This window comes from Thalassoglobus sp., from assembly GCF_048270125.1.
Classification (GTDB): domain Bacteria; phylum Planctomycetota; class Planctomycetia; order Planctomycetales; family Planctomycetaceae; genus Thalassoglobus.
Window position 1 is genome coordinate 172,053 of record NZ_JBLWTN010000008.1, and the last position, 57,671, is coordinate 229,723.

40 protein-coding genes (2 of these 40 cut by a window edge) are annotated in these 57,671 nt (G+C 50.8%); 14 read left to right on the plus strand and 26 right to left on the minus strand.

Annotated elements, in window-relative coordinates; genetic code table 11:
* On the plus strand, positions 1–117 hold the 3' portion of the coding sequence (locus ACN0YR_RS12115) for a hypothetical protein (protein ID WP_417849488.1). It extends 771 nt beyond the left edge of the window; only the last 117 of its 888 coding nucleotides appear in the window; its start codon lies off the left edge, out of view; it ends in the stop codon at positions 115–117.
* Positions 118–205: 88 nt separating this feature from the next.
* Here ACN0YR_RS12115 and ACN0YR_RS12120 read toward each other — a convergent pair whose 3' ends face one another.
* The 4 genes from ACN0YR_RS12120 to ACN0YR_RS12135 all read right to left on the minus strand — a co-directional run bounded on the left by ACN0YR_RS12120 (position 206) and on the right by ACN0YR_RS12135 (position 6,731).
* A complete protein-coding gene (locus ACN0YR_RS12120) occupies positions 206–1,558 on the minus strand; it encodes a pyridoxal phosphate-dependent decarboxylase family protein (RefSeq protein ID WP_417849489.1) in 1,353 nt (450 codons plus the stop codon).
* A 126-nt stretch (positions 1,559–1,684) separates the two neighbouring features.
* Positions 1,685–2,011: an STAS domain-containing protein gene (locus ACN0YR_RS12125; RefSeq protein ID WP_417849490.1), complete on the minus strand. Its 327-nt coding sequence runs from the start codon at positions 2,009–2,011 to the stop codon at positions 1,685–1,687.
* A 285-nt stretch (positions 2,012–2,296) separates the two neighbouring features.
* Entirely contained in the window at positions 2,297–4,915 is a 2,619-nt protein-coding gene (gene alaS / locus ACN0YR_RS12130; RefSeq protein WP_417849491.1) for an alanine--tRNA ligase, read from the minus strand.
* 202 nt (positions 4,916–5,117) lie between these two features.
* Positions 5,118–6,731: a sulfatase gene (locus ACN0YR_RS12135; RefSeq protein WP_417849492.1), complete on the minus strand. Its 1,614-nt coding sequence runs from the start codon at positions 6,729–6,731 to the stop codon at positions 5,118–5,120.
* Between the two features lie 511 nt (positions 6,732–7,242).
* Here ACN0YR_RS12135 and ACN0YR_RS12140 point away from each other — a divergent pair.
* From ACN0YR_RS12140 to ACN0YR_RS12155, 4 genes are all read left to right on the plus strand, one after another.
* Positions 7,243–8,127, plus strand: coding sequence for a B12-binding domain-containing protein (locus ACN0YR_RS12140; protein ID WP_417849493.1), 885 nt, complete (start codon positions 7,243–7,245; stop codon positions 8,125–8,127).
* A gap of 52 nt (positions 8,128–8,179) precedes the next feature.
* The gene (gene nadC / locus ACN0YR_RS12145; RefSeq protein ID WP_417849494.1) at positions 8,180–9,058 is read left to right on the plus strand and encodes a carboxylating nicotinate-nucleotide diphosphorylase; all 879 of its coding nucleotides are present in this window, start codon (positions 8,180–8,182) and stop codon (positions 9,056–9,058) included.
* Between the two features lie 333 nt (positions 9,059–9,391).
* Entirely contained in the window at positions 9,392–10,471 is a 1,080-nt protein-coding gene (locus ACN0YR_RS12150) for a CNNM domain-containing protein (protein WP_417849495.1), read from the plus strand.
* Between the two features lie 50 nt (positions 10,472–10,521).
* Positions 10,522–12,051, plus strand: a complete 1,530-nt coding sequence (locus tag ACN0YR_RS12155; RefSeq protein ID WP_417849496.1) for a N,N-dimethylformamidase beta subunit family domain-containing protein — start codon at positions 10,522–10,524, stop codon at positions 12,049–12,051.
* A 217-nt stretch (positions 12,052–12,268) separates the two neighbouring features.
* On the opposite strand, the gene ACN0YR_RS12160 is transcribed toward ACN0YR_RS12155, so the two are convergent.
* Positions 12,269–13,033: a PIG-L deacetylase family protein gene (locus ACN0YR_RS12160; protein WP_417849497.1), complete on the minus strand. Its 765-nt coding sequence runs from the start codon at positions 13,031–13,033 to the stop codon at positions 12,269–12,271.
* A gap of 334 nt (positions 13,034–13,367) precedes the next feature.
* Here ACN0YR_RS12160 and ACN0YR_RS12165 point away from each other — a divergent pair, with 334 nt between their 5' ends.
* On the plus strand, positions 13,368–14,099 hold the full coding sequence (locus ACN0YR_RS12165; protein WP_417849498.1) for an alpha/beta hydrolase: 732 nt from the start codon (positions 13,368–13,370) through the stop codon (positions 14,097–14,099).
* A 34-nt stretch (positions 14,100–14,133) separates the two neighbouring features.
* Here ACN0YR_RS12165 and ACN0YR_RS12170 read toward each other — a convergent pair whose 3' ends face one another.
* Positions 14,134–15,099, minus strand: coding sequence for a glycosyltransferase family 4 protein (locus ACN0YR_RS12170; protein WP_417849499.1), 966 nt, complete (start codon positions 15,097–15,099; stop codon positions 14,134–14,136).
* A 56-nt stretch (positions 15,100–15,155) separates the two neighbouring features.
* Positions 15,156–15,857: a glycosyltransferase family 2 protein gene (locus tag ACN0YR_RS12175; RefSeq protein WP_417849500.1), complete on the minus strand. Its 702-nt coding sequence runs from the start codon at positions 15,855–15,857 to the stop codon at positions 15,156–15,158.
* 433 nt (positions 15,858–16,290) lie between these two features.
* Here ACN0YR_RS12175 and ACN0YR_RS12180 point away from each other — a divergent pair, with 433 nt between their 5' ends.
* Complete coding sequence (locus ACN0YR_RS12180; RefSeq protein WP_417849501.1) at positions 16,291–17,064, plus strand: VIT1/CCC1 transporter family protein; 774 nt, start codon at positions 16,291–16,293, stop codon at positions 17,062–17,064.
* A 98-nt stretch (positions 17,065–17,162) separates the two neighbouring features.
* On the opposite strand, the gene ACN0YR_RS12185 is transcribed toward ACN0YR_RS12180, so the two are convergent.
* The 3 genes from ACN0YR_RS12185 to ACN0YR_RS12195 all read right to left on the minus strand — a co-directional run bounded on the left by ACN0YR_RS12185 (position 17,163) and on the right by ACN0YR_RS12195 (position 20,782).
* Positions 17,163–18,116: a PQQ-binding-like beta-propeller repeat protein gene (locus ACN0YR_RS12185; protein ID WP_417849502.1), complete on the minus strand. Its 954-nt coding sequence runs from the start codon at positions 18,114–18,116 to the stop codon at positions 17,163–17,165.
* 134 nt (positions 18,117–18,250) lie between these two features.
* Positions 18,251–19,783, minus strand: a complete 1,533-nt coding sequence (locus ACN0YR_RS12190; protein WP_417849503.1) for a prenyltransferase/squalene oxidase repeat-containing protein — start codon at positions 19,781–19,783, stop codon at positions 18,251–18,253.
* Positions 19,784–20,197: 414 nt separating this feature from the next.
* Positions 20,198–20,782, minus strand: coding sequence for a hypothetical protein (locus ACN0YR_RS12195; protein WP_417849504.1), 585 nt, complete (start codon positions 20,780–20,782; stop codon positions 20,198–20,200).
* A gap of 275 nt (positions 20,783–21,057) precedes the next feature.
* Between ACN0YR_RS12195 and ACN0YR_RS12200 the strand changes: the two genes are divergently transcribed.
* A complete protein-coding gene (locus ACN0YR_RS12200) occupies positions 21,058–22,179 on the plus strand; it encodes a prenyltransferase/squalene oxidase repeat-containing protein (RefSeq protein ID WP_417849505.1) in 1,122 nt (373 codons plus the stop codon).
* Positions 22,180–22,304: 125 nt separating this feature from the next.
* On the opposite strand, the gene ACN0YR_RS12205 is transcribed toward ACN0YR_RS12200, so the two are convergent.
* On the minus strand, positions 22,305–23,435 hold the full coding sequence (locus ACN0YR_RS12205) for a hypothetical protein (protein WP_417849506.1): 1,131 nt from the start codon (positions 23,433–23,435) through the stop codon (positions 22,305–22,307).
* Positions 23,436–23,916: 481 nt separating this feature from the next.
* Between ACN0YR_RS12205 and glgB the strand changes: the two genes are divergently transcribed.
* Both glgB and ACN0YR_RS12215 read left to right on the plus strand, forming a co-directional pair.
* Positions 23,917–25,875, plus strand: coding sequence for a 1,4-alpha-glucan branching protein GlgB (gene glgB, locus ACN0YR_RS12210; RefSeq protein ID WP_417849560.1), 1,959 nt, complete (start codon positions 23,917–23,919; stop codon positions 25,873–25,875).
* Positions 25,876–25,965: 90 nt separating this feature from the next.
* Entirely contained in the window at positions 25,966–27,372 is a 1,407-nt protein-coding gene (locus ACN0YR_RS12215; protein WP_417849507.1) for a GntP family permease, read from the plus strand.
* Positions 27,373–27,534: 162 nt separating this feature from the next.
* Here ACN0YR_RS12215 and ACN0YR_RS12220 read toward each other — a convergent pair whose 3' ends face one another.
* From ACN0YR_RS12220 to ACN0YR_RS12255, 8 genes are all read right to left on the minus strand, one after another.
* The gene (locus tag ACN0YR_RS12220; RefSeq protein WP_417849508.1) at positions 27,535–29,445 is read right to left on the minus strand and encodes an exo-alpha-sialidase; all 1,911 of its coding nucleotides are present in this window, start codon (positions 29,443–29,445) and stop codon (positions 27,535–27,537) included.
* A gap of 225 nt (positions 29,446–29,670) precedes the next feature.
* On the minus strand, positions 29,671–30,465 hold the full coding sequence (locus tag ACN0YR_RS12225; RefSeq protein WP_417849509.1) for an SDR family oxidoreductase: 795 nt from the start codon (positions 30,463–30,465) through the stop codon (positions 29,671–29,673).
* Positions 30,462–31,448 (minus strand): Gfo/Idh/MocA family protein, encoded by a 987-nt coding sequence (locus ACN0YR_RS12230; protein WP_417849510.1) that lies wholly within the window; start codon positions 31,446–31,448, stop codon positions 30,462–30,464. The genes ACN0YR_RS12225 and ACN0YR_RS12230 overlap by 4 nt, the downstream gene beginning before the upstream one ends.
* A 69-nt stretch (positions 31,449–31,517) precedes the next feature.
* On the minus strand, positions 31,518–33,719 hold the full coding sequence (gene recQ, locus ACN0YR_RS12235) for a DNA helicase RecQ (protein WP_417849511.1): 2,202 nt from the start codon (positions 33,717–33,719) through the stop codon (positions 31,518–31,520).
* Between the two features lie 84 nt (positions 33,720–33,803).
* Positions 33,804–34,823, minus strand: coding sequence for an SIS domain-containing protein (locus ACN0YR_RS12240; RefSeq protein WP_417849512.1), 1,020 nt, complete (start codon positions 34,821–34,823; stop codon positions 33,804–33,806).
* Between the two features lie 233 nt (positions 34,824–35,056).
* Complete coding sequence (locus ACN0YR_RS12245) at positions 35,057–36,250, minus strand: diphosphate--fructose-6-phosphate 1-phosphotransferase (protein WP_417849513.1); 1,194 nt, start codon at positions 36,248–36,250, stop codon at positions 35,057–35,059.
* 234 nt (positions 36,251–36,484) lie between these two features.
* On the minus strand, positions 36,485–37,234 hold the full coding sequence (locus tag ACN0YR_RS12250) for a glutamine amidotransferase (protein WP_417849514.1): 750 nt from the start codon (positions 37,232–37,234) through the stop codon (positions 36,485–36,487).
* 149 nt (positions 37,235–37,383) lie between these two features.
* Positions 37,384–38,754, minus strand: a complete 1,371-nt coding sequence (locus tag ACN0YR_RS12255) for a Gfo/Idh/MocA family protein (protein WP_417849515.1) — start codon at positions 38,752–38,754, stop codon at positions 37,384–37,386.
* 179 nt (positions 38,755–38,933) lie between these two features.
* Here ACN0YR_RS12255 and ACN0YR_RS12260 point away from each other — a divergent pair, with 179 nt between their 5' ends.
* Positions 38,934–42,779, plus strand: a complete 3,846-nt coding sequence (locus ACN0YR_RS12260) for a hydantoinase B/oxoprolinase family protein (protein ID WP_417849516.1) — start codon at positions 38,934–38,936, stop codon at positions 42,777–42,779.
* Positions 42,780–42,822: 43 nt separating this feature from the next.
* On the opposite strand, the gene ispD is transcribed toward ACN0YR_RS12260, so the two are convergent.
* From ispD to cysC, 4 genes are all read right to left on the minus strand, one after another.
* Positions 42,823–43,566, minus strand: a complete 744-nt coding sequence (gene ispD / locus ACN0YR_RS12265) for a 2-C-methyl-D-erythritol 4-phosphate cytidylyltransferase (protein WP_417849517.1) — start codon at positions 43,564–43,566, stop codon at positions 42,823–42,825.
* A 53-nt stretch (positions 43,567–43,619) separates the two neighbouring features.
* A complete protein-coding gene (gene dnaA, locus ACN0YR_RS12270; RefSeq protein ID WP_417849518.1) occupies positions 43,620–45,023 on the minus strand; it encodes a chromosomal replication initiator protein DnaA in 1,404 nt (467 codons plus the stop codon).
* Between the two features lie 893 nt (positions 45,024–45,916).
* Entirely contained in the window at positions 45,917–46,243 is a 327-nt protein-coding gene (locus ACN0YR_RS12275) for an HU family DNA-binding protein (RefSeq protein WP_417849519.1), read from the minus strand.
* Positions 46,244–46,446: 203 nt separating this feature from the next.
* On the minus strand, positions 46,447–47,058 hold the full coding sequence (gene cysC, locus ACN0YR_RS12280; RefSeq protein ID WP_417849520.1) for an adenylyl-sulfate kinase: 612 nt from the start codon (positions 47,056–47,058) through the stop codon (positions 46,447–46,449).
* A gap of 390 nt (positions 47,059–47,448) precedes the next feature.
* Here cysC and hisI point away from each other — a divergent pair, with 390 nt between their 5' ends.
* The 3 genes from hisI to uvrA all read left to right on the plus strand — a co-directional run bounded on the left by hisI (position 47,449) and on the right by uvrA (position 52,757).
* Complete coding sequence (gene hisI, locus ACN0YR_RS12285) at positions 47,449–47,832, plus strand: phosphoribosyl-AMP cyclohydrolase (RefSeq protein WP_417849521.1); 384 nt, start codon at positions 47,449–47,451, stop codon at positions 47,830–47,832.
* Between the two features lie 159 nt (positions 47,833–47,991).
* A complete protein-coding gene (gene hisG / locus ACN0YR_RS12290; RefSeq protein ID WP_417849522.1) occupies positions 47,992–48,870 on the plus strand; it encodes an ATP phosphoribosyltransferase in 879 nt (292 codons plus the stop codon).
* A gap of 143 nt (positions 48,871–49,013) precedes the next feature.
* Positions 49,014–52,757 carry an excinuclease ABC subunit UvrA gene (uvrA, locus tag ACN0YR_RS12295; protein WP_417849523.1) on the plus strand — a complete coding sequence of 1,248 codons (3,744 nt, stop codon included), beginning with the start codon at positions 49,014–49,016 and terminating at the stop codon, positions 52,755–52,757.
* Between the two features lie 599 nt (positions 52,758–53,356).
* Here the strand turns inward: uvrA and ACN0YR_RS12300 are convergent.
* The 3 genes from ACN0YR_RS12300 to ACN0YR_RS12310 form a co-directional block, all read right to left on the minus strand.
* Positions 53,357–54,253 (minus strand): phytanoyl-CoA dioxygenase family protein, encoded by an 897-nt coding sequence (locus ACN0YR_RS12300; protein ID WP_417849524.1) that lies wholly within the window; start codon positions 54,251–54,253, stop codon positions 53,357–53,359.
* Positions 54,254–54,473: 220 nt separating this feature from the next.
* Entirely contained in the window at positions 54,474–55,934 is a 1,461-nt protein-coding gene (locus ACN0YR_RS12305; protein WP_417849525.1) for a DUF1501 domain-containing protein, read from the minus strand.
* A 60-nt stretch (positions 55,935–55,994) separates the two neighbouring features.
* Positions 55,995–57,671, minus strand: partial view of a DUF1553 domain-containing protein gene (locus ACN0YR_RS12310; protein ID WP_417849526.1) — the 3' portion only. It continues 1,206 nt past the right edge of the window; only the last 1,677 of its 2,883 coding nucleotides appear in the window; its start codon lies off the right edge, out of view — the gene reads right to left on this strand; it ends in the stop codon at positions 55,995–55,997.

Sequence of the window (57,671 nt, forward strand, 5' to 3'; positions counted from 1 at the left end):
ACCAAACCCGTTGAAGAAGCCCCTGCTGCTGAGAGCGCTCCTCCCAAGGCTGCGCCTGCCAAGCCAACTCCAGCTGAGACTGCCCCCGCTAAAACTACTCCGGCCGAAAGTGAATAGTTTCGGATGCGAGAGCATCTTGAGTGTCGGTCTTCCCGTTCGGTTTTGTGGTGAGCAGGCTATAGGATTGTGAAAGCGATCTTCGTGGTCATCCAAGAACGGTGCGGGAAATCTTGCCGAACAGCTCTAATATTCGCGGCATCCAGTCTTGGTGTTCCGGTTTCATGACACAAGCACGCAAGCAAGTCAGTTCGGATTGATCCCAGTTCTGGATGTCACTTTTTTCTTCAACGAGCTTTCTCGGCAGTGTGACAAGAGCAAAATGCAAATCGGCTTCTGCCGCGGCATCGAAAATTTCTCTCGCTTTCGCAGATGACTCGGAGGCACTTTCTGTACGAACGCTCCAGACAACGATATCGAGTTCTGGTGCGACAACGGGTGAGTAGAACTGAGACTGGCTGAGCCATTCGTAGAGCTCAATCGCTGCACTTCGACCAGACTCCAGGCCTGTTGGAAATTCACCATGTGGTTCTAACGGAAAACGTTGCAGCGTGGCCCAAAGTGCAACAGCAGCAGCACCTGCACGAGAACATTCGAGCGAAATCTCCCCAAGGTGAAGCTGGTCGCTCGTAAAGTATGTGTATGGAGAATCGTGCTTGTACACTCGCGCGACAGAGGGATCTTTAAAGAGGACGCACCCACACCCGTATGGCTGAAGTCCATGTTTGTGTGGATCAATGACGATGGAGTCAGCTCGGTGCATGAGCTCGTACTGACGCGTTGCGTACTCAGAAAGATTTCCCGCCAGTTTGAAGTACCCGCCGTAAGCGGAGTCGATATGAATTCGAAACTGGTACTGTTCCTGTAATGCAAGAATTTCTTCGAGCGGGTCAATGGCTCCGAGGCCGGTTGTCCCCAAGGTGACGACAACTGTTCCAACGGAATGTTTGTCGAGCACTTCTTGAAGGGCTGCAGTTCTCATGCGCCCCCGGGTGTCACTTTCAATAACCTGACAGTCGATTCCCAGAAGTGATGCACAACGTGAGTGTGTATAGTGAGCTTGGTCGGAGACCGCGATGAGCCGGCTTTCAGTCAGCTCTCGTGAAACCCACAACGCTTCCAGGTTTGCGACAGTCCCACCGCCGCATAGATGACCGAGTCCGTTTTTCCATCCGATCATCTCTGCGATTTGCTGAACGGCATCCTTTTCCATTTCCGAACTGGCACGTCCCCCATCGAGTGCATGGTTATTCGGATTGGTGCTCATCGCCAGTGTGTAGGCCAAGTGAGCAATCGGATGAGGAGGCTTCATCATTTGCCCCAGATACATGGGGTGCTGATACGGATAATTGTTGTGGAGTTTCGATGCGACTCGCTGCAGAATTGGATCAAGATCCTTGTGGTTTGATGAACTCTCCACTTCCGGAAGTGAGTCAAAACCAGACTTCCAGGTCGCAACTGCATGTTCGAGAATTTTGAGAGTCTCGTTGTCCAGATTCATGTTTGACTGGTCTTCACGTTACGTTTTCGGCATGTTTCGAATTGGTGTTCGGGTTTTGCCTCGTGGCGAGCAGTCTATGAAGTCATGGAAGTGAACTTCACGAGCAGGACAAGCGTTGAGGAGACTCTACTCCGAACCACGTACGTGAAGATAAGTAGAGAGTTGAGTGACGTCGAGGACATGCTGGATTTCTTTTGATGGATGATACAACTCAATATCAGTCCCGCTCTGTTTGATCGCGGTGAGCACTCCCAGAATCCAGCTGGAAATGAGCCCCACATCCATCAAATCGACAACCAGAACTTCACAATCATGATGGCGGATCATTCCGAGAAGCTGGTCTCGAACGGAGTCCGCATATAGCGGATTTTCGAGATGCTTTCCTTCAAACCCAATGACTGTGAGTCGGCCGGTTTTGTAAATGTGGAATAAATTCGAGGATGAAATGTCCATAGTATTGCCCGCAATTCAGGTTTGATTTGATGAACATTCATCACACAGGCGAGGCAGCAGGGCGAAGAACGATCATCAATGTCACTGATCAGTATGCCCACTGAATGACCAAAAACGCAAGAACTTCTTGTTGAGGTTCTTGCGTTTTTGAGTGACACGCTGAGTTTTGTCGAAGCAACTTCTTGGTTCGTTCAGTCTGATTTAACAGGTCGTCGACTCCAGAAGAATCGCCAACCAAGTGTGTCGACTGGCTGTTGAAATGTCTCGATACAGATTCGGTGGAACCTATTTGGCGAGAAGATTTTTGTAAATTTCAGCACCTTTCACCAAGGCTGAGTCAATCTTTGAAGCATCTTTTCCGCCTGCTTCTGCCAGGTCTGGGCGTCCTCCTCCTCCGCCACCGACGATCTTGGCAGCTTCTCGGACACAGTCGCCAGCTTTGACGCCTTGTTTCACAAGGTCCTTACTCACGGCAGCGAGTAAAGCAACTTTCCCGTCAATTTCGGCTCCCAGAAGGACTGCGATACTTTTTCCTTTTTGTCGCAACTGATCGGCATACTCACGGAGTGTTTCTCGATCAACATCTTTCAGGTGATGGCAAACAATTTTGGCGTCACCGACTTGTTCTGCACTTTCGAGAAGGTGGCTTACCGCATCTTTCACTGATGCTTTTGTGAATTGCGAAAGTTGTTGCTTCAAGGTTTTTAATTCATCCTGGAGCAGTGAGATTTTTCGTGGCAGGTCTTCAAACTGCGGAGCCTTTAGTTGTTGAGCGACTTCTTTGAGAAGCTCTTCCTGGTCGCGAATCCGTTCGAGTGCTTTCTTGCCGGTCGAAGCAACGATACGTCTCACCCCAGCAGCGACGTTTTCTTCTGACTCAATGCGAAAGACGCCGACCTGCCCGGTGTTCGTCAGGTGTGTTCCCCCGCACAATTCTTTGCTGTACTCGCCGATCGAGACCATGCGGACCCGGTCTGGGTATTTCTCACCAAACAGAGCCATCGCACCTTGAGCGCGTGCTTCTTTGATGTCCATGAATGTTGTCGAAACAGTCGAACCTTCAGAGATTCGGGAGTTAACAATGTCTTCGACCTGACGCAGCTCATCCGATGTCACGGCACCACCGTGAGAGAAGTCGAACCTCAAGTGGTCGTTCTCAACCTTGGAGCCACGTTGCATTGCGTGCTCGCCCAAGACGGTATGTAGTGCATGGTGCAGCAGGTGCGTTGCTGAGTGTGCCCGCTGAATTCCGTGGCGACGGTGAGATTCGACTTCTGCATGGACCGAGGAGTTCAAATGAACTTCTCCAGAACTCAACCGACCGCGATGAACAATAAGTCCGGCATGTTTCTGGGTGTCGAGAATTTCGATCTCCCCTTTACTGCTCTTTAGAACTCCCTGATCTCCAACCTGACCACCGGATTCACCATAGAACGGAGTCTGGTTCAGAAGCACATCGACGAGCGTGCCCGGTTGAGAAATGCTCTCGGCAGGTTTACCGTCCACGATCATCCCGACAACAATGGCGTCGGAACTGATTCCTTCGTAGGCCAGGAACTTGGTTTCTCCATGTTCCTGTTGAATTCCATCGAGTGGACCGGCAGCCATGACGCCCCAGGAAACATCTCCACCGCTTCGGCGACGATGGTTTTCTTCGGCAATCTTGAAGCCGTCCATGTCAATCGTCAATCCTTGATCGGCAGCCAGCGCCGAGGTGAGATCGAGAATGAACCCGTCTGTCTGATGAAGGTCGAAGACCTCTTTTCCGGGAAGCTCTTTCGCTCCGGAATTGTTGGCTTTATTAACGAGTTTTTCGTACTTGTGCAGTCCCCGATCGATGGTCCCGAGGAAGTGTTCCTCTTCTTCACGAATCGTATCCTGAACGTTTTCGACGGTCTGTTTGAGTTCCGGGTATGGAACAGACATTAAGTCGACGACAGTCGGAACGATTTCGTGCAGGAACGGTTCTTTATGACCAAGGAGATACCCTTCCAGAAACGCACGCCGAAGCAACAGGCGAATGATGTAGGCTTCCGCTTTGCTTCCCGGAGTTGCTCCTTCATGAATGGCAAATGTGCAAGCGCGAACGTGGTCGGAGATCCTTCGAATCGCCCGACCTTCTTTGGCAGTGAAATCGTACTTCGTGCCGATGACTTCACCCGCTGCGAGGCAGAGCGGTTTGAGAATGTCGATTTCGTAGTTGCTTTCGACACCCTGCAAGACTGCAGCAGTCCGCTCAAGTCCCATTCCGGTATCAATGTTCTGTTTCGGAAGTGGTCGCAAGTTGTCTGGAGGATCGCCAACGCGGTTGAACTGGGTGAAAACAAGGTTCCAGATTTCGACCTCTTTGCCGCCACTGGGGGGGTGATAGTAGATCTCGCTGCACGGTCCGCAGACACCGTCTGGACCTTTCGATGGAGCTTCTGCCGGCCAGAAGTTCTCATCTTCATCGAGCCGTTGAATTCGATCCTTCGGCAGACCGATCTCTTTTTCCCAGATGTTGAAGGCTTCGTCGTCGTCGAGGTAGACCGTCACACTCAACCGAGTCGGATCGAGCGCGAGCCAGTTGCTGTCGGTCAGAAATTCCCAGGCCCAATGAATCGCTTCCCGTTTGAAATAGTCTCCGAATGAGAAATTCCCGAGCATCTCGAAGAACGTATGGTGATAGGCGGTCACTCCGACATTACTGATGTCGCCGGTTCGCAGGCACTTCTGGCTGGTCGTGGCGCGGGTGAATTCCAGCGGACCGATTCCAAGAAATTGGTTCTTGAACTGGTTCATTCCTGCAGGTGTGAAAAGAACCGTTGGATCATCCTTGGGGACAAGAACATCGCTCGGTCGCCGAACACAGTCCTTGGATTCAAAGAAAGACAGATATGCTTCGCGAAGTTCGTTCGTATTCATTGTGAGTCTGTATTCAGGCGGCTAATTTTTTATTTAAGGTCGAGATGCTCGCATATCTTAGCGTCCTTCAATTCGATCCCAAGACCAAAGGGGCGAAAGAAACAGACGTTTGGAATTATCCCGGGGGCGTCCATCGAACTGCTGGGTGACGACCTGAACGAGTTCGATCTGCCCAAAGAGCTTTGAATGATGGACGGCTATTCTATCGCTTTCGACGTTTGAACGCATCGGTAAATGGAGGGGTGTCGTAGGTTGTTCCGTCTCCGGTCACACGGGGATCACCTGTCTGTCTCAGAACGCTGAAGAGCCGGGTTGACAGTTGCTCGCGAACTTTCGAGTAATCGGCATTTTCCGCAAGATTGTTCAGTTGATGTGGATCTTTCTTGATCTCATAAAGCTCTTCTTTTGGCCGTAATCCGAAGGCAATGTCCAGGTATTCCTGCATCTCAGGCTTGCCGAGTCCAAGGGTGATATAAGCTTTTGTGGGACTGGCGTCCAAGTCTCCGTAGGCTGCGAATGTGTTGTTGGCGAGTTCCTCGTACGTCGGCAGCGGTTCGACCGGCTTGCCGTAGCCGTTGCCATCCCCCATCGGATATCGCTCAGGCTTGAAATTGTGAATGTAGAGGAAGTCTTTTGTTCGAATCGCTCGCTGAGGGTATGGGAGGTTGCCTTCCCGAACGCTGGCAACATGCCGCTCTCGTCCGATGATGACCGCATCACGCGAAGCATCAACGAGACCCGATGAACCGGTTTTTAAAACTTTCAATAAGCTACGACCCGTCATCACTGCGGGAGGTTCGACTCCTGCTGCTTCAAGAATGGTCGGAGCAAGATCCGGGAGGCATACAAAATCTTCGACGACACGTCCGGCTGGGACATTCTTCCCCCAGCGAATCGCCAGTGGGACATGAGTCCCCAAGTCGTACAAATTGCACTTCCCGCGAGGAATTCCCGGGACACCATGATCTCCTGAGACGATCACGATTGTGTTTTCCAGCTCCCCCAGACGTTCAAGTTCGTCGATTAAGACCCCCAGACCATTGTCAAACGCCTGAACCTCACCCAGGTAGTCAGCGAAGTCCTCGCGGACAATGTGAACGTCCGGCAAGTACGGAGGAAGTTTTCCTTCGAGTTTGTCTGGATCAATCCCCCAGAGGGTTTTCCCGGAGCCCTTGGTCCACTTACGGTGACAGTTCGTCGGACCAAACCAGTAGCAAAACGGCTCATTCTTGTCGCGATCCTTCAGGAATGATGTGAAGTTTCCGCGCACTTCATCGTAGAGCGTTTGCTTGGCAGCTTCAGGGTTATCTGCCTCAGAGACAAACTGAGAGAATCGATTGAATTTGTTTCCGCTCTTGTTGTAGGCCGTTCGACGTGCTCCGTATGGAGCATTCGCGACCGTTCCCGGACTCCAGACTTTGTAGCTGTGTCCGATGTGATACCCTTCTTTCTCTAACAGCAACGGATAGGTCGGGATTGTTTCATCCCAAATGGCACCTTGCAGAATTGCCCCCCGTCCGGTTCTCCAGAAGTACTGACCTGAAAGCAAAGAGCTGCGACACGGGGTACACGAAGGAGCGTTCACAAATGCGTTTTTGAACAGGACTCCCTCTTTAGCGATTCGGTCAAAGTTTGGAGTTGCCACCAGATCGCTCGGTCCACCAGGTTCGAGTTTGGCATAGGCGCTGGCATAACGTCCCCAGTCGTCTGCAAATGCAAACACAATATTTGGTCGACTCGCAGCTTCCAGAGGACCAGCAAAAAGGACCCCAAAGAAGAGGGTGAGTAATAGCAATCGTTGAATGAGTGACTTCATAAGTGGAGACATCTTGCTTGAAATTGCTGGTTGAAAGTGCTTGCCAACTCTTAAGACCGACCTTCCTGCATCCGTACAATTGAAAGGAGTTCAGCTTGGATATATTGCGACTGAGAGTATAGATGATATCGTGCATGGCACAAATTTTCAGCGTTTTTTTCATGCGATCGTCGTTGAGGGGCTCTCTTTGGATCGAGAAGAAAAGCGATTTTCTCAGTATTTTAGAAGCCAGAATTATCGGTGGAGGTCGATTCGTCGCGAAACTGCTTTTAAGTTGACCGAGAAGTGTATGTGACAATTTCGAACTAAGGACTAGAATCGAAGGACTCAAGTGTTTCGACCAATTTTGGTTGATTCTCAAGAGTGACCAGAAGCAGTTCGACGAAGCTGTGAACAACTCTGTGGAGAATATTGCATTACCGAAATGAGCGTAATGAGCATTGTGCAACTCCGAACAACTCCGCTTCCGCGTAACCAACCGAACAATCAGACTCGAGAGTAATAAAAAACCGTGAAGGAACTCGTCTCACCCAGACAGGTCGCTCAGGCAATTGGCGCGAGTGAATCCTCTTTGAAACGCTGGTGCGATCAAGGAAAGATTCCGACGGTCTACACAGCAGGTGGACATCGTCGCATCCCGGTGAGTGGGGTTCTTACGTTCTTGAGAAAAGCTGGGATGGAGATTCGTAGTCCTGAGATCCTCGGACTGCCAGCTGCGACAACCGGCGGGGGAGAGCGGAAGCTTCACGAAGAACAGGCCCGCCTTCTGCAGGCTCTTGTTCGTGGAGAAGAAAGCGTTTGTGTTGAGGTGACTCTCAATCTGTACCTTGCGAATTATCCGATGAGTCTCATTTGTGACGAAGTGCTGGCGAAGGCTTTCGAGCAGATCGGCGAGAAGTGGGGGTGCGGAGATGTCGCGGTCTATCAAGAACGGCGTTCTTGTGAATTATGCCACCGTGTGATGCATGAACTCCGTCGATCTCTCCCTGAACTGCCAGTGGACGCCCCTATTGCTGTTGGCGGAACAATCGATGGTGATCCTTATACACTTGCTTCGGCGATGGCAGAACTCGTTCTCAGAGACTTGGGCTTTCGAGCTGCATCGCTCGGGAACATGCTCCCTTTCTCCTCGCTGGCTCATGCCTTGTGCGACACTCAGCCGAAACTCTTCTGGGTGAGTGTTTCAGCAATTCGTGATCTCGATCAGTTTCTCGAAGAGTTCGATCGCCTCTCGACACTCGCATTCGAAAATCAGGTGACTCTGGTCGTCGGAGGAAAGGCGTTGACTGATGACGTTCGAAAGCAAATGAAATACAGTGCATTTTGCGATAACTTCCAGCATCTGGCAGCCATCGCAAAACAAGTCGTCACCAACACATCACACGCAGGCGAATAAGCACTGCGAAGAAATTGATTTTCTAACAGCGTGAAAGTCGCTATTGCGAGCAATGCCTGAACTCTCCCCGACCGAACTGGACTCTGCCCGGAAATTGATCCAAGTTGCCTTCGCTGAAGATCTGGCGGATTCGGAAGATATCACAACGAACTCACTCGTTCCCGTGACCGCAACCGGGAGTATCAACGTTGTTTCAAGAGAGTCGGGAGTGTTGAGTGGCTGCGTGGTTGCCAAAGAAGTTTTTGAAATCTTTGATTCACAAATTCAATTTGAATCACTCCTTCATGACGGGGCGAAGTTGGAACCGGGGAGCGTGATCGCAAAAATTTCAGGGTCGATGCGTTCCATTCTCACAGCTGAGCGAACCGCATTGAATTTCCTCACTATGCTCAGCGGGACAGCGTCATTGACCCGGAAGTTCGTCGATGCCGTGGCGGGCACAGAAGCAAAAATCTTGGATACCCGGAAAACACTTCCGGGGATCAGAGAACTACAGAAATTCGCTGTGCGCTGCGGAGGCGGAACAAACCACCGCATGGGGCTGTTCGATGCTGTCCTCATTAAAGATAATCATCTCGCATGGTGGTCCGGTGATGGTGACAACACTCTTGCAAACGCTGTGGCATCCTCTCGAAAAATGGTTGCGTCAGAAGTGATTGTCGAGATTGAAGTCGACTCGCTCGATCAGTTCAGAGACGCAGTGCAGGGCGATCCCGATATCGTTTTGCTGGACAACATGACTCTCGAACAACTTCGGGAAGCCGTTCGCTTCCGCAATCAAAACAAGCCAGCAATCCAACTTGAAGCTTCCGGAGGTGTAACTCTGAACACAGTCGCCGACATCGCAGCGACCGGAGTTGACCGAATCAGCGTGGGGGCTCTCACGCATTCCGCAGTTGCCCTCGATATCGGCTTCGACTGGAGAATCTAGAACACGTTTCACCAGTATCATTGCTGTACGCCACGAGGCAGAACGCGAACACCAATTCGAAAATGGCTATAGCAGCGCCGTAATTCTTTATTTGCCGCGACGGCGACTTTGCTTATTCGCGAGATCTGATAGATCCAATTCGAAGAAACCGCTGAGGCGAATGCTTGAGTGGATTTCTTTGATTCGTTCTGAAGATGGGGCCATAACGGGTGACATTTTCGAGCTTAAAACAACAACGATTGAGTGAAGTCAATTTGACCGGTTGCGAAATGGATCAGGAGTTGCCATTCTCACAATTGTGAACGATTTAGGTTTCATTGATAACATCCGTCATTGGTTGAATTTTCCTATATGTACACTTTGTTGATACTGTATGCGCTCGTCGCTGTTGGATTCTCCTTTTTCTGTTCGATAGCTGAAGCAGTCCTGTTGAGTGTGACTCCTTCTTTTATCGCAACGCTGAAAGAGAAGGGGAAACCGTCCGCGACGTTGCTCGAAAAACTCAAGGGTAATGTGGATCGTCCGCTTGCTGCGATTCTCAGCTTGAATACCGTCGCACATACAGTGGGGGCCGCCGGTGTTGGTGCTGAAGCTGCGAAAATCTGGCAAACCGAACATGCCGGTGGACATGCAGTCGGCTGGGCCTCTGCGGTCATGACGCTCGTTATTCTGGTTCTCTCCGAAATCATTCCAAAAACAATTGGAGCCGTCTACTGGCGACCTCTAGCCGGTCCGATTGCCTACATGGTGAGCTGGTTGATCTTGATTTTATACCCGCTGGTTCTGCTCTCCGAGAAGTTAACTCAACTGATTGGTGGGAAAGATCGTGAAGGAATTATCACACGCGAAGAAGTTGCAGCGATGGCCCACATCAGTGCCCAGACGGGGCAAATCGAAGCCAGCGAATCCAGGATTCTGGCGAACTTGTTCAAGCTGCAAGTTTTGGTCGCGGAAGATGTGATGACGCCGCGAACGGTGATCCGTGCGTTTCCACAAGCATTGACCGTGAACGAAGTCGTGCAACAGTTCCCGATGCTTGCTGTCTCGCGAATTCCGATTTATGAAGCGGACATCGATAGCGTGACTGGCTTCGTTTTAAAGTCAGACATTTTGCTTGCACAAGCAAATGATAAAAAACAAACCACCCTCAAAGAGCTTGGTCGCGAGATCAAAAAAGTTGCCGCGTCGACCCCGCTCTCAGAACTTTTCGATCTTCTCCTGAACGAGCGAGCGCACATTGCGCTGGTTTTGGATCAGTACGGCGGAACCGATGGACTGGTCACGCTGGAGGATGTGATTGAAACGTTGCTCGGAATGGAGATTGTCGACGAAGCTGACAAAGCTGACGACATGCAAAAGCTGGCTCGCAAGCAATGGGAGAAACGCGCCGCAGCGATGGGACTCGAACCATAAAGAGGGGCAAGTCTAACCTCGCGGCAGAAATCGCTTACAAAAGCAAAGAGATGTTACCACGATCACAACAAAAAAACGGAACTGAAAAAATGCACCTGCGAATTTCTCTGTTCGTGATTTTCCTGTTACCATTTTGTTCGATTTGCGATGCTCAGAAAGTTCCATCGAAAATCGTCGCTGAGAATGCCAAGGCTGGCAGCCTTGACTGGCAATTAACGCGAGTTCGTCCTGATTCCGGGGGGTATCGTTCACCTGCAATTGAAGGATACTGCTCAAAACAAAGCGTTGCAGCTGGGGAATCCATCGATGTCATGATCTCGACCGATCCGCCATCGCCCTACAAGATCGAATTCTTTCGCATGGGGTACTATGACGGGCGTGGCGCTCGATTGATGAAGACCATTGATCGTCTCGACGGAATAACACAGCCGATCCCTGAGCCGGGAGAAAAGGCACTTCATGAATGCCAATGGGAAACCTCGACCACGCTGACGATCCCGGAAGACTGGTTGAGCGGAGTCTACCTGGGGCGGATGACAACACTCCCTGACAGTGAGCTGAAACCGTATTGGCAAAGCTACGTGGTCTTCGTTGTTAAAGATGACCGACCAGCGGATGTGTTATTTCAGGTTTCTGACAACACCTGGCAAGCTTACAACCGCTGGCCCAACAATTTCTCAGTCTACACCCATCCGAAAGGGGTACAAGGTCCGTGGGCAGATGTCAGCTTTGATCGACCATACGGAAAAGAAGCTCAATTTACGGGAGTCGTCGCTGACCCGTTGACGTTCGGATCGGGCGAGTTTTTGCCATTCGAGTTTCCATTGTCGTACTGGTTAGAAAAGCACGGTTACGACGTTTCATACTGCTCTAACAGCGACATGTTGACACCAGATCGAGGTCAGAAATGCAAAGTCTTTATCAGTATTGGACACGATGAGTATTGGGATATCCGGCAGTTCGAAAGCGTCACGAAAATGCGTGACTCCGGTGTGAATTTGCTGTTTTTGTCTGGAAACAGTGTTTGCTGGGTTTCGCCGTTTCGTGACTCCTCATCAGGCAATCCCAATCGTATTTTCTTTCGAGCAGGTCCTTACGGAGCACAGAACGACTATGCACTCGAGCGAATAGAACTGAATGGTCCGTTTCCGGAGCATGGTCCCGATGAAGGTCTTCTGATGGGTGTGCGAAATGTCAGACCAGTCAACGGCGGAGGGGACTGGATCATTACGAAACCTGATCACTGGATGTTTGAAGGAACAGGGGTGAAAAAAGGTGACAGAATTCCTGGTCTGATTGGCTGGGAATATCACGGGCAGCCTGCCGACATCCCGGGATTGGAAGTCGTCGCGGCGGGGACCGCCTTTCAGGGCGGCGTTAATCCGCAGCAATGGGCGGCGACAATTTACCCGGGACCAAAAGAGAACTTCGTCTTTAATGCCTCAACAATCTTTTGGGCGCAAGGCCTCTCGTCCCCACCAGGTCACGTTCTTCCCTGGTCACACTGGAGTCGGCCACATGGTCCCGATGAGCGGGTTCAAAAGATGACGCACAATTTGCTCAAGCGAGCAATCGAATAGACGCTTCGCGTGATCTCCCGGTTCATAGCTAACCAAGATCATATCTAAGAACCGGGTGATCAAAACGCGATCAAATTTCAGAGTGCGAGTGGCTGACGTCACGCGCTGAGTGGTCTCACGCAAATTCAAGAATGAACTTCAGATCCTGCCTTGAGGAGTGAGCGATTCTTCTTGTGGAAATTGTTATTCACGGAGACCCAACTCGGAGCATTCGAGATTATCGACTCAACGTTTCCAGCAGCAAATTGTCGTGTGGATAAGGATGCCCTTTGTGCTGGCGGAAGCCTTCGCCATATTCCGCGTTGACTTGCTCGCCACGCTTTTTCGCCCAGCGTTTGCAGCTATCGAGGTACTCATCCATCCCGTGTTGCTGCCGCAACCAGGCACGCTGGCTTTCGTGGCAGGCGAGCATGTCGATCTTCAGTTTAAAGGTCTCGGTCACATCAACGATGAAATCGTATGGTGTCGGCTCGCCGAACCAGTCAACACCCTCAATCGGATCGACGTAATACAGGTGCGGGATCTTTTTTGTAATCGGAGCCGGGTCCCATTGTTCGGTTGGATAGTTCGGAACCGAGGCTGCGAAACAGGCATCGCGTACCAGTTTACTCGTCATTTCGTGGTCGTTCATGTAGTCGACCGGGGGAGCCGTCAAGACAATATCTGGTCGAGCACGACGAACTGCTTCTGTGACACGTTTGCGACTGTCGTCATTGAATTCAATGCACAGGTCTTTGAATTCCAGGCACATGCATTCCGCCCCGAGCATCTCAGCTGCTTTTCGGGCTTCTGCACGGCGAACACGAGCGATTTCCTCCTGCCCCATCTCTGCGGAACCTTTATCGCCAGCGGTCATTGTGGCGATGACAATTTCACAGCCTTTGTCTTTAAGGATCGCGAGAGTTCCAGCGCACAAAATTTCAATATCATCCGGATGTGCATGAATCGCAAGAATTCGAGGGGGAGTCAGTTCGTTAGGCATCAATGAATTCCTTCAGCGGGCAGACGCTAGGTCGCTCTCATAATTATGGCTGTCGATCGCGAATTAAGGCAGATTGGCCAGATTCAACACGGCGATCAGTGGGTCGTATTTCGCTCAGTATCTCGCGAGCATGGAGACATGTAAAGCAACTCTTTGCGAATTCAAAATCACAAAGATTGATCAAAGAATTCAATTGTTTCGCAGACCACGCCCCCTAAGTTTTTCGTGATTACTGAAAACTTAGGGATCGTAGTCTGGAAACATCTCAGAAATTGCTAGACTCCACTTTGTGATTTTCTCGCGATTTTTTGTCCAAACAAAAAACAGGTCTGTGATGGCGGCGTTGGAGCGACGGACGATTGGTGAACTGAATTGCCACGTGATTACAGCAGAGCATCCTGAGTGTCTGGTTGTCCTGTGTCATGGATTTGGAGCGGCCGGGAATGACTTGGTCCAGATCGGTGCTTATCTGCTGGAGTCGAATCCGGAGTTTGTTGATCGCGTGACAATTGCCTTTCCGGAAGCTCCGTTGTCCCTTGCTGAGTTGGGAATGCCAGACGGACGAGCATGGTGGCCGCTGGATATGATGCGGTTAAATCGAGTCGTTGAGTCGGGAAATTTTCGCGATTTGAGAGCCGAGTCGCCTGAGTTACTTCCGAGTTCGCGAGACAAGGTGGGCCAGGTCATCACCGAACTTCAATCAGAGTTGAAGCTCGATATGTCTCAGACGATCGTCGGTGGGTTCTCACAAGGTTCGATGCTGGTCACAGATCTCACCCTGCATGCGGATCCGAAACCTGCAGGGCTGGTCGTCTGGTCGGGAACGTTACTCAATGAAGCTGTCTGGCGCCCCTTGGCTGCCAGCCTGAGTGGACTCCCGATCGTTCAAAGTCACGGAACGACCGATGAAATTTTGCCGTTCGAGGCAGCGGAGTCGTTAAAAGAAATGTTCAAAGAAGCGGGAGCCCAGACCCGCTTCTTGAAGTTTTCCGGAGGGCACACTATCCCCCCAGAAGCAATTCAAGCGACCTCCGAACTGATTCAGCCACTCCTCAAACAGGTTTAAGAGTTACGGAACGCGCACCAATTCGAAAAATATTCTAAAGGTGAGGGCGGTCATCGAGCTTGAGTAGCAATCTGCGGAAATTCCCGTAGAACGTTTCCAAGGAAAATTTCTCAGCAGCAGACTCTTTGGCATTTTGAGAAATTTGCAGCCGAGTCCCCGGATCTTGGATCGTCTGCAGCGAGGACGCGAAATTGTTGAGATCTTTACACAGAAAACCTGAGTGCGCCTGATCGATCTGTTCAAGGAATCCTCCTTTCTCGTCAACAATCGGAACGCACGCTGCCCGCATTGCTTCTGCGGCCGTTCGACCGAATGATTCCGTCAATGTCGGATGATGATAAAGCATTGCGTGCCACTTCCAGAAAAGTTCTCTTGCGTTGCTGGAAGCTGCATGAAAGGTCGCTCGTCCGCAACAGGCTTGTCTGAGGGCACTTTGGATTTGATGCGGCGCGCCGACGAATTCCCATCTCACCGTAGGAAATTGATGCGAGAGAACTTGGTAAAACTCGATGAGCTCTGCAGGCCACTTTCGCAAGGTAGGTGTGCAAATTCGACCAACAGTCAACTCGTCGTCCAGAGATCGTGCCGGTATGAAACCGGTCTGAGGAGGAATTGGGATCGGTTGGTAAAGAACGCGTGGAGTTCTCGGGATCTGTTGAGACAACCAGCCGGAACAGGCGACATGAAAAGTGCTTGGTGCCCGAGTTCCACTGGAGTGCTGGTACTGTAATGACGGAATTTGAGATCGAATTGAGACGCGATTCGGTGCGGTGTTATGCAGGATGACAAAGTCGGGAGAGTGCCTTTTAAGAATCGCTTCTGTCAGTTTCGGTTCGACGCCGAGTTCGCAATGTGCAAAGGCAGCGACCGTTTCCTCGGTCGGTTCTGAAAGAAATAAGACGACATGCTCATGCCCGGCCAATGCATGTGTGATCGTCCAGGCACATGCTGCTGTTCCTCCGCAAATATTTCCGACATTACAAACTTGCAAGAATTTCACTTTGGACAATCCTGTTGTTCGGCACAGTTTTCGACCACGAAAAACGTCGATGAGTTTTAATCAGCTTTGGGAAACCATTGTTGAAGATAGGTTTTTCGATCTCGTCGCCATTGCCCGCTTCTCGCCGGTTGGCTTCTCGTCGTCCGATGCCCCAGATGCTCAACGGGTAGATCCGGGACTTCCTGAACCCCTCGCTGTACCTGTTGTGATGTTCGCTCGCGATTATCGAAGGATTGAAGAATTCTGAGCTGAAGATCTGTGTCAGAAAAATAGAGCCGATAACGTTCATCGAATTGTCCGAGTCGATAAAAGTTCGACTTCGAAAGTGCCAGGCACCATCCTTCGAGAAGTTCCTTCCTCGGAGAAGTTGAGACAAGATGGTGTGGAAATCTTGATTCCACACGTAACTTCGGCCCAGCGATCAGACATTCAGATTTGCGGATCGGAGCTGTCAAACGCTCACACCAGTCTCCGTTTGTCTCGACGTCGTTGTTCAAAAAGATCAGGAACTTCCCATTTGCGAGTTCGGCTCCACGGTTCCAGGAGTAGGTGATTCCGCGATTTACCGAATTCCGGACAATTTCAGTATTTGGAAACTGGCGTTGTTGAATCAAACGTAAAGCGGACTTCGAACTCCCGTCATCGACGACAATAACCTGCATTGGAGCTGGATGATGCTTGAGCAGCGACTCGACGCAGCGAATGGTCAAATCGGCCTTTTCAAATTGAGGGACAATGATCGAAATTTCTGGCGTCACTCGTCTGCCTCCCCATCTATAGCATTCTTCGAGTTAGAGCATTTCCAATGCTTCTCCTGTCCGCGAAGTACGATTTTACAAGTCCATACGCTGATGCCACGAGACAGTATTGTTAAGACGAGTTTTAGATTTGCTCTTGTATTTGCCTCGTGGCGAACACCAAATTGAAGACTGTTTTCACTCAGGTTCACGGGTGTATCTCTCTGAAGATGGCACAGAAGGTTGCGCAATTAGTTGGCCGGACAGGCACAGCGAGAGCCTGATGAAAGCGCAGCATGACAAGAACAGCAGTGAGAAATCTTTACTCAGCTTCACTGCCGCAGATGTTTCGACCGGTCGTTGAACATCGTACTATCTGAGTATCAAGCTGATGGGAGAGTGCTCCCATCAGCTTCTCGATCATATTGAACCTTCATTGATTCAAAGAGTAGCAATGACTGATTCGGAATCTTCTCAGACGAATGTTGCAAGAACTTTGGAGCATTCGCATTCCCCTCACAGTATTGCGAAACGGCTCTCGCAGCAGCATCAACCCTCGTACTTAAAAGATTTCGTTTACGGTGCCATTGACGGAGCAGTAACAACTTTTGCTGTTGTTTCTGGAGTCGCAGGGGCGGGGCTTTCGCCGAATGTGGTCTTGATTCTGGGAGTTGCGAATCTGGTGGGCGATGGCTTCAGCATGGCAGCTGGAAATTTTATGGGTACCCGTGCTGAGCAGGAACAACTGGCGATGTTACGGTTGATGGAGGAGCAACACATCGAGGTGAATCCTGAAGGAGAGCGAGAAGAAATTCGACAGATTTTCCAGTCCAAAGGCTTTGATGGAGAGTTGCTTGAGCAAGTCGTCGACGTCATCACCGCCGATGAACATCAATGGGTTGAAATCATGCTTCAGGAAGAGCACGGGATGTCCTTGGTGCGCATCTCGCCCTTCAAAGCAGCTGCGACGACATTCTTTGCGTTTTTCGGTGTCGGACTGATCCCGCTGTTGCCGTTTCTCGGAGTGCTGATCGGCGTTGACTTCAGTTCGCATCCATATCTGATCAGTACACTCCTCACAGCTGTCGCCTTCTTTATGGTCGGAGCAGCGAAGTCACAATTTGTGGGTCGTCACTGGTTGTATTCCGGGATGGAAACTCTTCTGGTGGGAGGGCTTGCAGCTGGCTTAGCATTTCTCTGTGGAAACCTGTTGAGTGGATTCGCATAGAGCATCTTTCGAATTGGTTTGCAGGTTCTGCCTCGTGGCGAACAGCAATATTACTTGAGAAATGCTTTCTTCACGGGCACACGGTCGAGCAAGCTGCTTTAGCGAAGTACTTCACCCTGGACTCCGACGGTGGCGGAGGCTGCTGTGGAATTACCGAGGTTTTTGAAATCTTTAAATGTCCAGACGACTTCTTTGTCTTTGGTGATTTCAATGAGCTGAGGATTATCGGGGCCGGCGTGGCAGTTGCCGATGATGAGATTTCCGTTCGGAAGAACTTCGAGCGAGGTGACCCACGCGAGAGTGATTCCTTCCAGATCGTTTTGATGAACTGACCAGACGACCTCTTTGTTCGGTGTCACTTCGATGACGCTGTGACCATTTCCGGTCGCGATCAATGTGTTTCCGTTTTTCAGGCGAAGAGAGTTGAAGGTTTGATTCCCGTACGCTTCGGGGCCGTGTCCGGTGGCGCGTTCTTTACCGAAGAGTGGAACCTCGTATTCCCACACGATTTTTCCATCGCGGTTGTATTCGGTGACTCGTCCTTCTGCCTCGTGGCAAACAAGATAGTTCCCAGATTCCAATTTGTGAGCCATGCGGACATCGCTGTGAGCGTTTGGTTTGGTGACTTGAAAGGGAAATTCGTGGATGATTTTTCCTTTGGGGCTCACTTCGATGATTCTCCCGACGCCATTCTCGACGATCATAGTGTTGCCGTTTTCGAGCCTCTGAAACGCGTGGACTTCCAGCTTTTTGCCCTCGTTTCCGTGGCTGTTCGCGGAATCGTATTGCCAGACAATTTTGCCTTGGGGATTGATTTCAACCAGCTTTCCCCAGCCCTGTTGGGTTAAGAGATTTCCGTTTTCGAGTTGCTGGATTTTGTGCACAGATCGCACTTTGTCAGTGGTCCATTCCACTTCCCCGTTCTCATCGAAACGGACAATTTTCCCTTTGTCGGCAGCGATCACTTTGTGTCGAGGTGATGAAACCTCGGCTGCGGAGAGAGTCAGTTGAGTTCCAGCAAAGAACAGTAGAACAAGGGAGCATTGCCGCATCATCGTCTCCGAAATCGCATTTGGTCAGCGTGGATAAATCGTGATCGATACTTTAGTCGTTGCGAGAGTTGGAATCCATTCGCAGTGATCAATTTGGCCAGTGAGATGCATCGACCGCGAAGGAATCGACTCGGTTATTCGTAGAGCGGAGCGTGTCGATACGGGGTCTCCAGAATGAGGACACACATCACAGTCAGATACAAACGCCCTGCTTCGCGGCTTCGTTCGTGCGGAGCGCCGAGCGGTCGCAGGGGATGCCAGCTCCCTTTGTCTTTACCGCCAGAAGTTTGCCCCTTCACGATGAGAGGAAGGACATGTTGAAACCACTGATCCCAATTTTTATCGCCCAGGTTGTGCAGCGTTTGTGCGGTGTAATACCAGGCGTATACGTTCCTGCGATTTGGTTTCCACTCGGGGGTGTTTTGCTGATTGTTCAGGAACTGGGCTCCGACCTGCATGGGCAGATGGTCCTTTGGCCAGCCGAGCCACTGGCGGCAGAGGAGTCCTTCTGCGGTCATCGAAAGACGTTGCGGGCCGTTGACAGGAAAGTCTGGCCGATATTTATAAAAGGCCGGAGTCGATGGGCGTTCTTGAACCGAATCAAGAAAGCGTTCTGCCAGCGCGAATGTGTTCAGGTCGACGTTGATGTTCGCCATCCTTGCAGAATGAAGTGCCATCAAAGCCCAACCGGTCACCGAAAGGTCTCCGATTCCGTCGTCATTGAGGGGGCGATACTTCCAGCCGCCAAGCAACTGATTTTGAGAGTCAATCAAAAACTGAACCCCTTTCTCAGCCGGTCCTCGCAGCGACTCATCCTCCGTGAGAGCCAGCGCCTCGCAATACGCAATCGTTGCTTGAGCGTGTGAGTAAAAATGAGCTTCTCGCCCCTGTTCTTCGATGTCAAAAAAATCTCCATTCGCTCTTTGGGTCTGCCTGAGCCATTCCAACCCTTTGCGAACTTCGACCTGATAGTCTCCGTCAATGTGTGTCTGTCCATCTCCGAGCAGGGCAAGCAATGCGAGTGCCGTCGCGCCGGTGTCGGTCTCGATTGTTCCGGCATCGGCATAGTCTCCATTCAAACGCCAGCGACCATCACTTTCCTGCTGTTTCACAATCCAGCGCAGTCCATCCTGAATCGCTTCGCGGCCTGTTCCTTTCTTCGCTCCTTGCCCGGTCCCGTCAGCTTCACCCCGCTTTTGCTTCCGTAGCCGCAAAGAATTCGAAACATCAACCAGATTGAGAGAAGGCTTGCCCTGCTGATTCTTCGGAGTTGTCGGAGCTTCAGCCGGTGTTTGCACAGTAGCCTGCGACGCTTCCCTGTTTTTGTTCATGGAGATCGAAGGAATGACAATCGGCTGCACGATCTCAGGGGTTTCAGCAGGCTCTTGGGCATCTGATTCCACGATCGTCGACCAGCCTAATTCAAGCGGCGCAATCGTTTGCTCGGAAGTTTGGAAGACGATCCACGTCAGAATAAACAGGACAACAACGTGGAACGCTAAGCTGACTCCCAGACCGGGTACGCTTTGCTTCAATCCTCCCAGAGCACGTTGCCAGTCCGCTTTTTCGAACGAACGAATTTGCGCAAGCGCTTTCGAACGGCGTCGTTTGCGACGACGCTTTCTGGATTTTGGCTGAGGTTGTTCGGATGGAGAGGGTTGAGACATGGCAGGAATCAAAATTGATCGAGGCAATACCTCTGACTCAATAGAGCAGAACCATTTGAAAAGAAACTGTGAATGGACTCTGCACAACGGGCATATCCATCCGATTATCTTGGCAGATTCGTCCAGCACTGACGAGGAAGAGGCTCCGAGTATTTGCTAAGAGGTCCAGAAAGGCGAAAGCGCACAGTGAATTTCTGTTTACAATTCGCTCTAGAGCAGTTTGCTCTACCGTGTGCCCGTGAAGAACGCATTTTTCTAGTTAAAATGCTGTTCGCCACGAGGCAGAACCTGCAAACCAATTCGAAAGATGCTCTAAGATTGGTCGTCGCGCTTTGCCTCGTGGGGAGCAGTGTATGAAGTTGGGAGTGTGAATTTCGCGAGCACGTAAAGCAATGAAAATGCTTGGACCGGAGCTTATTGAGAATAGACCGAGTGAAGTTTTGCGATGATTGCTTGTTCGAGGAGTGGATCGCGGCCAGCCGGGATCCATCTTGAAGGCGACGATTGTCCCACGACAGGATTGAGATCTCGATTGAGGGGTTTGCTCTCTTCAAAGGTCGCTGCTCCTGGGGAATTGGCGGCAATTCCGGGAAGGTCTTCTTTCTCTTTATACGCCGCGACTGTCACGAGATACCCACCACCTTGCTCGTTCTGCTGCATGCTGATTTGGACCGTTCGGCGGACGGACTGAAGCGTTCCTTCCAGTCGACTCGAATAGCCGACAGCATCCTTGTGCCACGGTTCGAAAAGACTTGCTCCGACTTTGGGAGATGTCTGCACGACCTTTGCTAATCGGTTTTCACGTTCAATCTCAAAGTTGAAATCATGTAACACGTCGATCGCCCGCTCCCAGACCAACTCTTCGTTGTTTGTCGCAACAAAGAGTGGATTGCCTGTGATTGGTGCAGCTCCCGGCGCAGATGCAAAACCTCCTCCTGGCGGAAGCGCACAACCGCTCAGGACGATGAGCATCAGCAATGAAAGGGATTTCAGAATCACTAGACTTCAGGATGAAGAGGTCTGGACAGGAAGGGTGAGTGGATCGGGAGTTTCCAGCATTTTCCGTTTTGCTGCAAGACCTTTCTACTGAAGCACTTCTGTCGAACTTTTTGAGTCTGGCGAGTCGACATAAGTTCTTTCGAGGCTGTAAGTTCGCACATCTGGCTGGGCTTGAAAATGGAAATTTTGACATCAGGAAGTTAAGATGAGATCCCTGCGGGGGAAGTGTTCCCTCGCAGGATTTGAAAAATTATCTAGATCTGAGGTTGTGAGAGATGCCGCTTCAACACAAAAAGACGTTTTCTGTCGTGCTGGCGACTGGTCTCTTGTTGAGCTTCGTGGGAAGCCTTCAAGCAGTCGGTCCAGATGAGGCGAAACTGAAAAACTCCCGTCAGCAGGGCATCAAATTCCTTTCGGTGACTCAGTCAGATGACGGCAGCTGGACTTCGCCCCATGCTCCGGGGATCACTGCGCTCGTTGCACATTCCTTATTGCAAAGTGGCGTGAGCCAGGATGACGAAGTTGTTCAAGCAGCTTTTACTCATTTGAAAAGTCACCTCAAAGCAGATGGCGGAATCTATGACGTCGATTCCAGTCATCGAAATTACGAAACATCGATCGCGCTGATGGCCTTTCAGGCTGCCAATGCCGATGGTCGTCACAACGAGCTGATTCAGAACGCTGTCAAATTTCTCAAGAAAGTTCAGTGGGACGAAGAAGAAACTGGGAGCAAAGCGGACCCCGCGTTCGGTGGTTCAGGCTACGGAAAGCATCAGCGTCCCGACCTTTCCAATACAACATTCTTTGTTGAAGCCTTAAAAACTGCAGGCGTCTCTTCAAATGACCCTGCGATGCAGAATGCTCTGATATTTATTTCTCGCTGTCAGAACTTGGAGAGTGAGCACAACACCACTGAGTTTGCATCGAAGGTCAATGACGGGGGCTTTTATTACACAATCGCAGCTGGTGGCTCTTCACAAGCTGGCACAACTCCGAATGGTGGACTTCGTTCGTATGCGAGCATGACATACGCAGGACTCAAGAGCATGATTTATGCTGGAGTTAAAGAAGACGATCAGCGAGTGAAGGCGGCTCGAAACTGGATCAAGCAGTTTTATACACTTGATGAAAACCCGGGTATGGGCCAGCAAGGACTGTTTTACTACTACCACACATTCGCCAAAACGCTGGCTGTCTTAAAGGTTGATGAGTTTGAAGAGGCGGACGGCACGAAGCACGATTGGCGTCAAGAACTTGCGAACCATTTATTTCAGGTTCAGAAAAAGAATGGAAGCTGGGTGAATCCCACAGATCGCTGGTTCGAAGGCGACCCGAATTTAGTGACAGCGTATGCTCTTCTGGCTCTCAGCTACTGCGACCCGCCGGCTTCGAATTGAATTCGAATGAGATTCGGCCAGCCCGGTTCAATCTCAAATTGATTGCGTCTCGATGAGGCGTTCCATGAAAAAAGGCATCAGTAAGAATTTACTGATGCCTTTTGAACATTCATGAACTTCGGAATTTACTTTTGTGCAACTAGCTCAGGAGCAACAGGTGCGATTTGTGTAGGATCTGCACTCCGTGTGGTTGCTTTCCAGGTTGCCACTCGGACAGCTGATGGAGTGGCTGTCGGTTGTGTTGCGACAGGTTTTTGAGTCGGTTGTTCAACTTCCTGATAAGCAGGTGCTGGCTCAAACTGATCTCGATAGACAGGTGACTGAAGTGGAATCGTTTGCTTTTCTCCGAAGGATTGAAGCTTGGTATTTCCCTTTGTTCCACCTGCTGATTGAGTGTTGTCGTCTCCTCCTGCAGTCGTCGCAGGTGTTGGCTCTGCGGCAGTTGCAGTGCCGTTGAAGTTGGAATCGTAAACGACTTTTGTGCGGTTACCCATGAAGACGGTTTGCTTCTTCATGCGTGTTTCGTAAGCCGTCACTTGCTCATCAACATAGACAGTTCGTTGGACTGGAACCTTCTGGACTGTTGTCACAGGAACCTGTCGAGAAACGTTGTAGCTGACTTGTCGAGTGGTCGGAATCTGCACAGTCCGTTGGACTGGAACATTGTAAGCGACAACATTCGGGACGAACTGTCGTCGAGCGACAACATTCGGAGTGATCGAGTTACGGAAGGCATATCCGAGGCGATTAAATTCACCCACTAATCCAGGTCGTCCATCGTAAGCACATGGTGACATTTTCGGAACAGGCTGGTAGGCCGTTTGCCAGTAGCTGTCGTTACGAGTCACCTGTCGGCATTCGTTGACTGTCTGAGTGATGTAGGATGGAACATTGACCGTCTTCACTTCATTGACGGTTTGATAAGTCGTCACTTCACGGTCTTGCATTTCCGTGATCACCTTGGCGACCTTAACTGTTTTCTGAACCGGGACCATCTCTGGGACTTCGACAGTCTGGTAAACGGGCTCCTGTACTGTTTTCAGACAGGGGCATGGATTTACGGAAGCTGTCTGATACGCCGGGGCGTAGGCAACAGGTCCGCAATTGAATGTTGGAGCAATGCTCGCCACAGGAGCGGTTCCACAAGGACCACAAGGAGCAGAGCCAAAAAACTGTGCATTCACTGGTGAGGAAAGGCCACACGCTGTTGCCAGCAAGGCAAATCCGGTGATGGCACGGTTACGAATTCCGGGCATCTGAATGTTCCTGATCTTGAAAAGGTTGAGGGAGGATTTTCCGAAAGGAGCTTGAATCGGAACCGAGAAGAGATGTTGTTTCAGTTCCGCCTCGTGGGGGAGCAGCGTTTTATGGGAATATAAAAAATGGGTCAAGATGAACGGACATTTCTGCCGAAAGGAATTGACTGATTGCAATTGTTACACACTCATCTCCTGAAAGACGATTTGTCTCAAGTCTTGTACTGGAAGCATCCGGTTCGGAAACATCCTTGCTCAGAAGAGCGTAACTTCAGAAGCAGCAGGAAATTGCAACGTTTTCACTGGGATGGTACACTACGCTAACTCGCAGAATTTGTGTGACAACAGTGCCGTAACTCGGTGGGGCTGTGGTTAGAACCAGTCCGAAGACCTCTGGAATAGCCGCTTGTCTCAACGTTTGAGTGAGCAATATCAGGTTTCAGGACCAGTTCTAAAAACTCTCGAAGTCTGGACTCACTTCATGACAAAAACCTCGATCACTCCGAGTTCATCTCCAACTCTTCATAAACGAAACATCATTGCAGAAAGGCACGGAATGTATTGCACCGCCTATGAGTGGTTTGGAGCACATGTGGTTGTTGATGGTGAGACCGTCGGGACACGCTTCGCAGTTTGGGCCCCCAACGCTCAGGAAGTTTGCGTCATTTGCGACCGCAATGGCTGGAAACATGGCGGGTTCTACCTCAACTCAAGCGACGAAGGAGTCTGGACCGGCATCATCCCAGCGATGGGAGCGGGTGAAGCATATAAATATAGCATCCGGCAAAAGGATGGTCAGATCGTTGAGAAAGCAGATCCATACGCTTTCTATTCCGAAGTCTCACCGAAAACAGCGTCGGTGGTTTATGATCTGGATGGCTATCAATGGTCCGATCAGAAATGGATCGAGAACAAAAGCGAAATTAACTGGTTCGAAAAGCCAGTCAATATCTATGAAGTTCAACTTGGTTCCTGGATGCGACCGAAGGATGGACGAAAATACTACAGCTACGCGGAGCTCTCCGAGAAGCTCATTAAATACGTCGTTGAGATGGGTTTTACACATCTCCAATTGATGCCAATCACGGAATACCCCTTTGATGGCTCTTGGGGATATCAGACGACCGGCTACTTCGCACCGACCAGTCGGTACGGAACCCCACTCGATTTTATGGCCTTCGTCAATCGTTGTCACCAGGCGGGAATCGGAGTCTTGCTCGACTGGGTGCCAGGGCACTTCCCGACCGATGGTCATAGCCTTGGAAAGTTTGACGGGACAGCCCTCTACGAACACGCTGACCCGCGAAGTGGATTCCATCCTGACTGGAACACTTACATCTTTAACTACGGTCGAACGGAAGTACGCAACTTCTTGCTTTCGAGTGCCCACTTCTGGTGCGACAAATACCACATCGACGGAATTCGCGTTGATGCCGTCGCATCGATGCTCTACCTCGACTATTCACGTGAAGAAGGAGAGTGGATTCCGAATGAATTCGGTGGGCGCGAAAATCTGGAAGCGATGAACTTCCTGAAAGATCTCAATACATCGCTGCACGGATCATTTCCGGGAATCCTGACTGTCGCTGAAGAATCAACTTCCTGGCCGGGTGTCAGCAAGCCCGTCTATGATGGAGGGCTCGGATTCTCGATGAAGTGGGATATGGGCTGGATGAACGACACCCTCAGCTACATGCAAAACGATCCCATCCATCGCCAGCATCATCAAAACCAACTCTCATTCCGATCACTTTACGCCTTCAGCGAGAATTTCGTCTTACCTCTTTCTCACGATGAAGTTGTCCACGGAAAACGTTCACTCCTCTCGCAAATGCCCGGTGATCAATGGCAGCAGTTTGCGAATCTCCGCTTATTGCTGGGGTATCAGGCGACGCTCCCCGGAAAACATTTGCTGTTCATGGGTGGCGAAATTGGACAATGGACCGAATGGGACCATGATGGAGAACTTGACTGGTCGATCCTCGAGTTCGAAACGCATGCAGGCATCAAGCGATTCGTCTCCGACATCAACAAACTTCTCATTCGACACCCCGCTCTGCATCAACTTGATTGCTCCAGCGAAGGCTTCTCCTGGATTCAGGCGGACGATGCCGCAAACAGCGTTTACGCTTACTGCCGCTTCTCGAAGAATGCCGAGGAAATTCTGGTCGTGGTCTTGAACATGACGCCCATCCCACGCGAAGGTTACAGGGTCGGCGTTCCTAAGCACGGATTCTACAAAGAGATTCTCAACAGCGATGCTTCTCTCTACGGTGGAACCGATGTTGGCAATGCTGGCGGAATCGCTTCCGTTGCAAAACCAATGCATGGAATGAAGCAAAGCGTCAACCTCACACTTCCGCCGCTCGGAATACTCGTGATGCGTTTCGAAGAACTCGATTCGACGAAGACGCCAACTTCTGAGAAGACCAAAAATTGATCGGTCTCAATTTTCCACCAACATATGCTGAGTGGGAGATCGCATGTTGATCGGACTGCATGAAATCAGGAACGGCTGAGGTTGTTGGAAATGGTCAGTATTGTCGGAATTGTTCTCTCGCTATTGCTATTGATGTATCTGGCGTATCGGGATGTCAGTGTCCTTGTGCTGGCTCCGCTGTGTGCTTTGATGGCAGTCCTTTTCGATGGAAACCTGCCGCTGCTGGCAACCTACACGCAAATTTTCATGGTGAGTGTCGGGCAGTTCATTAGTGCCTTCTTCCCACTCTTTCTGCTCGGAGCGATCTTTGGCAAATTGATGGAAGACTCCGGGGCTGCCGCCAAGATCGCCGATGTGATCATTCAGCGCCTTGGCAAACAACGCACAATGATGGCTGTCGTTCTCAGTTGTGCAATTTTGACTTATGGAGGAGTCTCTCTTTTTGTTGTCGTCTTCGCAGTCTTCCCACTGGCGAGTTCGTTGTTTCAGCAGGCGAATATTCCGCGTCGCTTGATTCCCGCTGCCATCGCCTTGGGATCATTCACATTTACGATGACGGCAATGCCGGGGACACCTCAGATTCAAAATCAAATTCCCATGCAGTTCTTTCGAACAAATTCGTTCGCTGCTCCAGGGCTGGGACTGATCGGCAGTCTCATTATGTTCAGCTTAGGGATGCTGTGGTTGAACTCGCGCGTTGCCGCTGCAAAACGCAACGAAGAAGGTTTCGGGTTGAGCCCAAAATCAGAAGTAGAAGCCGAAGATGGAAATTCAAAAAAGGTCGACGAAAATTTGCCGTCGACAGCGAGTGCGTTTGCTCCGCTGATTTGTGTCATCGGGCTGAATTTCATTCTCTCTCAATATGTCATCCCGACGTGGAACGCAGACTACCTGGCTTCAGAGCAATTTGGAAAGACTGAGCTGGCTCGTGTTCTTGGAACATGGTCGACGATCCTTTCTCTCGTTTCTGCCTTGGTACTGACAATTGCGTTACATTTCCGCAGCGTCCAGAAACTCAAAGACTCACTTGCTCTGGGGGCGCAATCTTCATTGTTGCCGGTCTTCAATACGGCTTGTGAGTACGGTTATGGAAATACGATCAAATCGCTGGCGGGCTTTGCTGTCGTTCAGAAGTTCGTAACAGGAATCGCTCCGGGAAATCCTCTGATCTCTGAAGCCATCGCGGTCAATTCACTCGCTGCGATGACTGGATCTGCATCTGGCGGGTTGAGCATCGCTCTCAAGACATTAGGAGAAACCTATTACCAGCGCGGGATCGAAGCCGGCATCAATCCGGAGCTGCTGCATCGCGTCGCCTCGATGGCGTGTGGAGGGCTCGACAGCCTCCCACACAATGGAGCCGTTATCACTCTGCTGCTGATCTGCGGCGTCACGCATCGGCAAGGTTACAAAGACGTTGGAATGGTCTCGGTCCTTTGTCCTGTGGCTGCGACGGTCACCGTGATCTTTCTGGGAACCATCTTTGGGTCGTTTTGAGAACGATGTGTTGCCGGACACTTCAGGTCTCCGGCAACACAGAGCAGACTATCAAGCAGACGAGAGCATCTTTCGAATTGGTTTACAGGTTCTGCCTCGTGGCGAACAGTATTTTTATTAGAGAAATGCGTTCTTCACGGGCACACGGTAGAGCAAGCTGCTCTATTCTGAATCGTAAAACCACGAAACCGGCAACGAGCGATATTGAGAGGAGAGCTTGCCTCCTTCGCCGACCCAGTGTGACATCACTGCCCGGTTTCGAACGAAGATCAAGCTGATGTAGGAATACGTTTGATCCAGATTTGATTCCAGATTCTTCACGTGCTTCCACGTCTTTCCTTCATCGGATGAAATCGCGGCGGTCAGTGGTGTCCGTTTTCCTCCATGCCCTTCGCCATCTTTAAATGTATTATTCCAAACGAGCAGTAAGTCACCGGTCGACGGAATGCGACGAATTGTCGACGGAGCCTCCGGGGCGATGATGCCCTCAAGGTGAGATGGCTCGCTCCAGTGATTGCCGCCATCTTCAGAGAAGCTGGTTGAGATTGTTCCCAGTTGTGTGCGAATGATCATCATCACCCGGCCATCCTTGAGTTCAATCACTTCCGGCTCCATGGCTCCCCGTTTGGGGAGGTCGATCTTTCCTTCGCTTTCTTGCCAGGTTTGTCCAAAGTCATCGGAGAACCAGCAGCGACAAATGAAGTGTCCGCCTCCTTGAACATTCGGCGTTGACGCCACAGGAGCCAGCAATCGACCCGTCGAGAGCTGCACCACGCGATCATTATTCATCACGTGGTAACCTGGTGTGGTCGTTGCGAGAATGCGTTCGCCGAATGTTTTCGCTTCATCTTTGGAGAAGCGAACGTAGAGTCTCAAGTCTTCGTGGCTGTTCTTTTCGAGATAGAACAGGGCAATGGTATCGTCATGCGGAGCATTCAATCGTTTGAGAGTGACCGACATGACGTTCATGTTCCCGGTGCTTTTTTGCAGAACACGTGAGTCACTCCATGTACGACCTAGATCGCTGGATTCTTTTCCGACGATGTGAGCAGTTGCGAAATCGCTACCTCCTCCTATGAATTCGGTGGCGGCATAAAGGAGGTTGCCGTTGGCTAATCGGACGATCGAGCCTTCAGTATATCTTGGGTGTTCTTTCGTCGCTGGGTAAACCATTCGCTTGATGTCTTCTTTAACATCAGCAGGTGCTGGTTGAGTGAACATCAACAGCGATTGTGCGGAGCGGACCCGGACGTCCAACGTGTCGTCGTCAAGCAGTTCGATGAGTCGGTCGCTGATTGAGAAGTCGCGAGTTTCACCGCCGAAGGTGGCAGCGTAGATTCGAATCGCCGGGTCATCGGAGTTTAAGTTTTTCTTCAGGGCAGCTTGCCCATCTTCATCGCCCAACAGTGCCAGGGCATGCTCTGTGTAAGCCTTGGCAATCGGATCTTTTGCCATCGTCAGATTTTTTTTCAGTTGAGGAATGTCTGACTTGTCTCCAACACGAGCGATAATCCAGGCAGCGATCCGTCGAACTTCCTCGTCATCGTTGGCGAGGTGTTTCCGCAGGAACTTCATCGCATCTGGACTTCCACCACGACCAAGGGCAGCAGCTGCCATAAGCTGTGTTGTCATTTTGTCACTCTCTGCAAAAGTGCGACGCAATCCAACACCGTCTCCGAGTTCAAAGACTTTAAAGAGGCTTTCCGAGGCATGGGTGTGGCCATAGGAATCGTCTTTGTCGAGAATTTCGAACATGATCCGCGCCTGTTGCCAGTCGCCAGCACGGACGAGCTCTCGTGCCAAGCCACAACGATGCTGGTCGTCGGTTTCCGTTTTTAACTTTGGCGTGAGAGAAGCAATTACTTCATCACCCAGACCAGCGAGCGTCAGCCCTTCTGCGGCATGTATCGACGGCCAGAACTCATCGCTTTCGATCCCTTCTCGCAAAATCGTACGACACTTCTCAATCAATTCTAGAGAGAGTGTGAACTTCTCACTTTCTGCGGATGCAGGCGGGGTCATGCTTAAGAGGCTGAATGTGAATAAAGCGGTCATCAAAGTCTGGCGAATCACTCGGTGCTCTCCGTTTGAAATCTTGCGAATCGGAATCTGGCTGGTTCGATAGCAAATCCAATATTGGTCATCAGGTTCGGCCTTTGGGCGAACAATAATATTATTGGTGAAACACTTTCTACACGGGTACACGGCAGAGCAGGCTGTTCTGGTGAAACCTGCACAAGGACTCGCATTTCAAGCGATTCATTTGCTTCCAGAAGTATTGTGTTTGGTTCTAAAACTTTACCAAGCAGTCCAGCCACCGTCGATGAGCAGGTTCTGACCAGTCAGATAACTTCCAGCATCACTCACCATCAGGAGCAATGCGCCCTTCAACTCGTGAGGGTGTCCCATCCGCTGCATCGGACTTTTCTTCTTCAGTCGCTCGACCATTTCCTGCGGTGCTTTCTCTGAAGGGAACGGTCCCGGACTCAGGCAATTCACGCGGACATTGTCCTTGGCCCAGTAGACGGCCAGATGACGAGTCATGTGGATCACGCCCCCTTTGAGAGCGTGATATTGCACTGGACTCGCAGTGCAAATTTCTTCGTAAGCATCCGGGTAAGACCCGACAACACCATACATTGAACCGATCATAACGACCGATCCCGCGACATCTCTGCTGACAGTATGGTCCCGCAAACGTCGTGCAAGACAAAAATATCCACTGGCGTTTTGCAGATCTTTGCTGAACGCATCGAACGTCACATTCGCCAGATCCATCGCATGGCCCTGCTGACCATTGTTGATCAAGATGTCGACTTGCCCAGCGGCAGCAACAGCTGCATCGAAGCCTGAGTTGAGCGAATCTTCATTGAGGTGATCAAGTTGGACTCCGAAATGTTTTTGATCCCCTTTCCTCGGGAGCGCTTCCGCCGCACTTGTTGCTCGCGCGACGTCGCGACTGGCAATGACAACATTTGCACCTGCTTCCGCCAGTCCACGCGACATCGAAGACCCAAGGAATCCGGTGCCTCCAGTGATGAGTGCGACACGCCCTGTGAGGTCGAAAAGTTCCTGTATTGTTGGTTCGCTCATATCGTCACCCAATTTCCAGTCCGGACAGATTCCAAGGCGGCCAGATTGACTTTCAATGTTTGAAGTCCTTCAGAAAGAGAACAGGCTGCTGGCTGTTTGCCTTCGAGGTGATCGAGAAACTCATTGGCCTGATTGATGAAGAGGTCGTCTCGTTCCAGTTCCACCGACAGTTCAACGTCCCAGTCTTTTCCTGGTTCGCTGCATGAAATCCAACGAGCCTTATTCGCTTCAAATTTCGCAGTCCCGTTCTTGCAGATCACTGCAATCGATGTTTCGTTGGGAGCTTGATGCTGATTGAGATTGTATGAAGCGAGAACAGACTTGTGCCGGGCGATGATGTGTACAGTATCTTCGACATCAACGCCTTCCAGAACACAGTGGTCGGCATCTGCAACAAGTTTGGTGATTGGACCAACCAACCACTCCGCAGCGTTCAGCATGTGCGTCATTGCATCCTGGATCGCACCACCACCGGTTTCGTGCTTGGTGTAGTAAATCTCGCGATATGCCGGTCGATAGAATGGGAAATGTTGCCCGCCACTCATGACGAGTTGCACAGGCTTCCCGAATCGTCCCGAATCGATGGCAGCCTTCATCGATTGCAATACCGGATGAGCTCGATAGACGTATGCGATCGAAGCGGACAACTCGTTTTCTTCAACTGTCTGCAGCAACTTATCGATGCCATCCGTCGCAATGCTTAACGGTTTCTCAATGAGCAAAGAGAGTTTTTTCTCTGCCAGTTGTTGAGCCATCTTGATGTGCAAATTTGCAGGAGTGCAGATGACGGCTGCGTCAAACGGTTCTGCAAGAGCCGCTTCGAGAGAATCGAAGGTGGAAGCGACATCGTATTCTTGTTCAATCCGTTCGCGAATTTCTGGTCGAAGTTCACAGAGCGAAACTTTCGCTCGACCTGTTTTCAAAAAGCAGCGCAGGTGCCGCTCACCTATGGAACCGCCGCCGATGACGAGAATGTTTTTCATTAGGTTTGTGCTTTCTTTTTAAGCTGGTCAATTCAAGTGACCCCAGCAACCACGCGACGGGCTGAAATACTATTGCTCACGATTTCGATAACATTCTGAAACAATCTTGAGTGTGGTGTAGTCGATTTTCTCTTCAAAGTGGAGGTACAGCAACTTCAGCCGGGATGGTCGAATCTCCTCAATAGCAGTTTCGATTTGTGAGACGAGATTCCCTTCGACCCAGGGACGTGGGTCCGTCACCTTTCGCTCCCGGAGGTAATCAGTGAGGTATCCTTCGGTCGTCGAACGTGCCCGTCCCGTTTTTTCTGCGACTTCATCAATGCTCAGACCCTGCTCAAAGAACGGGAACGAAGCAGCACTCGCCGCAGATGCCGGGCGAACTTCACGTGGTGGGCTGCTCGCCAAAACTGCATCCACATCGACATCCAAGGGAAGCCCTTTCTCCTGGCAATACTGCTGAATGACCTCTAAGAATGCTTCGCTGTACTCTTCGCATTTTTTTTGCCCCACTCCTTGAACTTCAAGAAATTTCTGCTCATTGGATGGGCAACGCCGAGCCATGTCGATTAAGGCGGCATCGCCAAACACAACATACGGTGGGACGTTTTTCTCTTTCGATTTTTCTGTTCTCAACTCTCGTAGCGCTTCGAAGAGTCCGGTGTCGACACCTTCCATCGACCGGGTTTTCGAGGCTTTCGAACTTGACGATTTCTTCTCTTCCGTGGTCGGCACCGTCAGTCGGGGAGTCACTTCTCCTTTGAGGAGTCGTTTTCCAGATTCGGTAATCTTCAGGATCGAGAAACCTTCGCTCTCATCCTGAAGCAAGAAGCCTTGTCCGACCAACTGGCCGATCCAGTCCTGAATTGCCTTGAGCGGGTACTCTTGCAGCAACCCGTATGTGCTCAGTTCGGTATGGTTGTTCGCTGTGATTCTTTCATCGCTTGCACCTTTAAGGACACGCGAGGTATAGGTCATGCCATAGCGTTCTTGCTGCCGATAGACAGACGAGATCACCATCTGACTGATTTTCAGCGAGTCCTTGATGACTTCAATTTCGCCCCCGCAAACATCACAAGCGGTCTCGCAATCTTTGTCTAATTTTTGCCCGAAATGTTGCACCAGACTTCGGTGACGACAATTGATGTTATGGCAATAATCGAGCATCGTTTGCAGCGAAGCGAGTGAGACCTTTTGAACAGCAGGCGGCTGATCGGACAGGATCATTTTCCAGGTTCGAAAATCATTCCCGCCAAAGAAGAGGTGACACTCCGATTCCAACCCGTCTCGTCCGGCTCGCCCGGTCTCCTGCTGGTAGTTCTCGATGGTTTTCGGAATGCCAGTGTGGATCACAAATCGGACGTCCGGTTTGTCGATGCCCATACCGAAAGCGACTGTGGCGACGATGATTTGAATGTCATCTTTGATGAAGGCGTCCTGATTGGCGGCGCGATCGTCATCGCTCATCCCGGCATGATACGAAGCTGCCCGGTATCCGAGACCCTGTAATTGAAGCGTCACCCGTTCAACTTCTTTGCGGCTGATGCAATAGACAATTCCCGCTCCTTTGGGGTGCCGCTCAATCACGTTTTGAATCTGATTGAGTATGCTGTTCTTTTTGGCAACTCGGTAGTAAAGATTCGGCCGATCAAAATTCCCGATCAATACTTCAGGATCGTGCAATCCGAGTTGCTGAACGATATCGTCGCGGACTCGTTGCGTTGCGGTCGCTGTATAGGCGTGCAAATTCACGTTTTGAAAGCGATCTCGCAGCTGTTTCAATTCGCGATAATGTGGTCTGAAATCGTGTCCCCATTGGCTGATGCAGTGAGCTTCATCGATCGCAATGAAAGAGACATTCGCAGCGGTCAGCATGTCGAGCAGGCGACCCGTCCCGATTCGTTCAGGAGCCAGGTACAGCAGCTTCAGATCGTTCGATTGAATTTTCTCGGAGACGTTCCACTTCTCAGCATTTGAAAGAGTGCTGTTGATGTAGGCTGCCGGGATGCCGTTCGCGTTGAGTGCGTCGACCTGGTCTTTCATCAGCGAAATGAGGGGCGAAACGACAATAGCCATTCCGTCCTGGCACATCGCCGGAGCCTGGTAGCACAACGACTTTCCTCCCCCTGTGGGGAGTACGACAAGAGAGTCTCGATTTTCCAGTACCGCCGACATCGCCGGGAGTTGCAAGTCATGGAACGATTCGTAACCCCAATACTTTTTCAAGACCTCGGCAAGCTGAACTTTTTTGGTGGGTTGCTCTGTCTTGTCCATGGAACTGTGTCTTTATCAAGCAGCACGATTAGCCGGACACGTGACGTGTCCGGCTGGAGCAAATTCACTCATTCACAGATCTCTTTAACCCACGAACTCATTGCCAACTTTTCGTGCCCGTTCGGGTTTGTCGAGATCGATCCCGAGAGTGATTCCCGCTTCGACCATGACGTTCCAGCCGGCACACATTTGCACGAATGGCGAAAGGTCACCAGCATCGGAAATTTGGATTGTCGGGAACATCGTCTCGCGATCTGCGATGGCGATGACCGTCAGGCCGACACCTTTTTGGAGGATCTCGTCGAACTTTTCTTCTGAGTCCTGATATGGATCAACCCACAGAACGACGTCATTCGCGTCCATGACTTCTTCCACACCATGTGCGGCGTAAGTTCCTTCGAGGAAGTCAGATTGCTTGCGCGTAATTTCATTCGTCTTGAGAGTGAGCTCCTCGGTGACTCCATCGTTTCGACCGGCCCAGTAGATGTTTCTCGCATTGGCGATTTTGGCGGTTAATTCCGGGTCAATTTCGAGTGTGAGAGCAGCTGTCATTTTGTCGGCAAGATCATCGAGTCTTGATGCCAACGACTGCTTGCTTGCGATCTCTTCCAGTAATGCGCGGTAGAACAACGCTTGTTCGATAACGCTTTTCGTCGCTGCGACAGCTCCTTCTTTTCCGCACTTGAGGACGTATCCCTGATTGGAAATCGATTCGAGCATTGAGTTTTCAGCAGCGGTCAAGCTGTAAAGGTGTTGATGCCCCGCTTCCGCAAGCTTGTTGAACAGACCGATTACTTCAGCTGTTCGACCCGAGTTTGAGAGAGCAAAGACTGCCCAATCTGACAGGTTGTATTCTTGTGCTTGCTTGCCAGCTTCGGTGTAGAGCTCGATGTTCCAGCCGTTCTGTTTGGCTGCCCGCATCACGCTTTTTGCAGGAAAGATTCGGCTGGAACCTTCACCCGTCAAAAAGAGTTTGCCGACCCCTTTAATGGCTGCTGCTGTCTCGGACATGCGAGTCGTGTCGAATGCTCGCACGATTTCCGGAGTCGCGAGCATGTCGCGTGTGAGTCCGAACTTAGTGTATTTTTCGTCGTTTGTGTTCATGAGTCATCGATGAGGGTTGAGCGTTTATCGTTGTCGGATGAATGAAAATTTGTTTTCAAACTTCAGCCGGAATACAGTCGAATCCGGCTACGAACAAGCACTTGATGTTAGCTCTGTTCGTTTTGAAACGTGATCTATGAACCGGGGCTGACGCCCAGCGGTTGTTGTCTTGAATATTGTTCGTAAATCATTCATTTCGAAATGATTTACGAACCTGTTTCAAATTGTTCTGACTACTTGAGTCGCACGAATTCCGGGAGATCACCAATCAGTGGATTGACATAGTCGAGGAAGGCTTTGGTGACATCCATGCCGTTTTTGGCAATGAAGTTTGCAGGCATCGGGCGTTCTTCGTTGGCAACTTCGCTGAGTGGTGCAGTCCCGAATCCTGATTTGTATGGCTCGTTGCGTGTCGAGGTCCGGACAATCGTGACCATCACGCCGCTTTCACCTTGTTCTGCCAGCTTCACAGCTTGCTTTCCACAGCCGTAAGCTTCTTTGATATCGAGAGGAACAGTCCTGTCGGATGCACACATCTGGAGGGATTCAGTCACCTGGAATTCACCGCGCCAGCCGAACTCATCGCTGAGCATGCGATGCAGAATCATAGCGGCACTGGTGCCTCCCATTGCTCCGAACTCAGTGTTGCCGAACTTGTCTGTCGTCCCGGACGCGCTGACTGGAGATCCGTCAGGGTTGGTGATCCCTTCTCCGCACACAATCGAAACGAATCCATGCTTTGCGTGAGTTTTCTTGACGAGTTCTAAAAATTCTTCACGCTGAAATGGACGTTCAGGAAACAGGATGATGTGCGGAGCATCACCAGATTTTTGTCGTGCAGCCGCAGCCGCAGCAGGGAGCCAGCCAGCACTCCGGCCGACCGTCTGGAAGATGACGAACTGATCGACACGTTTCATGTCACGTGCGAGTGTTCCGGATTGAAGCAGGCTCAGGGCGACGTATCGCGCTGCTGACGGAAAGCCGGGAGTGTGATCTGTTCCGAACAGATCATTATCGACGGTCTTACAGATTCCGACGCCGGACATTTCCCAGTCGTTCGCTTTGGCATATTCGACGACGCGATGAATTGTGTCCATCGTGTCGTTGCCGCCGATCATGAAGAAGTTACGAATGTTCTTCTGCTTCAAGCGTTTGAGGATAGGAGCAAAGTGTTCATCCTGAAGTTTCAAGCGGCTCGATCCCAACGCACTACTTGGAGTTTGTTTGAGAGCCTTGATGATTTTGCTGTCCACGTTTGAGAAGTCTAAAAATTTGTTTTCCAAGACTCCCTCGATACCGAATCGCATACCGAAAATCGTATCGATCTTTTTACTTTTCAACGCTGTTTCCACAACGCCGGCAAGTGAAGCATTGATAACAGAGGTCGGTCCGCCAGATTGACCAACAAGTGCATTTCCCGTTTGCATGAATCTCTTTCGATGTGTTTCGTTGAGCTGATTGAACAATCAACTATCTTACCGCATTAAGAAATGAATGAAAGCGGTCCGTGCGAAACCATTAAAGCGAAATGATCCATCGTTTCGCTGTCTCTGTAGAGTCAGTCCGGAAACTTGTGGAATGGCCGCTTTTCTCAGTGTTTGAGCGAGCGAATTCAGGTTTCAGGGTCTGTTATTCAACGTGTGCAGAGGAGCGGGTCGTCGCTAAAATTTTCCGGCCCACTTTACCAATTGTGAGACAAACTGAGCGTACAAATTACCAACTTCGACACCTTCTGATCCGGGAGCACATGCAGCGACTCGATTGTCTCCCCAGTCAACGAGCGGACCGACCCAATGTGGAGCAAGATCGGTCATTAACGCAGCGATCCGACTTTTGGAAGTTTCAGAAACGACAAGCAACGGGTCGCTTGATTCATGTGTGAGAGAGTAGTCCGCTCCTGTCAGCTTTGACTTGAAGCGTTCTGCAGTCAGGACGACATCGGCATCTGTTTTTGCTGTCACCTTGTTGTATCCCCCTATCAACGGAGAGCGGTCTTCCCAGGGAAGATTCGCTGTGATCGGGTGCTCAGCCTGAGCTTTCAGGAAGACCGGCGAATCACAGTTTTGGCGATCATCGTTTGAGAGAATTTCAACCGGGAGAAGCTGACCGATTTTTGTTCCGTCCCAGTCTCCTCCCATCCCATGATACGACTCCCAACCACCGATCATGAGCAGGTTAGAGCCGTTCTCTACGTGTTGAACGAGTTGACTTTCCACTTCGTCGTTGAGCTGAGCTGCTGGGTAATCGCTAAGAATGTACAACTGGTACGGATCAGAAAGTTGATCGAGTTCGAGCGGTTGATCGCTGGGGAGATAGTCGAAGGACCACCCGGAATGATCAATGCAACCAGCGAGATAGCTGGCCGCTGTTGCGAGAGATGTGTCACCCAGAAATAAAATTTGTCGAGACATTTTCGTATTCGTAATTGTAATCGTAATTAATGCGAGAGAGCCGAAGGTGTTGGAATAACGTTTTTCGCTTAAGGTAAAAGAAGACGTTTCGCAGTACGCCTGAAGGGTGCTGCGAAACGTCAGTCTTCGGAATGTAATGGACTTGTCGATTAATACTCGCGAGCTTTGATGATTCCCGGCATTGGGATCGGGTACTTGCCCTGCTCATTGACTTGAACTGGGGCTGGTCCCTCGGGGGTCATCTTGTCGACGTTCGGAGCGAATTCGTGTTCGCTGTTGAGCATTTGATCGTAGGTAATGATCTGACCGGTGTGAGCAGCCATGCGTCCCATGGATGTCACCAGGCTCGCCGCCACGCCACGTTCCACTTCGTTGTATTCGCTGTCATCTCGAATTGCAGCGATCAGGTGATCCCATTCAAGTTGGTAAGGTGTGATCTCCTTATCGGGATACGCCCAGACTTGATTCTCCTTGGTCATGTTCTGATTCTTGAAGATTCGTGAACGGGCCGGGAAGTGTGATGATGTCGAAACGATGGCAGAGCCTTTCGTTCCATGCACATAGCTGGCAAATTCCTGATGGCAGCCAACCATGTTGCGGCCTTGCATGAAGAACTTCGAACCGTCGGCGAAAGTGTATTCCACGTCGTAGGTGTCGAAGTTCTGGTCGACAAAGTCGCCACGATAATGACGACCACCGAGAGCTTTCGCTTCGACAGGCCATGCGTTTTTCATCCAGCAGGTTTCGTCGATGTTGTGAATCAGGAAATCGCTGAAGGCTCCTCCGCTGGCCCACAAGAAGCCGTGGAAGTTCTTAATTTGATACATCACTTCTGGAAGTGATCCATCGTTCGGCGGAGCAAAGGCGGAACCGGTTGGTCCGACCATGCGGTAAGCACGCATGTGAATCAAGTCACCAAGTTGGCCATCCTGAATCCGCTCGAAGAGTTCTCCCCGGGCCTCGCAGTGCCGGCACATCAGCCCGACGCCAACCTTGAGGTTCTTCTCTTTTGCTTTGACGTTGAGGTCCAACATTCTTCGCGAAGAAGGGCCATCCGCAGTGACCGGTTTCTCCATGAAGACATTGAGACCTTTTTCAATCGCATATGTAAAGTGAACCCAGCGAAACGCCAGCGGGGTCGTCAAGATGACAACGTCTCCGGGGCGAAGCTTGTCCATCGCTTGCTTGTAAGCTTCGAAGCCGATGTGTCTGCTGTCTTCCGGAACTTGAATCTGTTCTCCGTGTTTGCCGGAGAGCGCGCGATGACTTGTCGAAAGGCGACCTTCGAAAACATCTGCCATCGCCACGAGTTTGATCGGGCCGTTCTGAACAGAAAGAGCATTCGAAGCAGCACCGGTTCCGCGACCACCGCAGCCAATCAACGCAACTTGGATCGTGTTGTCTTCATTAGCGTAAGCCTTGGGCATTGTCATTCCGGCAATGGCAGTGACAGCTGCAACCTGGCCGGTCGTTTTCAAGAGTTCTCGCCGTGAGAGCGAGTCTTTCTTTTGTTCGGGCATTATTTATGACTCCAAGTGTTGATATCGATACTGTTTGATGGAAGTAATGCAGCACTTTCGCATAAATTCCAACTTCGTGCAAAGCAATCGTTAATGTTCACGCGATCCTGCAGGCACGTTTCAGGTGTCCGGCGAAATATTCAAGACGTTCAAAATCTGTTCGGTATTTAATCAAAACTATGAGCAATCAAACCCGTTGGCAATTTTGGATCGACGTCGGAGGAACTTTCACGGATTGTGTCGCCTGTTCACCGGCTGGAATTTTGAAGACGTATAAGACCCTCAGCTCGGGGATTGTCAAAGGTCAGATTGAGACCTGCGAACCGAACTCGGTGACAGATTCGCTTCGTCTTGGAGAACCAGATCGTTTCTGGAACGGTTGGGAGATCACGGTTTTCAGCAAAGAGGATCGCAGTCCTGTTTATTCTTCAACGGTTGAGGACTACGACTCCAACACTGCCAGGCTGACGCTTTCAACTCCACTTTCGAATTCCGTAAAACCGGGGGATCAATACGAACTTCAATGTTCGCTGGAAGCTCCCGTGATTTGCATTCGTGCAATTCTCGAACTCCCAAACAGTCAGCCGATTCCTCCGGTCGATGTTCGGATGGGGACCACGCGGGGAACAAATGCGTTACTGGAACGGAAGGGGGCTCGGACGGCATTCATTACCACGAAAGGATTTGCAGACCTGCTGCTGATCGGGAATCAGGATCGCCCAGATCTGTTCGACCTGAACATTAAGAAGCCGATGCCTTTGTACGAGGTCGTAATAGAAGCAGAAGAGCGGCTCGCTGCCGATGGAGCAATTCTGACACCTTTGAATCGTCTCCGAATTCAAGAGCAACTTCGCAAGTTGAAATCGAATGGAATCGAATCGGTCGCCATTGCGTTGCTGCATGCGTATCGAAACTCCGAACATGAAGAAGCAATTGAACGCATCGCACGTGAAGTTGGCTTCAAAGAAGTGAGCCGATCCAGTTCGGTCGCAGCCACTATCAAAATTGTGCCCCGAGCGGAAACGACCGTTCTCGATGCCTACTTGACTCCGATACTTCGCCAATACGTTGCCAATATTCGTGATTCATTGACACTGGAGAGCACTCTCAAGCTGATGACCTCACATGGTGGGCTCGTCGATGGTTCAATGTTTACAGGGAAAGACTGCATTCTGTCCGGACCGGCAGGAGGCGTTGTTGCCTTCGCGAAAATTGCAGAGGCTGCCGGGTTTCAACAGGCGATCGGCTTTGACATGGGGGGAACGAGTACGGACGTCTCTCGTTTCGGCGGAGCATTTGAGATCGAACGTGAAACGACCAAAGCAGGTGTACGCATCGCTTCTCCAACGTTGTCGATAGAAACCGTTGCTGCCGGTGGGGGGAGTGTTTGTAGTTTCGATGGAATCCAGCTTCGAGTCGGTCCTGAAAGTGCCGGGGCAAATCCCGGCCCAGCCTGCTACGGCCGGGGTGGTCCTCTCACGGTAACAGATTCGAATGTCGCACTCGGTCGAGTGTTGCCAGAACAGTTCCCGTTCCCTCTGGATCGAGAAGCTGTGAATGATCGACTCGTGGAGATTTGCAAGCAGATAGAGGCCACTACGAACATTGTCTACACGCCAATGGAGTTGGCTGCGGGATTCATTGACATTGCCAACGAGACGATGACACGTGCGATTCGAAAAGTGTCGATCCAGAAAGGCTACAATCCACAGGACCATCTGCTCGTCAGTTTTGGTGGAGCGGGTGGTCAGCATGCGTGTGCCATGGCGAAGAGTCTCGGAGTACGAAACATTCTGGTTCATCCTTTCGCCGGAATTCTGAGTGCGTACGGCATGGGTCTGGCGGATGTGCGCAAGCGGCAGGAGACGACGATTCTCCAGGAGCTTTCCGAGGCAACTGTGTCGCTGGCAGAGGAAGCATTTCAATCCATGCAACAAGAACTGAGGCTGGAAATCCAGAACGAAGGGCTTTCGCAATCAGACATCCTCCCCGCTGTTCGCTCGCTCAGCTTGCGGTATAAGGGACTTGATTCGAGTATTGAAATTCTTGAACCCGCAGATGGTGACCATGCCGCTGCTTACGAGATGCAGCACGAACAACTCTTCGGCTATCGCCATCGGAATCGTGAAATTGAAATTACTACGGCAAATGTGGAATTGATCGGAAACATTTCGCAGCTCATTTCGACTCCGGCACCTCAAGGGTCTTCGCAAGAGCAGGCTGGCCTCTCGACCAAAATTTGGTACGGAGAAAAAGAACTGGAGGCTGCTCTGTTTCTTCGGGAGAATCTTTCGTGTGACACCATCATCCCGGGGTCAGCGATTATCTGCGATGCCGGTTCGACAATTTGGATCGAACCTGGTTTCACTGGTCGCGTTCAGCCAGATGGTGCGGTTCTCATTGAGCAGACTGAAGTTCAGGAAGCTCAGGCAATGGAGACCCAGGACAATGCTTCAGTGGGCGAGCCAGATTTAATCTTGCTGGAGATTTTTAATAACCAGTTCGCTTCAATCGCAGAGCAAATGGGGTTCACTCTGCAGCGGACATCCGTTTCGACAAATGTAAAAGAACGCCTCGACTACAGTTGCGCAATTTTTTCAGCGGAAGGAAATCTGGTCGTCAACGCGCCGCATATTCCAGTACATCTAGGTGCTATGGGGGAGACAGTTCAAACTATTCTGCGAGATTGTCCAGAGCTCAATCCCGGTGATGTCATCATCACGAATGACCCTTATGCCGGGGGATCTCATCTGCCGGATGTGACCGTCGTCACGCCTGTCCACGAGAGACAAACTGGTGAACTTCTCTTCTTAACGGCAAGCCGAGCCCATCACGCAGAGATTGGTGGCATTACCCCGGGGAGCATGCCACCTTTTTCGAAGAACCTCGCGGAAGAAGGGGTATTGATCCGTCAATTTAAACTCGTCGATGGGGGCGTCTCACAAGAAAATCAGCTTCGAGCACTGCTTGAGTCTGGGCCTTTTCCATCCCGGAACGTGGCTGACAATCTTGCAGACATTGCTGCCCAGGTGGCTGCTAACAAAATTGGCGCCCGACTTCTGTTGGAGTTGATCGATTCCCAGGGACGCGAGACTGTTCTGCGTTACATGAAGTCGATTCAGGAGACAGCTCGGAAAAAAATGGAGCGAGCGCTGTCGGGAATTGAAAATGGAAGATACTCCCGGAAAGATTATCTCGACGATGGCTCGCCGATCTCTGTTGAGATCACCATTGATGGTTCACGGGCAACAATCGATTTCGCTGGAACCGGACCGGTACTCAGTTCGAATCTGAATGCGAATCGGGCTATCGTCACGGCGGCCTGTATGTATGTGTTTCGGAGTTTGATCGAAGAATCGATTCCGTTAAACAGTGGAGTTCTGGAGCCCCTGGAAATTGTCTTACCAGAGTGTTTGCTGAACCCACCCGCTCATCAAGATCCTGCACACTGTGCAGCCATGGTCGGTGGAAATGTTGAAACGTCGCAGCGAGTCGTCGACGTCCTCTTAGGCGCACTCGGCAAAGCGGCAGCCAGTCAAGGAACGATGAATAATCTGACGTTTGGTAATGAAAAGTTTGGTTACTACGAAACGATTTGTGGCGGCGCCGGAGCAACTGCCGACTCGCCCGGAGCCAGTGCCGTTCATACACACATGACGAACACGCGGCTGACAGATGTTGAAGTGATCGAGCATCGATATCCGGTGCGAATCCAGGAGTTCAAGATTCGCGACGGGTCAGGGGGAGCTGGAAAGAATTCTGGCGGCGATGGGATTGTCCGCAGATTCGAGTTTCTCGAACCACTAAAAGTCTCTCTGCTCACACAGCGTCGAGGCGAATTTCTCCCATTCGGTTTGGCTGGGGGAGAAGCGGGCAGCATCGGCAGAAACATCTTTCGCAAGCAGGGAGAGCAAAAGGATCTCGATGTCGGCGGCTGTGTTCATCTTGAGGTTTCCCCCGGAGACACGCTCGTGATTCAAACCCCCGGCGGCGGCGGATTCGGGGCCTCAGGAATGTCAGATTGAGAGACCATCTTTCAAGCTGTTCCGTCTACCAGGAATTACCTGATTATGAGAACAAGTCTGGCTTTTCATCAGCGAATGGATGCAGAGGACGTAGCGTTTTTTTCTTTGGGAGTGCATTGAGCAAGGCCCCGGCAATGCGGAGATCATCTTTAGTGGTGATCTTGATGTTCATTGACGAGCACTCCACGATGGAAACAGCATGGCCGGCTTTCTCAATGAGCTGTGCTTCGTCGGTGGCGTTGAAATCGTTTCTCTGCTGGTAGGTCTCGATGAGAAGTTTACGCTCGAAAACTTGAGGGGTTTGAGCTTCCCAGAGTGCGGTCCGCGGAACTGTTTCTTCGATGAAACCTGCAGAGGCACGTTTGATGGTCCCCCGGATAGGAGACGCGGGAATCGCAGCACCGGACTTTTGAGCTTGCTTAAAGACGGCGTCGATCCAGTCAGTTGTGATGAGTGGTCTGGCGGCATCGTGGACAGCGATGTAGTCAATGTCTGGATTGACGAGGCCGAGAGCGTTTTGAACTGAATCTGCTCGTTGGTCTCCCCCTGTCGCAACCTGAATATCCATGAAGGCAAGGTTGGGGCGAAACTTTTCTTTGAACCATTCGAGGTCATCAGGCGAGACGACAATGATGACCTGGGTGACATCCTTGTGAGCGAGAAATGGTTCGGCTGCACGCAGCCAGACAGGTTTGCCGTTGAGATCAATAAACGGCTTTTTTCTTTTCGAATCGCCAAAGCGAGTACTGCGACCAGCAGCTGCGAGAATCACTGCAAACTTTGCCATCGCGAAAACTCCGAGACACAACTTAAGAAACGTAAGAGGAGTGACCTGACGGGCTACCCCGCTTGAATGCGATCCTTCAGAGTATCAATTAAATCCTTCAGTTCCCAGGTTTCTGATGCAACTCGAATTGTTTCCTGCAGCTTCAGTTGCTCTGAGACTTTTCGTTGTGCAGACATTACCGTGCTATGGTTCCGTCCGCCGAAGTATTCGCCGATCTCGCTGTACGGAGCATCTGTTAATGTCCGGGAAAGGTACATGGCGAGCATTCTTGGTTGCGAAACACTCTGCTTACGGGTTTTGGATTTGAGTGTTTCTTCTTCGATCCCAAAGAGTGTGCAAATTGCAGTTTCAATATCCGCAATTCGGATCATCTTCATGCAATCTCGTTCAAGCCTGTTGAGAAGTCTCTTTGCCAGACTGACGGTGACCGTTTTCTTTTCCATTCGCCCCCATGTGGACAAAATGTTGACGGCCCCTTCGAGATCGCGTCCGTTGTTCAGGAATCGAGAAGCGATGTATTCCACGACCGGCTCAGAAAACTTGGTCCCTTGTCGAGTCGCATGGCGGCGAACGATCTCTTGACGGGTTTCGGTTTCTGGTTTCTCCAGGCGGAAGACTAATCCCGAAACAAATCGGCTGACCAGTTCTTCTGAAGTTCGCCCCAACAATCTTGGGTGACGATTGGAGGTGACAACGACTTGTCGGTTTTCTGTTTCGAACTGTTTGAGTGTGTGCAGGAACTCGTCCTGAATTCCTTTTTTCCCGTCCAGAAAATCGACATCGTCAATGAGCAGAACATCGGCACTGCGAAATTTCTGACGGAAGCTGGGCAGCGTTTTTGCGCTCAGCGCCTGAGTGAAGTAGTTCGTGAACTGCTCCGCTGTCAGCGAGAGGATTTTAAGTTGCGGATCTTCTTTACGAAGTAGCAGGCGTGTCGCTTCGAGCAGGTGCGACTTGCCATTCCCTACATTGGAATGCAGGTAGAGCATGGCGACCGAGTCAGGCTCGTGAACAAGTTGATGGATTGCAGCGACTGCAAGTTCGTTGGATGGACCAGTCACGAAGTCGGACAATGGACGTGGACGACCACCACGCTTGCGTTTCTTCGCAACGTGGGGCTGAGCGGTCGTTCGAGAGTGAGCTTCAACCGGTTGGGCTTCAGCAGCGCTTGCTTCCGGGATTTCCGAAAGCCTGACTTCCTGTCCCACTTCAAAGCGAACCTCTGCAGCAGGTCCGAGGACCTGCAAGAGGATTCTTTGGAGCTCATCTCCGAACTGTTGCTGGATCCATTTCACCAGGTAGGGACCCTGGACGTGGATCGTCAGTTCTGAACCTTCAAGTTCTAATTTTGTTGTCCCGCCAAACCAATTCTGGTACCTCCTGTTGCCTAGCGATTCCTGCAACAGTTGCCGAATCGCGCCTATATTCTGATCTATCGATGATGGATCGGGCAGCATCTTGCGACCCTTCTGTGCGCACATTTTCTCTGACTGTATTCACCGAAACGGTCTACCACAAAAAAAGATGGCCAACAATCCGTTGCGACTTCACAAGGAAGCGCGGGGGAGAATCGTGAGAGAAAAGAAAGGCACGAAAGTGACAAAGAACCTGTCAGTCATGACACGGTTCATGGATGGAAAACTTACTCAACATGAGCGATACTACAAACGAAAACGAGTTCGTCAATTGTAAACGAAGTATGAAGTCTTGGGATTTTTTTATGGAACATCCTGAGTGCTTTGATCCACAAGGATTGCGCCGATTCTCTTTTCTGCACCAGTTTAAAAGCGTGTTGATAAACTGTCGATGATCGATGCACCCTACTTTAAGAGATCCAGCGGTTGCGCTGATCGGGCCGAATTTCAGAGGCCTCAGCAAAGCGCCTCAATATCAAGTTGACGTGATAGCTTCACGTGGAAGCGAGGGATTCGCGGTGTTCAGTGTAAGATGCTCTCCCAGTTGCTCGGCAAGGTGATTGAACCGGTTCTGCCAGCAATGTTTTTAATCCCGTTAACTCCGGTGCGAGACTCAGTAGGGGATTGTCCGTTTGACTGAGCATCGTGAAGTCTCGTACTTCAGCTTGTGACCTGCGATGCGTAGTGCACCTGGGTGAACTCCCCCGTCGTTTTTGGAGTGAGCTATTGAGAGTGCGCATCTGAAGTCTTTGGTGAGCAACGAAAAAACCCTTACCTGCTCAAGACCGGTGACGGTTGAAGCGGGTAAGGGTTTAGATGCTTCCAGGTGGAAGAGTCTCCTCGGGTTGTTCGAGATTTCTTTTTCGCGAACCGTTTTCCTGTGGATTAATTCAGGCCATCAGAGTGTGTGTTCGGAAGAGGAATCTCGACAGGAGTTACACCATTTCTTTCAGCTTTTTGAGAGCAGTCACTTTGACAACTTTGCGCTCAGGCTTAGCTGAGATCATGATTTCTTCGCCAGTACGAGGATTAATCCCTTTCTTGGCAGGTTGTGCTTTGCGTGTTTTCTTTGCAATTTTCAACAACCCTGGCAAAGTAAAGATTCCTGGGCCTTTCGCGCTCAGGTTCTCTTCGACCATTCCCTCGAGAACTTCGAGGAAGTTGATCACATCTTTTTTTGCCATGCCAGTACGTTCAGTCAACTCGTTGAGGAGTTGGGTTTTTGTAAGTGGCTTTTGTGCGGCGGGTGCTTTTTTCGCCATCGTGGATCCTTTCAAATGGCGGCCAATTCGGACCGATAGTCAATGAAACAACTCGGTAAGTAGAATTCGGCACAACGACAAAGTCAATTGCGCTGCATCGGGAAACTGCATTATTTCCTTGCTTTTTCCGCAAAAAACGTGCGGTGAAACAAGAATTTGGACTATTTCAGGCATTCCGTACCTGAAAATGATCGGGAATCAGACTACGCAGACAGGTATCCCTTGGACTCCAGGAAGGCGATAACTTCGTCGGCAAGATCATCAATTTCCTTGGAATTCGAGTCAAGAACCAGTTCTGCTTTTTCTGGAGCTTCGTATGGAGCATCAATCCCTGTGAAGCCTTTGATTTCGCCAGCACGGGCTTTTTTGTAGAGACCTTTAGGGTCTCTTGCTTCACATGTTTCCAATGATGCGTCGACATAAACTTCGATGAATTCTCCTTCAGTTAGAAGTTCTCGCACTGTGTCGCGGTCTTCTTTGTAAGGAGAAATGAACGCTGTCAACGTGATGAGACCAGCATCGGAGAACAACTTGGAGACTTCACCGATTCGGCGAATGTTCTCTGAGCGGTCTTCTGCTGAAAAACCAAGGTTTTTGTTCAGTCCCATGCGAATGTTGTCGCCATCCAGCAGGTAAGTGTGCTTGCCCATTTCCGCCAACTTGTGGTCGACGGTGTTGGCGATGGTGCTTTTTCCTGATCCACTCAAGCCAGTAAACCACAAGACGCAACTCTTCTGCCCCTTCAATTTCTTGCGGTCGTCAGAGGAAACTCGGTGGTCGTGCCAGTGAACGTTTGTTGCTTTTTGATCAGCCATTTCAGTCTCTATCTGTGAAGTGTGAATTTAGTCGCATTAATCAGGCGACATCCTAGGGGATGCCCGGCTCGGTTGAAAGCGATTTCTCTATCCGTTCTCAGACTCAATACAATCCAACTTCAGCTCAGGGAACCGACGAAACCCAGTAGAACTTCACTCTCCACCGGTGGAGTCTCGTCCGGAGAGTTGATAAATTAACGCTTGAGTAGTTTTCGAATGGGCGTGCGAGATCTGCCACGTGGAGTTCAGCACTTTCCTGAAAGAACCATTTCTTCACGGGCACAAAAAGGATGAAAGTGCTTTTTGCGAATCCGCCTTGTTGGATTGAAACGGCTCTTGAATTTCTTTGGAGACCGAATCAATCGAGTTTTCTTGATGAGTGAGTGAATTGTGAACGAACCAGATTTCAACAAGTCAGAATTACTTCCGGTCATCGCTCAGGACGAATCATCGGGCGTGGTCCTCATGCTGGCATACATGAACCGTGAGGCTTACGAGGAAACCCTCAAAACAAAGCGGGTCTGTTATTACAGTCGCAGCCGCCAAAAGTTGTGGCGCAAAGGTGAAGAGAGCGGCAACGTCCAGGAACTCAACTCCATCTATTTTGACTGTGATGCCGACACGCTTCTGGTCAAAGTGAAACAGGTCGGAGGTGCTGCCTGTCATGAAGGTTACCAAAGTTGTTTCTTCCGCCGAATCGATCCAGACTCTAAAGCCGTCAGCGTGGAAGGTGAACGACTCTTCGACCCCAACAAGGTGTACGGTAAAAAGTAAGCAGCGAAAACAAGGCTGTAATCCTTCTTCTCGTTCAATTGCTGTTCATTTTGAACTGATCCGAAATCTGAGTTTGGCCTCACACTGTTCGAATGAGTTCGCGCATCTGTTGAAGTCTTCGATAACCAATTACGACTCCATTTTGAATAAGCGTCAATCATGTCTGATCATCTATTAAAACTTGGGATTCCAGCTGGAAGTTTGCAGGACGCGACCGCGGAACTGTTCAAGAAGGCCGGCTACAATATTAAGTTTTCTTCACGGTCGTACTACCCAAGTATCGATGATGATGAAATTGAGTGCCTCCTGATTCGTGCCCAGGAAATGGCACGGTACGTCGAGAATGGAATTCTCGATGCCGGCATCACCGGGTATGATTGGGTTCAGGAAACCCAGGCAGATGTGCATGAAGTCTGTGAGTTGGTCTTTTCGAAAGTCAGTCGACGACCGATCCGTTGGGTTCTCTGCGTCCCAGAAGATTCAGAGATTCAATCGGTTCAAGATCTCGAAGGCAAACGGATCGCAACCGAGGCAGTCGGGCTGACCAAAGCCTATCTGGCGAAACATGGAGTCAACGCTATTGTCGAGTTCTCATGGGGCGCGACCGAAGTGAAGCCACCCCGCCTGGCTGATGCCATCGTCGAAGTCACTGAGACAGGCTCTTCCCTACGCGCGAATGATTTGCGGATTGTGGATGAGGTTCTGGAAAGTACGACCCGACTGATCGCCAACAATACTTCGATGAAAGATGAATGGAAATCCGGAAAACTGAAAGCGATTGCGTTGATGCTGCAGTCGTGTCTGGCTGCCGAAGGAAAAGTTGGCTTGATGATGAACGTTCGTCGGTCTGACCTTTCGAAGATTCTCGACGACCTGCCTGCCCTCAAAGACCCCACGATCGCCTCACTCGCAGATCCGGATTGGGTGGCTGTGAATACAATCATTGAAAAATCAGTTGTTCGCACCATCGTTCCAGAATTGATCGCAGCCGGTGCTAACGGAATCGTGGAACATCCCATCACAAAGATTATCGATTAGAGCAGCTTGCACTATCGTGGACAGGCTCCAGACGTTCCGTTTCGCTGTCATGACGAACGGTATGGCTGGAGTTCGTTTTTGATTTTCCTCGAACGTTCCTATACTTCAGTAACACTGAACACTTGTTACGGAACGGATTCGGAATGGCTGCTGCTGATATTGAGATTCGAGGAGCTCGTGAGCACAACCTGCGCGACGTCTCGATCACGCTTCCCCGGAATCAAATGATCTGCATGACCGGGGTGTCGGGGTCCGGGAAGAGCTCTCTGGCATTTGACACACTCTACGCAGAAGGGCAGCGGCGCTATGTCGAATCTCTTTCGACTTATGCACGTCAGTTTCTCGGACAAATGCCCAAGCCGGATGTCGATACCATCACTGGGTTGGCGCCGTCCATTTCGATTCAGCAGAAGGTGACCTCCCGGAATCCACGAAGTACCGTCGGGACGATTACCGAAATCTATGACTATCTCCGCGTCTTGTATGCACGCGTCGGGTTGGGGCATTGTGTCGATTGCGGTCAGCCGATCACCGCACAGACGATGGATCAAATCCTCGAAAATATTTCCACGCTCGCTGAGGGAACGCGATTTCAGGTTCTGTCCCCGATTGTTCAACAACAAAAAGGTGAGTTTCGCGATCTGTTCACCGACTTGCTCAAGCAGGGCTACCTGCGAGCGAGAGTGGACGGCGAGGTCGTGAACCTTTCCGATGATCTGGGGTTGAAGAAGCATTTCAAACATACGATTGAAGTTGTCATTGATCGGCTTGTCGCTGGAAAGGGCCAACGGACGCGACTCGCTGAAGCGATTGAATCAGCTATTTCACTGAGTAAGGGAATGCTGATCATCTCCACATCGGGAGACAATCCGACGGAGAAACTGTACTCCGCGAAGTATGCCTGTCCTGACTGTGGAATCAGTTATGAGCCACCCTCTCCGCAGCTGTTCAGCTTTAACAGCCCCCTCGGAATGTGTCCCGACTGTACCGGGTTGGGCATGCGGCACGACTTTGTCCTCGATAAATTGTTCACCAATCCCGGGAAGCCGATCTTCAAAGGGGCGCTTGAACTGGTAAAGGCTTTCGGGAAAATTGGTCGTTGGCGGCGTCACATTTTCAAGGGCGTTGCGGAAGCGATCGAGCAAGATTGTGAACTTGCTGCCGGTTCGTTTCTGAAAACGAATTGGGAAGATCTTCCTGAACAGGCAAGACAGTTTTTCCTCTACGGAATGGGTAAGCGACACATCACCTATTCGTGGCGTCACTCTGGAGGAGTCTGGAAGCATGGCGGAACATGGAAAGGGTACATCCCTGATCTGATCGATGAATTCCATAAAGCCAAGAATCCGATGCGGCGACGGCAACTCGAAAAATATATGGAAGTGGTTCCCTGCCAGTCGTGCGAAGGAGAACGGCTCAATCCGCAGGCACGGAATGTTCGTGTCGTTTCAAAATCTGTAAAGAAACTTGGGATCGATGCCGCTCGCTCTTTGCCGGGTGTCTGTGCGTTGTCAGTTGATGATGTCTGTCAGTTCTTCGAAGAGTTAGAGCTGGACTCCACGAGTGCGATGATCGCTGAGGAAGCACTCAAAGAGATTCGCGGCCGTCTGGGGTTCTTGCAAAAGTGTGGTCTCGGATACTTGAGTCTTGAACGGACAGCCCCCACTCTCTCTGGTGGAGAATCTCAGCGAATTCGACTCGCTGGGCAAATCGGATCTGGACTTGTCGGCGTGCTGTACATTTTGGATGAGCCATCGATCGGCTTGCACCCGCGCGACAACGATATGCTGCTCGACAGTCTCCTCGGTCTCCGGGATCAAGGAAATACTGTGGTCGTCGTTGAGCACGATGAAGACACTATGCGTGCTTCAGATTACATCATCGATTTTGGTCCTGGTCCCGGGGTTCGCGGAGGGGAGATCGTCGCGCGCGGGTCGGTTGATGAGATCATGGAAAGCAAGAAGAGCGTCACCGGGGCTTACTTGTCCGGTCGTTCAGAAATTGCAATTCCGAAAGAGCGAAGAAAGCCGACCAAGAAGACAATTAAAATTGTTGGGGCCGAACAGAATAATCTCAAGAACGTGGATGTCGAAATCCCGCTCGGGCTGTTTGTTTGTGTTACCGGAGTAAGCGGATCTGGGAAAAGTTCACTTTGCAATGACATCTTATGGCAGGTTCTCAATAAAGAACTGAACAAGGGCAAGGGGACGCCCGGGCAGTTCAAGCGAATCAATGGCTTGCAGCACCTCGACAAAGCGATCGACATTGACCAGTCACCCATTGGACGAACTCCACGTTCCAACCCGGCAACGTATGTGAAACTTCTCGATCAGATTCGAGATCTCTATACGCAGCTGCCGCAGTCCAAACTACGTGGATATCAAAAAGGACGATTCAGCTTTAATGTCGCTGATGGTCGCTGCGAAGCCTGCGAAGGTCATGGAGCGACGAAACTGGAAATGGATTTTCTGGCGGACATTTGGGTCCCTTGCACACTCTGTAACGGCAAGCGATTTAATCATGAAACGCTTGAAGTGAAATACCGAGACAAGTCGATCGCAGATGTTCTGGCCATGGACGTTCAAGAGGGTGTCGAGCATTTCAAGAATCATCCGAAGATTTATCGCCTGCTGCAGACGCTGCACGACGTTGGTCTCGATTACATGAAACTGGGACAGCCATCACCCACCCTTTCCGGTGGAGAAGCGCAGCGAATCAAACTTGCTCGCGAATTGGGGAAACGATCGACCGGAAAAACTCTCTACTTGCTGGATGAGCCAACGACCGGTCTGCACTTTGCGGACGTTCAGAAAGTTCTGGAAGTGCTGCATGGATTCGTTGAGGAGGGAAACACCGTTCTGGTGGTTGAGCATAATCTTGATGTGATCAAAACGGCTGACTGGGTAATTGACTTGGGACCAGAGGGAGGAGCTGGAGGCGGAGAAATCCTGGCGACCGGGACGCCGGAAGAGATTGCGAAATGTAAAAAATCCTACACCGGTCACGCGCTGAAAAAGATTCTCAGTCCTAAAAAGAAAGCGACATCCGCCAAGGGGAAGCCATCAATCATGGCACATCGGAATCGTCTGGATTCGATGGAAAATATCACCATTCGCGGGGCGGCTCAGCATAATTTGCAGTCAGTCGATGTGACTGTTCCGCGTGATCAGATGAGCGTTTTTTGTGGTCCAAGTGGATCAGGTAAAACATCGCTGGCAATGGACACCTTGTATGCCGAAGGTCAGCGAAGATATGTCGAGTCGCTCTCTGCGTATGCGAGGCAATTTTTGGGGCAAATGCCCAAGCCGAAGCTGGATAACATTTCAGGACTTTCGCCAGCAATCGCCATCGAACAGAAAACCGTCGGAGCGACTCCACGATCGACTGTCGGAACTGTCACGGAGATTTACGACTACTTACGGATTCTGTTCGCCCGTCTGGGGAAGATGTACTGTCCCGATTGCCAAAGCCTTGTCAGCCGGCAAACAACTGATGAAATCATCGATCGAGTCTTGAGTCTGGAAGCAGGGATGCGGCTGTATCTGGCTGCTCCGGTTGAAATTGCAGTCGGTCAATCGTACGAGAAGTTGTGGGACCGGCTCGGGACTCAAGGATTTTTACGTGTCCGTATCAATGGAATCACATACCAGATTGAGGATGTTCCGAAGATCGATCACAAGCGAGACTATCTTGTTGAAGCGATTGTCGATCGAGTCAAAGTTGATCCAGAGGCGCGAGGACGAATTGCAGACTCAATTGAAACAGCACTCGATCTGGGACGCGGTGTGATTCACTTGGTCCACGTCGAGAAAGAAACTCCCGAGGACCAATGGATCGTTGATCGTCTCAGTTTGAACTACTCCTGCTCGAAGTGTGATGCGATCTAGAGCATCTTTTGAATTGGTTTGCGGGTTCTGCCTCGTGGCAATACGCTCAATTCACGGATACAAGAAACACGATAGTGTTATGGAATCGTGAGCGACGCGATCAATCTTTGTATTTCGTGAAATACCAGACAACCAGGACAATCGAGAATGCAAGCATTGCGAAGTCCACCGGCGAGATATTCTCGAAACGATTGATGAGTGTATGGATAATGCGCATGTCATAGATTCGACAGAAAGGATGAGGGGGGAGCTATCCAGAATGACCCTATGCCAATGTTCGAGCTCAGAAGGGGAAAATCTACTTAGAAAGCAGGTTTTCCCTAAGCGTGCAGCAGCACGATCGACCTCAACGCTATAACCAGCACTGCTGGTCTTGTACTCTGCTCGAAAAGAGCCTCTTTACGCTCCTGCGTGCTTGCTGGAGGATCTTTAATGCTGGTTGTCTACGTGAAGGTCACGTTCATGGCTTCGTAAACTGCACGTCAGGAGGCAGAACGCGAACAGCAATTCGAAAATTACGATATGCCACGAAGACGTGAAGAAATGGTTCTACCGGAAAAAGATTGCGATTGCTCCTTTTGACGTAACTTGTGATCGGCTCAGTCGGTTTTGAAACAGAGCTGAGTGTTTTCCGGATCGAATAGAATCGGGAAATACGCCCCTTCCATTTTTTGACCGGCAGGGATGGCTTCGGTGTTGTCGAGGATCATTTTGTCTTGGGCAGAGCGGGTTCCATCTTTGAAGACGTTGATCACGGTTGCACGTCTTGGGCCGTCGGTTTTGTTTTCGAAAGAACCGTGGACCATGAGTGGGTGATGAAATGTGCATTCCCCCGCCTGGAGTTCGATGGCAACCGGTTTTTGAAACTCCTCGACTTGTTCCGGCGAGAGAACTTCACGGATCGATTCCATGTCGCCTGCCAGTCCTGTGATTGGCAACAGTTCCCAGCGATGGCTCCCGGGAATGTAATGCAGGCAACCATTCTCTTGAGTACTCTCGTCAAGGCCCACCCAGCACGTCAGGTGAGCCATCGGTTCGGTCGCGGTCCAGTACGAATAATCCTGATGCCACGCCACAACTCCACCATGTTTGGCAGGTTTGCAAAAGAGCTGATCATGCCACATTCGTACGGTCCCACCGAGGAGTTGGCTGGCCGGAACAGTGAATGCCGGATTCCATAGGATGTCGTGAAAGCCCTGCCGAATTCGCCATGCTCCCAGTGCATGAAACAGCACAGAGTTGGGATCAACCGATTCGTTGGTGTGATATTCATACCAGAGTTCGGAACCTTCATGGTCCGGTTGCACCAGCCCGGAAAGTTCTTCTCGGAGCGTCTCCAGTTGTTGCTCATCGAGAATACGAATCCCTGAGACATATCCATGCTCGTGGAAAAACTGGACCTGTTCGTCGCTGAGTTTGTACTTCTCCCATTCCTCTGGTGATGCTGGTTGAGGAAAAAGGTCGCTGATCGGATGATGAGTCAGAGCGAGGTCCATGCTGTTGCTTTCGTATCGTTTCTAAAACATTTTCATTGCTGGTTGTGCCCGTGAAGCTCACTTTTATGGCATCATAGACTGCTCGTCACGAGACCGGATGTGACGACCAATATCGAATTTGCTCTATCACATTGTCAAATGAGACACGGCGGGGAAGTGGAGTATGCTTTTGGAGGTCGTGTTTTTTGTGAATCATTCATCTGTTGATGTGTAGAGTAACTTATGACAGGATTTCCTGAATGACTTTGCCATGGACGTCGGTGAGGCGACGATTCAGGCCGTTATGATACCACGTCAGCTGTTCGTGATTGAAGCCGAGCAAATGCTGCACGGTGGCATAGAAGTCCCAGACAGAGGTTGGATTCTGTTCTGCCCGGCGGCCGAATTCATCGGTTGCTCCATAACTGACTCCACCTTGCACACCTGCACCCATCATCCAGCAGGTGAAGCCATCTGGGTTATGGTCTCGTCCAGAAGTCCCCTGTTGATGGGTCGGCATCCGGCCGAATTCCGTCGTCCAGAGGACTAAGGTCTCTGCGAGCAATCCGGATTGTTCGAGGTCGCTGAGCAGCGCGGCGGTCGGTTGATCAAAGATAGGGCAGTGTCGTTCGTAGTCAGACTTCAAAGTCTTATGGGCGTCCCAATTCAAGAGTCCATCCACACCAGAGGCTCTTGAGGCACAATACAAATTGACGTAGCGAACATCTCGCTCTAACAACCTTCGGGCGAGCAGGCAGTTTCTCGCGTAACTGGCTTTCAACGAATTTTCATCATCCGTTCCGTACCTTCGATGGACAACCTGCGATTCACTCTCCAGATCAGAAACCTCTGGAGCTGAGAGTTGCATTCGCCCTGCGAGTTCATAGGCAGCGATGCGGGCCTGTAAATCAGATTCGCCCGGATTGGCATTTGCGAAATTGCGGTTGAATCGATCTAGCAATCGGCGTGATGCTGCCTCTTCCTGAGAAGTTAATCCGTCTGGCCTTTTTAGATTCCGGATTGGTTGCTGATGGCTCATCACAATGGCTTGGTGTCGTGCCGGGAGGAATCCGTTGGCCCAATTGGCTTTTCCGTTCGGAGGTTCGCCACGCAGATCGGGAATTGCAACGTATGTGGGCAGGTTTTCGTTCTCGCTTCCAAGAGCGTAACTCGTCCATGATCCCGCACTTGGAAATCCTTCGGCTTCGTGCCCAGTATTCATGAAGACGCAGCCTGGACCATGCGTATTTGTTTTGCTGTACATTCCATGGAGGAAGGCGATTTTATCGGCATGCTGGCCCATGTGGGGTAGCATGTCGCTGATCATTTTTCCGCTTTCGCCACAAGGGTGAAATCCCCAGGGGCTTTGCATGAGATTTCCATTCTGGCCTTGAAATGAACGGAAATTTTCTTCGCCCGGAAGTGGCTTCCCGTGGTACTTTTCGAGGGCGGGTTTGTACTCCCAGAGATCCATATGCGAAGCTGCGCCGGGGCAAAAAATCTGGAGGACGCGTTTTGCTTTCGGAGTATGATGCGATAGCCCGACTCCCGGTTTCCAGGCGGGATCGTTTGCGAAAGACTGCTTCGTCAGCATTTGCATCAGGCCGACGCCTGCCAGGCCGGTCGTCACATCACCCAGGAATCGGCGGCGCGAGACGTCCAGTAGGGAGCTTAACTGTGCGGGATCGGAATGGTGCTTCATGTCGAACTCAAGTGAAGTTTTTTGACTTGTGGGCATTGTTGCAAATCGATCGAGGTTCGATCAGTTCACGTAGATCATCTCGCTCGTATTGAGGATAACTCGACAGTACTTTGCGAGTGAGGTTTGTTGAATCATTTCTTTCGAGGCAGCGACCTCTTCGGCAGAGGGGGATCGGTTGTAGCATAGCGAAAAAATGAGTTTGATTTGCTCATCAAGATCCTCGCTCGTTTCGTTGATTACGCGGTCTGCGAGAGCCTTCGACATATCCATTGTGAAGTTGTGGTTGAGCATGGTCAGTGCCTGCAGCGGCGTGGTTGTCTCGGCTCGCCTGGAAATTGAAAAGGCACAATCTGGCTGATCAAACTCTGTCATTAAATCAACGACCGACGCGCGTGCATTCTGATGGTAGACCGCACGGCGATAGGTTTCGGGACCATGCTTGTCTAACGGGTCGTAGGTGCAAACGTTGTCCTGCATGAAGTGATAAAGCCGAAATCCGGGCCCCCCCATCTTCTTGTTCAACTGGCCGGAGACTTGCAGAATAGTGTCTCGAATCTCCTCTGCCGAAAGTCGCCGGGGAGGAAATCGCCACAAGAATCGGGCATCACCATCTGCACGTGCTGCATCTTCCCGATAGTTGCTCGACTGCTGGTATGTTTGCGACAACATAATTTGTCGATGAATCGACTTGATCTGCCAATTGTTTTCAATCAGCTGGTTTGCCAGCCAGTCGAGGAGTTTTGGGTGAGTCGGCTGACTTCCCATGTATCCGAAGTCGCTCGGAGTGTCGACGATTCCGGTTCCGAAGTGGTAGTGCCAGATGCGATTTGCCAACACTCGCGAAGTGAGCGGGTTTTGGTTGTCCGCAATCCAGTTCGCCAGCGACTCGCGACGTTCACTTTCTGACGCCTCCGGTTTTAATTCGTAATTGGCCTCACCCTCTGAGAGGACAGCTAAACTGGCAGGGACCACTTCTTCGCCGGGGCGTTGAGGGCTCCCTCCAAGGAAGATGTGAAACGGTCCTTCCGCGTCGCTGGCAACACGTTGACCGACCCAGATAACCGGCAATGGCGGGATGGCAGCGAGTTGCTGATTCACTTTTGCGAGATCACGCTTGAACTCAGCGAGTTTCTGGCGATGCTCTGGTGTTTCTTCAAGGGTTCGCAAGCGATGATCACGATGCTGCATGTTGAGCGGTTTTCGATCTTCCGAACTCGCAATGACTTTCCATTCTTTTCCGTCGAGAGAGGACTCGATTCGATACTCGCCAACGAAAGCAAACTTTCGTTGTGCAGGGTTCGGTTCGTCTCGAGCACTCGAGAAAAAGATACGTTGAATCGTTGTCGGTTGTGGAAGTTCGATTGTGAGTGTGCCACCGGTGGCCAGGAATCGTTCGCCTGTTTTTCCATCGATCGCGATATGCGGCCCATAGGCTCCGGGGAAGTCTTCAATGTGGCGACTTGCTCCACTTGCCTTGGCTCCTTGTGATGCCAGAGCGACATTGCGTGGCGTTGATTCGTTCGACCAAATTTCAAATTCGTCGATGCCAAATGAATTTCGATTTCCAAAATTTGAATCTTGTCCTTCTGAAACGAGTCGAACAAATTTGACGCTGACCGGTTCGAAGGTTTCTTCGCTGCCCAGCCGATTGACCGGTTCTCGCGTCCACTTCTTTTCGTATTCGGCGAGCTTTGAAAGCCCTTGCTGGAGGATGTTTTTGTTGAGCTCAGCGAGTTG

What these genes read in the sequence shown, in the direction of transcription:
- ACN0YR_RS12260 (WP_417849516.1), top strand. Translation starts at nt 38,934, where the DNA reads ATGAGCAATCAAACCCGTTGGCAATTTTGGATCGACGTCGGAGGAACT.
- alaS (WP_417849491.1), bottom strand. Translation starts at nt 4,915, where the DNA reads ATGAATACGAACGAACTTCGCGAAGCATATCTGTCTTTCTTTGAATCC.
- ACN0YR_RS12185 (WP_417849502.1), bottom strand. Translation starts at nt 18,116, where the DNA reads ATGCGGCAATGCTCCCTTGTTCTACTGTTCTTTGCTGGAACTCAACTG.
- dnaA (WP_417849518.1), bottom strand. Translation starts at nt 45,023, where the DNA reads ATGCTGCCCGATCCATCATCGATAGATCAGAATATAGGCGCGATTCGG.
- ACN0YR_RS12165 (WP_417849498.1), top strand. Translation starts at nt 13,368, where the DNA reads ATGGCGGCGTTGGAGCGACGGACGATTGGTGAACTGAATTGCCACGTG.
- ACN0YR_RS12205 (WP_417849506.1), bottom strand. Translation starts at nt 23,435, where the DNA reads ATGCCCGGAATTCGTAACCGTGCCATCACCGGATTTGCCTTGCTGGCA.
- ACN0YR_RS12245 (WP_417849513.1), bottom strand. Translation starts at nt 36,250, where the DNA reads ATGCAAACGGGAAATGCACTTGTTGGTCAATCTGGCGGACCGACCTCT.
- hisG (WP_417849522.1), top strand. Translation starts at nt 47,992, where the DNA reads ATGTCTGATCATCTATTAAAACTTGGGATTCCAGCTGGAAGTTTGCAG.
- ACN0YR_RS12230 (WP_417849510.1), bottom strand. Translation starts at nt 31,448, where the DNA reads ATGAAAAACATTCTCGTCATCGGCGGCGGTTCCATAGGTGAGCGGCAC.
- ACN0YR_RS12275 (WP_417849519.1), bottom strand. Translation starts at nt 46,243, where the DNA reads ATGGCGAAAAAAGCACCCGCCGCACAAAAGCCACTTACAAAAACCCAA.
- ACN0YR_RS12180 (WP_417849501.1), top strand. Translation starts at nt 16,291, where the DNA reads ATGACTGATTCGGAATCTTCTCAGACGAATGTTGCAAGAACTTTGGAG.
- ACN0YR_RS12240 (WP_417849512.1), bottom strand. Translation starts at nt 34,823, where the DNA reads ATGAACACAAACGACGAAAAATACACTAAGTTCGGACTCACACGCGAC.
- ACN0YR_RS12250 (WP_417849514.1), bottom strand. Translation starts at nt 37,234, where the DNA reads ATGTCTCGACAAATTTTATTTCTGGGTGACACATCTCTCGCAACAGCG.
- ACN0YR_RS12160 (WP_417849497.1), bottom strand. Translation starts at nt 13,033, where the DNA reads ATGCCTAACGAACTGACTCCCCCTCGAATTCTTGCGATTCATGCACAT.
- ACN0YR_RS12135 (WP_417849492.1), bottom strand. Translation starts at nt 6,731, where the DNA reads ATGAAGTCACTCATTCAACGATTGCTATTACTCACCCTCTTCTTTGGG.
- ACN0YR_RS12300 (WP_417849524.1), bottom strand. Translation starts at nt 54,253, where the DNA reads ATGGACCTCGCTCTGACTCATCATCCGATCAGCGACCTTTTTCCTCAA.
- cysC (WP_417849520.1), bottom strand. Translation starts at nt 47,058, where the DNA reads ATGGCTGATCAAAAAGCAACAAACGTTCACTGGCACGACCACCGAGTT.
- ACN0YR_RS12215 (WP_417849507.1), top strand. Translation starts at nt 25,966, where the DNA reads ATGGTCAGTATTGTCGGAATTGTTCTCTCGCTATTGCTATTGATGTAT.
- ACN0YR_RS12125 (WP_417849490.1), bottom strand. Translation starts at nt 2,011, where the DNA reads ATGGACATTTCATCCTCGAATTTATTCCACATTTACAAAACCGGCCGA.
- ACN0YR_RS12155 (WP_417849496.1), top strand. Translation starts at nt 10,522, where the DNA reads ATGTTACCACGATCACAACAAAAAAACGGAACTGAAAAAATGCACCTG.
- nadC (WP_417849494.1), top strand. Translation starts at nt 8,180, where the DNA reads ATGCCTGAACTCTCCCCGACCGAACTGGACTCTGCCCGGAAATTGATC.
- ACN0YR_RS12305 (WP_417849525.1), bottom strand. Translation starts at nt 55,934, where the DNA reads ATGAAGCACCATTCCGATCCCGCACAGTTAAGCTCCCTACTGGACGTC.
- ACN0YR_RS12255 (WP_417849515.1), bottom strand. Translation starts at nt 38,754, where the DNA reads ATGCCCGAACAAAAGAAAGACTCGCTCTCACGGCGAGAACTCTTGAAA.
- ACN0YR_RS12190 (WP_417849503.1), bottom strand. Translation starts at nt 19,783, where the DNA reads ATGTCTCAACCCTCTCCATCCGAACAACCTCAGCCAAAATCCAGAAAG.
- ACN0YR_RS12225 (WP_417849509.1), bottom strand. Translation starts at nt 30,465, where the DNA reads ATGAGCGAACCAACAATACAGGAACTTTTCGACCTCACAGGGCGTGTC.
- uvrA (WP_417849523.1), top strand. Translation starts at nt 49,014, where the DNA reads ATGGCTGCTGCTGATATTGAGATTCGAGGAGCTCGTGAGCACAACCTG.
- ACN0YR_RS12120 (WP_417849489.1), bottom strand. Translation starts at nt 1,558, where the DNA reads ATGAATCTGGACAACGAGACTCTCAAAATTCTCGAACATGCAGTTGCG.
- ACN0YR_RS12200 (WP_417849505.1), top strand. Translation starts at nt 21,058, where the DNA reads ATGCCGCTTCAACACAAAAAGACGTTTTCTGTCGTGCTGGCGACTGGT.
- glgB (WP_417849560.1), top strand. Translation starts at nt 23,917, where the DNA reads ATGACAAAAACCTCGATCACTCCGAGTTCATCTCCAACTCTTCATAAA.
- ispD (WP_417849517.1), bottom strand. Translation starts at nt 43,566, where the DNA reads ATGGCAAAGTTTGCAGTGATTCTCGCAGCTGCTGGTCGCAGTACTCGC.
- recQ (WP_417849511.1), bottom strand. Translation starts at nt 33,719, where the DNA reads ATGGACAAGACAGAGCAACCCACCAAAAAAGTTCAGCTTGCCGAGGTC.